At 73.4% G+C, this 50,234-nt stretch carries 46 protein-coding genes and 3 pseudogenes (1 of these 49 cut by a window edge); 25 read left to right on the top strand and 24 right to left on the bottom strand.

Features of this window, described 5'->3' with window-relative positions:
* Window positions 1-288: transposase (locus tag B124_RS10475; protein WP_496502451.1), on the top strand; the 288-nt coding region annotated here is incomplete at its 5' end.
* Window positions 289-354: 66 nt separating this feature from the next.
* Here B124_RS10475 and B124_RS10470 read toward each other — a convergent pair.
* Window positions 355-675 carry an AzlD domain-containing protein gene (locus tag B124_RS10470; protein ID WP_496502450.1) on the bottom strand — a complete coding sequence of 107 codons (321 nt, stop codon included), beginning with the start codon at window positions 673-675 and terminating at the stop codon, window positions 355-357.
* On the bottom strand, window positions 672-1,511 hold the full coding sequence (locus B124_RS10465) for an AzlC family ABC transporter permease (RefSeq protein WP_496502449.1): 840 nt from the start codon (window positions 1,509-1,511) through the stop codon (window positions 672-674). The genes B124_RS10470 and B124_RS10465 overlap by 4 nt, the downstream gene beginning before the upstream one ends.
* 75 nt (window positions 1,512-1,586) lie before the next feature.
* On the opposite strand from B124_RS10465, the gene B124_RS10460 reads away from it, so the two are divergent.
* Complete coding sequence (locus tag B124_RS10460; protein ID WP_496502448.1) at window positions 1,587-2,147, top strand: helix-turn-helix domain-containing protein; 561 nt, start codon at window positions 1,587-1,589, stop codon at window positions 2,145-2,147.
* A 46-nt stretch (window positions 2,148-2,193) separates the two neighbouring features.
* Here the strand turns inward: B124_RS10460 and B124_RS10455 are convergent, their stop codons facing one another.
* Together B124_RS10455 and B124_RS10450 are read right to left on the bottom strand one after the other, a co-directional pair.
* Complete coding sequence (locus tag B124_RS10455) at window positions 2,194-2,937, bottom strand: TNT domain-containing protein (RefSeq protein ID WP_496502447.1); 744 nt, start codon at window positions 2,935-2,937, stop codon at window positions 2,194-2,196.
* Window positions 2,938-3,150: 213 nt separating this feature from the next.
* Window positions 3,151-3,813 (bottom strand): arsenate reductase/protein-tyrosine-phosphatase family protein, encoded by a 663-nt coding sequence (locus tag B124_RS10450; protein ID WP_496502446.1) that lies wholly within the window; start codon window positions 3,811-3,813, stop codon window positions 3,151-3,153.
* A 166-nt stretch (window positions 3,814-3,979) separates the two neighbouring features.
* Here B124_RS10450 and B124_RS10445 point away from each other — a divergent pair, with 166 nt between their 5' ends.
* Entirely contained in the window at window positions 3,980-4,411 is a 432-nt protein-coding gene (locus B124_RS10445) for an SseB family protein (protein WP_496502445.1), read from the top strand.
* 60 nt (window positions 4,412-4,471) lie between these two features.
* Here B124_RS10445 and B124_RS10440 read toward each other — a convergent pair whose 3' ends face one another.
* The 5 genes and pseudogenes from B124_RS10440 to B124_RS10420 form a co-directional block, all read right to left on the bottom strand.
* Window positions 4,472-4,921 carry a DUF7144 family membrane protein gene (locus B124_RS10440; protein WP_496502444.1) on the bottom strand — a complete coding sequence of 150 codons (450 nt, stop codon included), beginning with the start codon at window positions 4,919-4,921 and terminating at the stop codon, window positions 4,472-4,474.
* A gap of 111 nt (window positions 4,922-5,032) precedes the next feature.
* A complete protein-coding gene (locus B124_RS10435; protein ID WP_496502443.1) occupies window positions 5,033-5,653 on the bottom strand; it encodes a potassium channel family protein in 621 nt (206 codons plus the stop codon).
* Window positions 5,650-6,447 (bottom strand): family 1 encapsulin nanocompartment shell protein, encoded by a 798-nt coding sequence (locus B124_RS10430; RefSeq protein WP_496502442.1) that lies wholly within the window; start codon window positions 6,445-6,447, stop codon window positions 5,650-5,652. The genes B124_RS10435 and B124_RS10430 overlap by 4 nt, the downstream gene beginning before the upstream one ends.
* Window positions 6,444-7,506: pseudogene (locus B124_RS10425) on the bottom strand (Dyp-type peroxidase). Before B124_RS10425 ends, B124_RS10430 begins: the two are co-directional and overlap by 4 nt.
* 280 nt (window positions 7,507-7,786) lie before the next feature.
* On the bottom strand, window positions 7,787-8,161 hold the full coding sequence (locus B124_RS10420; protein WP_496502441.1) for a DUF6401 family natural product biosynthesis protein: 375 nt from the start codon (window positions 8,159-8,161) through the stop codon (window positions 7,787-7,789).
* Window positions 8,162-8,358: 197 nt separating this feature from the next.
* Between B124_RS10420 and B124_RS10415 the strand changes: the two genes are divergently transcribed.
* The gene (locus B124_RS10415; RefSeq protein ID WP_496502440.1) at window positions 8,359-9,342 is read left to right on the top strand and encodes a glycoside hydrolase family 6 protein; all 984 of its coding nucleotides are present in this window, start codon (window positions 8,359-8,361) and stop codon (window positions 9,340-9,342) included.
* 102 nt (window positions 9,343-9,444) lie between these two features.
* Here B124_RS10415 and B124_RS10410 read toward each other — a convergent pair whose 3' ends face one another.
* Window positions 9,445-11,295 (bottom strand): hypothetical protein, encoded by a 1,851-nt coding sequence (locus B124_RS10410; protein WP_496502439.1) that lies wholly within the window; start codon window positions 11,293-11,295, stop codon window positions 9,445-9,447.
* Between the two features lie 436 nt (window positions 11,296-11,731).
* Window positions 11,732-12,463: a haloacid dehalogenase type II gene (locus B124_RS10405; RefSeq protein WP_496502438.1), complete on the bottom strand. Its 732-nt coding sequence runs from the start codon at window positions 12,461-12,463 to the stop codon at window positions 11,732-11,734.
* A 293-nt stretch (window positions 12,464-12,756) separates the two neighbouring features.
* Here B124_RS10405 and B124_RS10400 point away from each other — a divergent pair, with 293 nt between their 5' ends.
* Window positions 12,757-13,764 carry a lytic polysaccharide monooxygenase auxiliary activity family 9 protein gene (locus B124_RS10400; RefSeq protein ID WP_496502437.1) on the top strand — a complete coding sequence of 336 codons (1,008 nt, stop codon included), beginning with the start codon at window positions 12,757-12,759 and terminating at the stop codon, window positions 13,762-13,764.
* A 247-nt stretch (window positions 13,765-14,011) separates the two neighbouring features.
* Here the strand turns inward: B124_RS10400 and B124_RS10395 are convergent, their stop codons facing one another.
* Entirely contained in the window at window positions 14,012-14,734 is a 723-nt protein-coding gene (locus B124_RS10395; RefSeq protein ID WP_496502436.1) for a TetR/AcrR family transcriptional regulator, read from the bottom strand.
* A gap of 114 nt (window positions 14,735-14,848) precedes the next feature.
* Between B124_RS10395 and B124_RS10390 the strand changes: the two genes are divergently transcribed.
* Both B124_RS10390 and B124_RS10385 read left to right on the top strand, forming a co-directional pair.
* Window positions 14,849-15,319 carry a nuclear transport factor 2 family protein gene (locus B124_RS10390; protein WP_496502435.1) on the top strand — a complete coding sequence of 157 codons (471 nt, stop codon included), beginning with the start codon at window positions 14,849-14,851 and terminating at the stop codon, window positions 15,317-15,319.
* Entirely contained in the window at window positions 15,316-15,555 is a 240-nt protein-coding gene (locus B124_RS10385) for a heavy-metal-associated domain-containing protein (protein ID WP_496502434.1), read from the top strand. The genes B124_RS10390 and B124_RS10385 overlap by 4 nt, the downstream gene beginning before the upstream one ends.
* A gap of 306 nt (window positions 15,556-15,861) precedes the next feature.
* On the opposite strand, the gene B124_RS10380 is transcribed toward B124_RS10385, so the two are convergent.
* Entirely contained in the window at window positions 15,862-16,476 is a 615-nt protein-coding gene (locus B124_RS10380; RefSeq protein ID WP_496502433.1) for a MarR family winged helix-turn-helix transcriptional regulator, read from the bottom strand.
* A 96-nt stretch (window positions 16,477-16,572) separates the two neighbouring features.
* Here B124_RS10380 and B124_RS10375 point away from each other — a divergent pair, with 96 nt between their 5' ends.
* From B124_RS10375 to B124_RS10365, 3 genes are all read left to right on the top strand, one after another.
* A complete protein-coding gene (locus tag B124_RS10375; RefSeq protein ID WP_496502432.1) occupies window positions 16,573-18,009 on the top strand; it encodes an MFS transporter in 1,437 nt (478 codons plus the stop codon).
* Between the two features lie 121 nt (window positions 18,010-18,130).
* Window positions 18,131-18,928: a thymidylate synthase gene (locus B124_RS10370; RefSeq protein ID WP_496502431.1), complete on the top strand. Its 798-nt coding sequence runs from the start codon at window positions 18,131-18,133 to the stop codon at window positions 18,926-18,928.
* Complete coding sequence (locus B124_RS10365; protein WP_496502430.1) at window positions 18,925-19,440, top strand: dihydrofolate reductase; 516 nt, start codon at window positions 18,925-18,927, stop codon at window positions 19,438-19,440. The genes B124_RS10370 and B124_RS10365 overlap by 4 nt, the downstream gene beginning before the upstream one ends.
* A gap of 254 nt (window positions 19,441-19,694) precedes the next feature.
* On the opposite strand, the gene B124_RS10360 is transcribed toward B124_RS10365, so the two are convergent.
* The 3 genes from B124_RS10360 to B124_RS10350 form a co-directional block, all read right to left on the bottom strand.
* The gene (locus tag B124_RS10360) at window positions 19,695-20,471 is read right to left on the bottom strand and encodes a DUF4232 domain-containing protein (protein WP_496502464.1); all 777 of its coding nucleotides are present in this window, start codon (window positions 20,469-20,471) and stop codon (window positions 19,695-19,697) included.
* Between the two features lie 281 nt (window positions 20,472-20,752).
* Window positions 20,753-21,736: a glycoside hydrolase family protein gene (locus tag B124_RS10355; protein ID WP_496502429.1), complete on the bottom strand. Its 984-nt coding sequence runs from the start codon at window positions 21,734-21,736 to the stop codon at window positions 20,753-20,755.
* Window positions 21,737-21,820: 84 nt separating this feature from the next.
* Entirely contained in the window at window positions 21,821-22,429 is a 609-nt protein-coding gene (locus B124_RS10350; RefSeq protein ID WP_496502428.1) for a class I SAM-dependent methyltransferase, read from the bottom strand.
* A gap of 241 nt (window positions 22,430-22,670) precedes the next feature.
* Here B124_RS10350 and B124_RS10345 point away from each other — a divergent pair, with 241 nt between their 5' ends.
* From B124_RS10345 to B124_RS10325, 5 genes are all read left to right on the top strand, one after another.
* Window positions 22,671-23,762, top strand: coding sequence for a DUF1996 domain-containing protein (locus tag B124_RS10345; RefSeq protein ID WP_496502427.1), 1,092 nt, complete (start codon window positions 22,671-22,673; stop codon window positions 23,760-23,762).
* Window positions 23,763-23,788: 26 nt separating this feature from the next.
* Window positions 23,789-25,567 (top strand): discoidin domain-containing protein, encoded by a 1,779-nt coding sequence (locus B124_RS10340; protein WP_496502426.1) that lies wholly within the window; start codon window positions 23,789-23,791, stop codon window positions 25,565-25,567.
* 59 nt (window positions 25,568-25,626) lie between these two features.
* Window positions 25,627-26,658 carry a LacI family DNA-binding transcriptional regulator gene (locus B124_RS10335; RefSeq protein WP_496502425.1) on the top strand — a complete coding sequence of 344 codons (1,032 nt, stop codon included), beginning with the start codon at window positions 25,627-25,629 and terminating at the stop codon, window positions 26,656-26,658.
* 477 nt (window positions 26,659-27,135) lie between these two features.
* Window positions 27,136-27,480, top strand: a complete 345-nt coding sequence (locus B124_RS10330) for an ArsR/SmtB family transcription factor (protein ID WP_496502463.1) — start codon at window positions 27,136-27,138, stop codon at window positions 27,478-27,480.
* Entirely contained in the window at window positions 27,477-29,219 is a 1,743-nt protein-coding gene (locus B124_RS10325) for a SulP family inorganic anion transporter (RefSeq protein WP_496502424.1), read from the top strand. Before B124_RS10330 ends, B124_RS10325 begins: the two co-directional genes overlap by 4 nt.
* 116 nt (window positions 29,220-29,335) lie before the next feature.
* On the opposite strand, the gene B124_RS10320 is transcribed toward B124_RS10325, so the two are convergent.
* Window positions 29,336-30,124 (bottom strand): PadR family transcriptional regulator, encoded by a 789-nt coding sequence (locus B124_RS10320; protein ID WP_496502423.1) that lies wholly within the window; start codon window positions 30,122-30,124, stop codon window positions 29,336-29,338.
* Window positions 30,125-30,235: 111 nt separating this feature from the next.
* Here B124_RS10320 and B124_RS10315 point away from each other — a divergent pair, with 111 nt between their 5' ends.
* Entirely contained in the window at window positions 30,236-31,621 is a 1,386-nt protein-coding gene (locus B124_RS10315; protein WP_496502422.1) for a carotenoid oxygenase family protein, read from the top strand.
* 83 nt (window positions 31,622-31,704) lie between these two features.
* Here the strand turns inward: B124_RS10315 and B124_RS10310 are convergent, their stop codons facing one another.
* Window positions 31,705-32,160, bottom strand: a complete 456-nt coding sequence (locus B124_RS10310; RefSeq protein ID WP_496502421.1) for a carboxymuconolactone decarboxylase family protein — start codon at window positions 32,158-32,160, stop codon at window positions 31,705-31,707.
* Window positions 32,161-32,289: 129 nt separating this feature from the next.
* Here B124_RS10310 and B124_RS10305 point away from each other — a divergent pair, with 129 nt between their 5' ends.
* Both B124_RS10305 and B124_RS10300 read left to right on the top strand, forming a co-directional pair.
* Window positions 32,290-33,195: a sigma-70 family RNA polymerase sigma factor gene (locus tag B124_RS10305; RefSeq protein WP_496502420.1), complete on the top strand. Its 906-nt coding sequence runs from the start codon at window positions 32,290-32,292 to the stop codon at window positions 33,193-33,195.
* A gap of 395 nt (window positions 33,196-33,590) precedes the next feature.
* Window positions 33,591-33,830, top strand: a complete 240-nt coding sequence (locus B124_RS10300; RefSeq protein ID WP_496502419.1) for a DUF6059 family protein — start codon at window positions 33,591-33,593, stop codon at window positions 33,828-33,830.
* A 144-nt stretch (window positions 33,831-33,974) separates the two neighbouring features.
* Here the strand turns inward: B124_RS10300 and B124_RS10295 are convergent.
* From B124_RS10295 to B124_RS10285, 3 genes and pseudogenes are all read right to left on the bottom strand, one after another.
* Window positions 33,975-35,312 (bottom strand): annotated as a pseudogene (locus tag B124_RS10295) (PQQ-dependent sugar dehydrogenase); the annotation flags it as partial.
* Between the two features lie 164 nt (window positions 35,313-35,476).
* Window positions 35,477-36,010: pseudogene (locus B124_RS10290) on the bottom strand (3-keto-disaccharide hydrolase); the annotation flags it as partial.
* 279 nt (window positions 36,011-36,289) lie between these two features.
* Window positions 36,290-36,940 carry an HAD family hydrolase gene (locus B124_RS10285; RefSeq protein ID WP_496502418.1) on the bottom strand — a complete coding sequence of 217 codons (651 nt, stop codon included), beginning with the start codon at window positions 36,938-36,940 and terminating at the stop codon, window positions 36,290-36,292.
* Between B124_RS10285 and B124_RS10280 the strand changes: the two genes are divergently transcribed.
* The 7 genes from B124_RS10280 to B124_RS10250 all read left to right on the top strand — a co-directional run bounded on the left by B124_RS10280 (window position 36,939) and on the right by B124_RS10250 (window position 43,737).
* Window positions 36,939-37,214, top strand: coding sequence for a hypothetical protein (locus tag B124_RS10280; RefSeq protein WP_496502417.1), 276 nt, complete (start codon window positions 36,939-36,941; stop codon window positions 37,212-37,214). The two genes, B124_RS10285 and B124_RS10280, sit on opposite strands and share 2 nt — an antisense overlap.
* A 335-nt stretch (window positions 37,215-37,549) precedes the next feature.
* Entirely contained in the window at window positions 37,550-37,690 is a 141-nt protein-coding gene (locus B124_RS10275; RefSeq protein WP_496502416.1) for an ATP-binding protein, read from the top strand.
* Between the two features lie 142 nt (window positions 37,691-37,832).
* A complete protein-coding gene (locus B124_RS10270; protein ID WP_496502415.1) occupies window positions 37,833-38,660 on the top strand; it encodes a glycoside hydrolase in 828 nt (275 codons plus the stop codon).
* Window positions 38,661-38,754: 94 nt separating this feature from the next.
* Entirely contained in the window at window positions 38,755-39,840 is a 1,086-nt protein-coding gene (locus B124_RS10265) for an S-(hydroxymethyl)mycothiol dehydrogenase (RefSeq protein ID WP_496502414.1), read from the top strand.
* Window positions 39,837-40,454: an MBL fold metallo-hydrolase gene (locus tag B124_RS10260; RefSeq protein ID WP_496502413.1), complete on the top strand. Its 618-nt coding sequence runs from the start codon at window positions 39,837-39,839 to the stop codon at window positions 40,452-40,454. Before B124_RS10265 ends, B124_RS10260 begins: the two co-directional genes overlap by 4 nt.
* A 215-nt stretch (window positions 40,455-40,669) precedes the next feature.
* Window positions 40,670-41,854, top strand: coding sequence for a lactonase family protein (locus B124_RS10255; protein WP_496502412.1), 1,185 nt, complete (start codon window positions 40,670-40,672; stop codon window positions 41,852-41,854).
* 314 nt (window positions 41,855-42,168) lie between these two features.
* Complete coding sequence (locus B124_RS10250; protein ID WP_496502411.1) at window positions 42,169-43,737, top strand: class I adenylate-forming enzyme family protein; 1,569 nt, start codon at window positions 42,169-42,171, stop codon at window positions 43,735-43,737.
* Between the two features lie 96 nt (window positions 43,738-43,833).
* Here B124_RS10250 and B124_RS10245 read toward each other — a convergent pair whose 3' ends face one another.
* The 3 genes from B124_RS10245 to B124_RS10235 form a co-directional block, all read right to left on the bottom strand.
* On the bottom strand, window positions 43,834-44,316 hold the full coding sequence (locus B124_RS10245; RefSeq protein ID WP_496502410.1) for a hypothetical protein: 483 nt from the start codon (window positions 44,314-44,316) through the stop codon (window positions 43,834-43,836).
* A 24-nt stretch (window positions 44,317-44,340) separates the two neighbouring features.
* Entirely contained in the window at window positions 44,341-48,798 is a 4,458-nt protein-coding gene (locus B124_RS10240; RefSeq protein ID WP_496502409.1) for a DUF6531 domain-containing protein, read from the bottom strand.
* Window positions 48,799-48,960: 162 nt separating this feature from the next.
* On the bottom strand, window positions 48,961-50,234 hold the final stretch of the coding sequence (locus tag B124_RS10235) for a protein kinase domain-containing protein (protein WP_496502408.1). 1,495 nt of this gene lie beyond the right edge of the window; the window shows 1,274 of its 2,769 coding nt (coding positions 1,496-2,769); the start codon falls outside the window, past its right edge; it ends in the stop codon at window positions 48,961-48,963.

The raw sequence follows: 50,234 nt of genomic DNA, 5'->3' as shown, positions 1-50,234 counted from the left end.
CTCTGCGGCGCGGCCCCGCTGCCGGCCTCCTCAGGCCGCACCCACCGCCACCGCCTCAACCGCGGCGGCGACCGGCAGGCCAACTCCGCGCTCTACCGCATCGTGCTCTGCCGCCTGCGCTGGGACCAGCGAACCAAGGAGTACACGCAGCGGCGCACCAAGGACGGCCTGTCCAAGAAGGAGATCATCCGCTGCCTCAAGCGGTACATCGCCCGCGAGATCTACCAAGTCCTGACCACCCCGGCCAACACCACCACCACTGCCGAACAGCTCACCACCGCCGCTTGACATCCATAAGAGCATCGCCCCGGCGGCCGGACACCCCGACCGGACCTGCGCCCGCCCCGGCAGGCTTCAGTCCACGCCGCACAGCCGCAGCAGCGCCGCCGTGGCCGCCGCGGCGACCACCACGACCACGAACGGCGCCCGGCGCCACGCCAGCACCCCGCCGACCCCGACGCCCGCCGGCCGCGCGACCCCCGCGAAGCCTCCGTCGTCCAGCAGCGCCTGCGTGCCGACCAGGGCGGTGAGCAGCACGATGGCCGCGACCGTCATCAGCCGCTCCACGCGCGGCTCCAGCCGGACGCGGGAGCGCAGCGCGGGACCCGCGAAGCGAAAGGCGAACGTGCCGGCGCCCAGTACGAAGACGGCGAGCACCAGGGTCGTCGTGGTCATCGCACCCGCTCCTCGTCGTACGCACCGGCCCCGGGCTCGTCATCACCGCAACCGGACTCGCCGCCTCCGGCCGCACCGCCAGCCGCCGCACCGCCAGCCGCCGCACCGCCGGCCGCCGGACCGCCCTCCGCCACCGGCGCTCCGCCCCCGGGCTCCAGCGCCCCCTCGCCCCCGCCGGTGCCCGCCACCGCCAGCCCCGCCAGCGCCAGCAGCACCGGCACCCCCGCCGGCAGGAACGGCGCCGCCGCCAGCGCGACGCCCACCCCCGCCAGCGCCGCCCGCCGCGTCCCCGCCTCCCGCAGCGACGGCAGCACCAGCGCCAGCAGCACCGCGGGGAACGCCGCGTCCAGCCCGAAGGCGTCCGTGTCGCTCACCGCCGTACCGCCCAGGGCGCCCAGCACGACCCCCGCGTTCCAGCAGACGAACAGCCCGATGCCGCACGCCCAGTACGCCGCCCGCCGCCGCACCGGGTCGCGCTGGGCCAGCGCGAACGCCACGGTCTCGTCGATCATCAGGTGGCTGCCGGCGAACCGCCGCAGCCGCCCGCCGCCCAGCGCGTCGCCGACCGTGAAGCCGAACGGCACATGCCGCGCGTTCACCAGCAGCCCCGCCGCCACGGCCGCCAGCGCGGTGCCGCCGGAGGCGACGATGCCGACGAACATGAACTGCGCCGCCCCCGCGAAGACCACCACAGACAGCAGCACCGGCAGCCACAGCGGCAGCCCCTCGCCGACCGCGATGGCCCCGAACGAGACGCCGACCAGGGTGTCGGCGGCACAGACGAGCGCGATATCGCGGGCGAGGTCGCCGCGCAGGGTTCGCCATATCGAACGCATGGCTGCCATGGTGAACATCCGGTACTCTGTTCGTCAAGTCGAATAAGAGACCGACAGAACGAACGGAGCGCGCCCATGGCCCCGAGCGGCGGAGCCCCCCTCGACGCCATCGCCGCGTCGCTCCAGCGCGAGCGCCGCCGTACGGGGCTGACGCTGACGGAGCTGGCCCGCCGCGCGGGCATCGCCAAGTCGACGCTGTCCCAACTGGAGTCCGGCACCGGCAACCCCAGCGTGGAGACGCTGTGGGCGCTCAGCGTCGCGCTCGACGTGCCCTTCGCCCGGCTCGTCGAGCCGCCCCGCCCCCGCATGCAGGTCATCCGCCGCGGCGAGGGCCCGTCCGTGCCCTCCGAGCACGCCGACTACGCCGCGACGCTGCTCGCCTCCTCCCCCGCCCACGCGCGCCGTGACATCTACCTCATCACCGTCCAGCCCGGCACCCCCCGCCGCTCCGACCCGCACTCCCCGGGCGTCGTCGAGCACGTCATCCTCAGCAGCGGACGCGCCCGCGTGGGCGTGGCGGAGGAGCCGGCCGACCTCGAACCGGGCGACTACGCCTCCTACCCCGCCGACGTTCCGCACGTCTTCGAGGCCCTCGCGCCGGACACGGTCGCCGTCCTCGTCTCCGAGCACGACTGACGGCGCCCGAAGCCCGCACCGGTCGGGCATAGGCAGGGGGCAGGCGTTACGCGGCAGCCAGGTAGCCGTGCTCCAGCAGCCAGTTGACGTTCAGCCGCTGCCCCTCGCCCGGGTCGAGGAACACCGGGTCCAGCTTGATCTGCTCGCCCCCGCCGGGCTGCTCGAACCACGGCGCGACCGCCCCCTGCCAGACCCAGAACGGCTTGGTCACCTGGTAGACGCGGTAGTCGCACGGAGCGTCGGGGTCGCGGGTGTTGAGGTTCTGCGGGGGCAGCGCGCGCTCGGCGTAGCGGTCGCCGGCGGGGGCGAGGTAGCCGCCGTACTCCGAGCCGAAGCGGTCGAGCAACTGCCCGGCCTCCAGCCGGGTCGCCTCCCGGTCGACGGCGCCGTTGACCTCGGCGAAGCCGTCGTTCGGCGGGTACTTCCAGGTTCCACCTTCGGCCGGGCCCGTCCAGTACTTCTCCAGGAACGCGGCGGGCGTGAGCGAACCGGTGGGCCGCCAGCCCTGCAGCAGCGGGCCGACCCGCGGCTCCCACCGCCCCGGCAGGTGCTCGGGCCCCAGCCGCGCGTCACCGTAGCGCTCGCCGGTGCAGACCGGCTCGGCCCGCAGAGCGGCGCCCGTGGCAGCGGTGCCGGCCGGGGGCGCCGCGGGGGCGCCGCGGACGGCCGCGGGGTGGGCCACGGAGTCGGGGTGTGCGGCGGAGACCGCCGCGGCGGGGACGCCACCGGCGAGGCCGGCGGCGGCGACGAGGACGGCAAGTGCCGTGCGTACAGTGCGGGTTCGCGTCACGGTGGGGGTCCTTCACGCTCGGCGGACGGCGGCCCCACCATGATCCGCAGGGCGGGCAGCGGCCCCGCAGACCAACACGCCCGCCACCGGCCCTCCATCGGGTGAAGCGGAGTGCGCCGCGGGCGTACGGGCCCGGCGCCACCCCCGCCGCCGTCAGCCGCCCCCCGCCACCGTCAGCCGTCGTCAGCCGCCCCCCGCCACCGTCAGCCGTCGTCAGCCGCGGGGCGGGATTCCCAGCTCCGCGAGGAGTGTGCGTACCCGCTTCTCGATCTCGTCCCGTAACGGCCGCACCTCCGCCGTCGCCCACCCGTGGGGGTCGGCCAGCGGCCAGTCCACGTAGCGCTTCCCGGCCAGCACCGGGCAGGCGTCCCCGCAGCCCATCGTGACGATCACGTCGGCCGCCCGGACCACCTCGTCGGTCCACGCCGTGGGGTACTCGCCGGACGCGTCGATCCCCCGCTCCCCCAGCGCGGCCACCGCCGCAGCGTTGGCCTCCGCGCCCGGCGCGGAGCCCGCCGACCAGGCCACCGCGCGGTTCCCCGCCAGCCGCGCCATGAGGCCCATCGCCATCAGGCTGCGCCCGGCGTTGTGCCCGCACAGGAAGAGCACGACCGGCCGCCCGTCGCCGCTCACCCCCTCCGACCGGGCCAGCGCGTGCAGCCGGCGGCGCGCGTAAGCCTCGGTCAGCCTCGGTAGGTCCCGCGGTACGGCGCCGCGTACCGCCATGTCCTCGTACGCGCCGCACAGAAACCGCTCGATGGTCTCCTCGCCGAACACCTCACGGAACTCCGCCCGTAACCTCTTGGCGGCGGTGTGCAGCGCAAGCCGGTGCCCGGCTCTGGGATCGATAGGTGCAAAGCCCCCGGGGTCGCTCATCGCGGAATTATGGGCCTTCCCGGCCGCGCGCACACCCGGAACGGCTCCGTCACCCGTCCCCGGAAGTGACAGAGGGGGCACGTTCGACGCTGTACGGGGTAGGCAATGCCGCGGGCGGGCCGGAAAGGATCCGCGCGCCGCGGCACACCGGAGGAAGCGAAGGACCATGACCGAGGCACCGCAGGGGAACGACCCCTTGACCACTCAGCGGGCGCTGGAGGCACTGGCGACCGACGCCAAGGACCCGGCGGCGCTGCACGCGCTGGCCCACAGCGAGGTGCTCGTACCCGTGCCGGACGAGAGACCGGACGCGCCGGAGGAGAGCGCGGAGCCGGAGCAGGCCGGTGCCGAGGAGAGCATGATGCTGCCGGTGATGGAGCAGCCGAACGGCGACCTGCTAGTGCCCGTCTTCACCTCCGAGTCGCGGATGGGGCACGCGCTGCCCTCCGTCGACAAGTACCGCAAGCTGCCGCTGGTTCTGCTGGCCAACGCCTGGCCGTCGGACGAGGTGTCCCTGACCATCGACACCGGCAGCCCGGGCGCGCTGACGCTGAGTGCCGCGGGGGTACGCACCCTCCTCGGCCGCCCCGGCGGCTGAGGCGGGACCCGCGCCCCGCCGCGCCTGGCGGGGCGGGGCGGGACGACGGGGCCCGGCGGTTCAGGCGAGCGACCGGGACCGGTCCGTGCACAGCGACCAGATGACGAAGACGCCGATGGCGATGTTCACGATCGCCCACACCGGCTGGAACGGCAGCCACACGAAGTTGGCGATCACCGCCAGGCCGGCCAGCGCGACGCCCACGATCCGGGCCCATTGGTTGCCCCGGAGGATGCCCAGGCCCGCCAGGGCGACGACGACACCGAGGATCAGGTGGATCCAGCCCCAGCCTGTCAGGTTGAACTCGTAGACGTAGCCGCCCTGCCGGGCGTACACGTCGTCGTGGGTGATGCCCGCGACGCCCTGCAGCACGGCGAGGACGCCGTACACGAGCATCAGCACCCCGGCGAACACCGCGCCCCCCGTCGCCCACGGGCTGCCGCCGCTGCTGGAGGGGCGGTGGGGGGTTGTCGGCGCGGTGCCACGCGAAGAGGCGGTGGGGGTGGTCATGGGAACACTCCTTACCGAGGGCCACCGTGGGGGTGGCCGGTACTTTCAGCATCGCGCCGGGGTGCCGGGCGGACGATCCCGTGTAGGCCGTACGGGTGAAGCCCCGGGGGCTCAGCCCCGCCGCCTGCCCTCATCCCGGGTACCGCCGCGCCCCTCGCCGAGCGCCCGGCGCACCCGGCGGCTCAGCGCCGTCGCCGCGGCGGTGAGGAAGACGAAGCTGTACGTGATCTGCCCCATCACCAGGATCCGGGCCGTCTGCCCGCGCGCGGTGATGTCGCCGTAACCGACGGTCGCCACGGTGGCGACCGTGAAGTAGAGGGCGTCGACCCGGGTCCGCAGCCCGTGGAACTCCGACGACTGCCGGGCGATCCCGTTGTACGCGGCGGCGAAGACGAGGATCGAGGCGATCATCAGCAGCGGGATGGTGAACCCGGGACGGGCGTGCGGCACCTCTCTGAGCACCGCCCGGATCTCGCGGACCAGCAGCACGGTGACCGCCCCGAGCGCCAGCACGAAGAGCGTCCAGCCCAGCTCGGGTCGCTGCGTGCCCACCAGGTGCAGGGGCAGCAGGAAGTACGCGGCGAGCATGAGCGCCACCGGTGCGGCGTCGCGCAGCCAGGCCAGCAGCGGATCCCGGTGGGCGCCCCCGTCTGTGCCACCGCCCCGGTCACCGTCCGGGTCGCCATCCCGGACGATGTCGTCGTCCTCGTCTTCGTCGCGTGGGACTTTCATGCCCGCAGGACGACGATCGCCTCGTCGGTGTACGTCAGGAAGGTCAGCGTCTCGTGCAGGTAGAGCTGCACGGTCTTCGCGTCGTGCGCCGTGTACCCGATGGCCAGGTCCTCGCCGAGGCGCAGTTCGAAGTCGCCGCCGCGGGTGGACAGCGCGAGGCCGCCGCTCACCGCCGGCGCCCAGATCAGCTCGCCGTCCAGCAGCCGGGAGATGTGCTGGGCGACCGGGTAGCCGTGGTCGGCGGTCTCGCTCACCGCCGTGTACGCGTCCGCCCCCAGGAGCAGCGAGTACGGGCCGTCCACGCCGGCCAGCCGCAGCGCGGACAGCGCCTGGCTGACGGTGTCGGGGTAGTCGCGGACCTCCGCCGGCAGGCTCAGCTCGGGCAGCGAGGTCCGCGTCCGCAGGCCCTGGACACCGGCGGCGGCGTACCCGTCGGCGATCATCCGGTCCTCGGCGAACGCGGCGGTGCGGGCGGCTTCCTTGACCGGCTGCCAGTCGGAGTCCCGGGAGCCGCGCTCCACGTCGTCCACGTCTTCGCGGCTGACGGTGAACGGCACCCGCAGCTCGATCAGCCGCTGTGCCGCGCGCAGCCGCGCGGTCGCGCCGGGCGCGGGCGGGGCGATCTCCTCCAGGTGCCCGGTGCCCACGGCCGCCAGCTCGGGCCCCTCGGGTCCCGTGACGTCGACGACGCGGCGGCCGGCGACGTGGCGGCGGAAGGTGCGGCGGGCCTCTTCCTCGATCTCCGCCCAGGCCGCCTGGCTGACCGGAGCGAGTTCACGGTGCAGGTTGTTCATCGTGCGGGTGCTCCTTTGAGACCGCCGATCCCCAGCGAGCCGTCGCCGGCGGCCGGAAGGTCGGGTACGGGGTCCGGCGCGCCGGTGGCCGCCGCGCCGAGGGCGGCGGGCCGGTCGGGGAGGTCGTCGAGGAAGCCGGCCGCGGGGGCGAAGAACAGGCAGCCGGTCACGGCCGTGGAGAAGTCCAGGATCCGGTCGTACGTCCCGGGCGGGCGGCCGAGGAACATGTTCTCCAGCATCTCCTCCAGCACCGCGGGCGCGCGCGCGTAGCCGATGAAGTACGTGCCGAACTCGCCGTCGCCGACGGAGCCGAACGGCATGTTGTCCCGTACGACCTCGCGCTCCTCGCCGTCCGGTCCCGTGACGGTGTTGAGGGCGACGTGCGAGTCCTCGGGCTGCTCCCCCTCCGGCAGCTCGGTGTTGCCCAGCTTGGTGCGCCCGATGACCCGCTCCTGCTCCTCGGTGCTCAGCGCCTCCCAGGCGTCGAGGTCGTGCACGTACTTCTGCACCATCACGTAGCTGCCGCCGGCGAACCGCGGATCCTCCGCGCCTGTGAACACCGCGGCGCCCGCGGGCCTGTCCGACCGGGTTCTCGGTGCCGTCCACGAAGCCGAGCAGGTCGCGCATGTCGTAGTACTTGAAGCCGTGCACCTCGTCGGCGACCGCGACGGCCGGGCCGAGCCGCGCACGCAGCCTCCTGGCCAGCTCGAAGCAGAGGTCCATGCGCCGGGAGCGGATGTGGAAGAGCACGTCGCCGGGGGTGGCGACGGCGCGGTGGCGCGGGCCGGCCAGCTCGCGGAACGGGTGCAGCCCGGCCGGGCGCGGCCCCTGGAAGAGCCGGCCCCAGGCGGCGGAGCCGATGCCGGCGACGCACGTCAGCAGGTCGTCGGGGGCGCCGAAGCCCACGGCGCGCTGGCGGGCGGGGAGGTCTTCGAGCACGTCGCGGACCGTCTCCTCGCCGCCGGGCGCGACGGTGACGACGAGGAACACGGCCGCGGTCGCGGGCGGGGCCAGCACGGGCTGGGGTTCTGGCACGGTCCCTCCTGGTCGCGGGGGCATTCGTGACGATACGGGACGCAACCGACGGCGCAATCCGGCGGCGGCCCGCGTTCACCCGCCCGTGCCGCGAGGGAATTTCCGCACGTCACACGAGATGTCACCCGACCGGCGGCGGGCTGTTGCATGGGGGTTCGCGTACGGCGGCGGACGGGGGGGCAGCGCGTACGGCGGCGGACGGGGGGGGCAGCGCGTACGGCGGGGGCGTGGTCCGTAGCGTACGGAACCGGGGCCGGGGCGCCGCGCGTACGGGACCGGCCGGCGGCGGCCCGCCGCGCCCGGCTCAGCCGGACAGCAGGTCGTGCTCGCGGATCAGCCAGCAGACCGCCGTCAGCCGCAGCACCGCGAAGTCGTACCCGACCGGCTCGCGCCAGTCGCTCTCGGCCAGCACGTCGGTGAAGCCGACCACGTAGTCCGTCAGGTCCTCGCGCCGCATCCGCTGCGGGGCGCAGACGCGCTCGATCCGCTGCGGCAGCAGCTCGTGCCAGGGGCGGCGCTGCCGGGGCACCAACGCGTCGCGCACGGCAGCCGCGTGCTGGTCGACGGCCGCGACGAGCCCCGGCTCGAAAGCGAACTCCGACAGCCGGGGCAGGTACCTGGCGGCGACGGCGGTCAGCGGGCAGCCGACGGCCTCCTCCTCGGGTCCTCCCACGTTCACCGCACGACTCTAACCCGGATCCGGCGGACCTCCGTCCGTGAGGTACGTCCCACGCGTACCGGCCCGGTACGCGGACGGTGTTTCCAACCCGGCGGTCCGCCACTATGCTCCCGCAGCGCATGGGAGCGCTCCCATAGCGCACACCTCCCACCCGGAGACCCACCCGTCTCCGGCAGACACGACAAGGACGGACCACCATGCGCGCACGCATCCTGCGCCGATTGCACCGCACGACCCTGGCCGGCGTCCTCGGCGCCGGCCTCGCCCTCGCGGGGCTGGCCACCGCCGCCCCGGCGGCCGTGCCCGACGCCGCCGGGCACGAGTCCGCCGCGGACCTCCAGGGCCCGCTGTTCCTCGACCCCGACTCCCAGGTCCAGCGGTGGACCGCGGCCAACCCCGGCGACTCGCGGCAGCCGGTCATCGCCGACCGGATAGCCTCCCAGCCGCAGGCCCGCTGGCTCTCCCAGTACAACCCCGGCACCGTGCAGCAGGAGGTCGCCGACTACATGTCCGCGGCCGGCGACGCACTGCCCGTGCTCTCGGTCTACGGCATCCCCGACCGCGACTGCGGCGGCGCCAGTTCCGGCGGCGCCCCCGACCTGCCCTCGTACCAGAACTGGATCGAGCTCATCGCCGCCGGCCTCGGCGACCACCCGGTCGTGATCATCCTGGAGACCGACGCGCTCGCCCTGGAGGACTGCCTCGACCAGACCGGCCGCGACGACCGGCACGCGGCCCTGCGGCAGGCCGTCACCACCCTGAAGTCCGCCGACCCGCAGGCCCACGTCTACCTCGACGGCGGCCACTCCGGCTGGCACTCCCCCGCCGACCAGGCCGCCCGGCTGTCGGCCTCCGGGGTCGCGGAGGCCGACGGCGTGTTCACCAACGTCTCCAACTTCAACACCACGGCCGACGAACTCGCCTACGGCAAGCAGATCCTGTCCGCCGTCGGCGACCCCGAGCTGAAGCTGGTCGTGGACACCAGCCGCAACGGCAACGGCTCCAACGGCGAGTGGTGCGACCCCTCCGGCCGCGCGCTGGGCGAGAACCCGACGGTGACGTCAGGGGACGACGCCGTGGACGCCTTCCTGTGGGTCAAGCCCCCGGGTGAGGCGGACGGGTGCGCGGCGGCGGCGGGGCAGTTCGTCCCGGACCTGGCGTACGCGCTGGCGACCAACTGAGTTCTTCCCCGGCCACACCCTGCGCGCCGCCGGCGCGTTCAGCGGGGCCGGTCCTGGCCGGCCGCCACCGGTCCGGACCGGCCCCGCTCTCAGGGGTGGCCGTCAGGGGTATATCAGCGGCTCGTAGCCCGCGCGCACGTCGGACTCCGAGGACTTGACGTAGACCTCGGACGGCGGGCCGGGATCGACGCCGTAGTACGTGTACTCCAGGGTGGCCGGGCAACTGGAGCCGCCGATCTCGACGGTGGTCTTCTTCACCAGCTTGCCGGTGCGCAGCTCGTAGACCCGGACCGGGACCTCCCGGTTCTTGAACGCCACGTTCTGGACCCCGCCGATGGCCAGCTCGGACTCGTACGGGCAGTTCGCGACCGTGGCGCCGTGCTTCGACTTGCCCGCGCAGATGATCGCCACCGCGTCCTTCACGTCCTTCGCCTTCCAGGAGGACGGGAGCTTGCCGCGGTGTGCGCTCTGCCCGTAGAGCAGCGCGCGGCGCGGGCCGTCGCCGCGGTAGGGCTTGGCGCCGCGGTACGGGGCGGGGTTGTCGCAGTACTCGGGCTTGCCGCCGTACGGCGTCTTCAGCAGCCCGCGTACGTTGTCGAGCTGGATGGCCAGCTCCGCGCGCTCGACGCCGTCCTCGGCGGTGCCGGCCAGCTCGTGGTCGGGGTACTCGTCGAGGAGTTGCTCGTACTGGGTGCGGGCCTCCTTCCAGGTGTCGTCGGCCATCAGCTCGTCGCCGCAGCCGACGATCGCGCCGGGCTCGACCTCGGGGACGACGTCGGCGGCGCGCGCCAGCGCCTCGTCCCCCGGCTCGAACCTGCCGAGCCAGTCGGTGACCTCCGTGGTCGCGCAGGCGTCGTCGGTGGGCAGCGCGCCGAGGAACCCGTCGAGCGCGTCGTTCACGTCTCCGCTGCGGTCCTCGCTGCCGTCGCCGCCCCGGTACTCGCCGAGGACGGTGGCGAGGTGGCCGAAACCCGCTCTCAGGGCGACGGGGTTGCCGGTCAGTCCGTTGTCCAGCTCCTCCTCGGCCTGGGCGAGGAGCAGGTCGGCCCGGCGGCTGCCGGCGCCCTCCCAGAGCGCGGCGTCGTGTTCGGCGTACGCCTTGAGCGTGCGGGCGCCGCGTTCGCGGTCGTCGCGCGCCTGGCGCTCGGCCTTCAGCAGCAGCTCGCACGCCTCGGTGCTGTCCTCGGCGCGGGCCGTCAGCGGGGCGTCGGCGAGGCGGTGGCCGAACCAGAGGCCGTCGAGGTCGGAGACGGCCTGCTCGCACTCGCCGGCGCGGTGGGCGTCGGCGGCGTTGCTCTCGATCCGGGAGGCGTCGAGGCGCAGGGCGGTGCAGGCCAGGATGACGGGGGCGGCGACGAGGAGGGCGACGAGGCGGTCGCGGCGCGCGTTCGCGGGGAGGGCGGGGGGCGTGGGGGGTGGCGGTGGCGGTGGCGGCGCGGGGTCCGCGTCGGGCTCCGTGGCGTGCGCCGCGACGGCCTGCGCGGGGGCGGCGGCCTGAGACGGGTCTGCGGCCTGCTCCTGCCCCGCGGCCTGCGATGCCTCCGTGGCCTGCGAGGATTCCTCCGCCGCGGCGGCTCCGCGGCGGGGCAGCCGGCCTCCGGCGAGATACCAGCCGTGCACCGTCACGCCGATCCACCACGCCAGCACAACGGCCTGGAACCACACGTTCCGTCCGACCGTCGCCAGCAGGATGACGAGCAGGACCGACACGCCCGCGGCGCCGAAGGCGATCCGGGGCCGGCGGAGCATCGCATAACCGATGCCCAGCAGCGAGGCGTTGGCCAGCCCGACGGCGTACGGGTCCCGGGGCCGTACGGGCACGGGCGCCGGCTCGTACGCCGGCCAGTCGGGCTCGTTCGACAGCAGGTCGGGCTCGGTGGGCTGCTCGGCGGAACCGGCGGGCCTCCCGGGCTCGTAGGGCGGCTCGCTGGGCATCGGCGGAAACGCTTCCATGGTGATCCCTTTCTCGGGCGAGCCACCGGCGGCTGTCCCCCATCTTTCGGCACCGGAGCCGGGAGGGGTCCCGGAGAACGCCCGCCCCCCGGCGGGCACTTGGGCCGCCAGGAAGATCGTGGCCCATCGCCGCCCCGCCGAACAGGCGGATGCCGGCCTAGACGCAGGGGACGGGAGCGCAACCGGCGCCGCGCGCCCCCCGGCGGGCGGAGTGCGCCGGGCGGGGCGGATGGGACGGATGGGGCGGGCGGGGCTGGCGGGGCTGGCGGACGGCAGCGTCAGTGCGCGCACGCGCGCGTGGACGCCGGCGGCGCAGGGGCCGGAGGCGGGGCCGGCTGCACCTGCGGATGTTCCCTCGTGACGGCGCGCCGTGCCCCGTACTCCTTGCTCAGCCTTCTCCGCTACCCCTGGCTCAGCCCTCTTCCGCTTGCTCCGCTTATTCCGCCGTCAGCGCCGCCACCAGAGAGTCCAGCCCGTCGAAGTGCCAGTCGAACTCGTCCGTCGCCGCCGGCGGATCGCCGACCGGCCGCGGGACGTACGCCGTCCGCAGGCCGTTCTCCTGTGCCGCCCGCAGGTCCCAGGCGTGGGCGGCGACCATCAGCACCCGGCCGGGCGGGCAGCCGGCGGCTTCTGCGGCGAGCCGGTAGACCTCCGGCGCCGGCTTGTAGGCCCGTACCGCCGCGCCCGACAGGGCCTGGTGCCAGCGCAGTCCGCCGTGCGCGGCGAGCCGCAGCAGCGCGGGGGCGGAGGCGTTGGAGAGCCCCATCACGGGGAAGTGGCGCGCGATGCGGTCGAGTCCGGCGGCGGAGTCGGGCCACGGGGGCAGCCGCCGGGTGGCGGTGGCCAGCCGGGCGACGGCCGCCGGGTCGGTGACGCCCGCGCGTTCGGCCACGAGCCCGGCGGCTTCGCGGTCGACGGTCTCGCTGTCGGCGTACGGGCGCTCCCCCCGGGCCATCCGCGCCTGCTCGGCCTCGACGTGGCCCTGCCACAGGGCGAGCAGATCGCCGGCCGCCGCGTCGTCGGCCGCGGGGGCCCCCACGACGCGCTGCGCGCGTGTGGGCGGCACCCCCAGGCAGGCGCGGATCTCCGCGCGCAGGCCGCCGGGTTCGTCGACGAGCGTGCCGAGGACGTCGAAGACGACGACGTCGGCGTCGCGGATCTCGGGCATGTCTGTCCTCCTGGTTCGCGGCGGAGCCGTCGAGATCGACAACAACGGCGCCGCCCGGCCCATGCCCGTAGCGCAGGAAGAGAACCCGTCGGACAGGCGCGCGCTCCGTTTACAGCAGTGACATCCCGCGCTACCTTCGATGGGAGCGCTCCCATTGACCTGTTCACGACTAGCGTGAGACCCCCTGCCAGGTCGGTCGCCGGCCCTGGGCCCTGGGACGGCTCAGGCGGCCCGCCAAGCGCACCGAGGTCGCGGGCTCTCGCGTCAGCGCTCAGGAGAACCCGAAGGAGACCATGACCATGGCTGTCCAACGACTCGTCCGCGCCGGAGGATCGCTCCGCCTCCGGCGCACGCTCGCTCTCGCCGGGGTCGCGGGCATCGCGACCGCCGCGCTGGCGGTGCCGACGCCCGCGTCGGCCCACGGCGTCGCGATGGTGCCCGGCTCGCGTACGTTCCTGTGCTACAAGGACCTGATCGCGAACGGCTCCACGCAGATGCCGCAGAACCCCGCGTGCGCGGCGGCGGTGCAGTCCGCCGGCACGACGCCGCTCTACAACTGGTTCGCCGTGCTGGACTCCAACGCCGGCGGGCGCGCCGAGGGCTACGTGCCGGACGGCAAGCTCTGCAGCGCCGGCGACCGCAGCCCGTACAACTTCTCGCCGTACAACGCGGCCCGCACCGACTGGCCGGTCACACACCTCACCTCCGGCTCGAACATCAAGCTGGAGTACAGCAACTGGGCGCACCACCCGGGCAAGTTCGAGGTCTACATGACCAACAGCGGCTGGAGCCCGTCCAAGACGCTGGCCTGGGGTGACCTCGAGCACCTGACGACGGTCACCGACCCGCCGCAGGAAGGCGGCGCCGGCTCGGACGGCGGGCACTACTACTGGAACCTGCAACTGCCGCAGCGCAGCGGGCAGCACATGCTGTTCATCCAGTGGATCCGCTCGGACAGCCAGGAGAACTTCTTCTCCTGCTCGGACGTCGTCTTCGACGGCGGCAACGGCGAGGTCACCGGCCTGACGCCGGGCGCGATGTCGGCGGACGAGGTCAAGTCGCTGGGCGCGGGCCAGGAGAACACCAAGGCCGACCCGGTCAAGCACGACCACGGCACGCCCGCCGGGCAGACGCAGGCCGTGGAGACGCTGAACGCGGACGAGTCGAACCTGGCCGCCGTACAGGACGACTCCTCGACCGTGCTGCCGGCGGCGCTGGCCGGTGTGGGCGCGGTGATCTTCGCGGGCGGCGCGCTGGTGTACAACCAGCGGCGCAACGGGCCGGGGAGGCAGCAGAGCTGACCGAAGCACAGAGGGCGGAGCCCGGCGCCGGGTTCTGCGGTGCGGCGGCAGGACGCCGCTGACGGGCGCCGCGCGGGGCCGGATGGAACGGGGGCACCCGGCCCCTCGACCGGGCCCGGCCGGCGTGGGGTTCGGCCGGGCCCGGGCTCGCGCCTGCGTTCCCGGGGGAGGGCGTACGGCGTACGAACCGGGCGCGGCCCCCGGCCCGTCGGCGGCGGGCGGGCCGTACCGTACGCGCGTCGGGGGGCTAGCCTTCCACTTCTGCCTGCGCTTCTCCCTCTGCCTCTGCCTTTGCCTGCGCCTCTGCCTGCGCCTTTGCCCGGGCAGCCGCCCTGGCCGGCGCTTTCGCCCCGTACAGGCGCAGCACCCCCGTACGCAGCGCTTCCGCCGCCGCGGCCGGGGTCATCCGGCCGGCGGCGACCTCCGCCCCCGCCGCGTGGCCGAGGGCGACGGTGGCGGCGGCCAGCCAGCGGGGCTCGGCGGTGCGGTCGAACTCCCCCGACTGCTGGCCGCGGCGGGCGATCCGCTCCAGCCGGTCGGTGATCGGCCGGTGCTGCTCGTCCGCCTCCCGGCGGTCCGCGGCGGGCGGCTCGGTGTGCCGGAGGGCGGGGTAGCGGTCGGCGATCTCCCAGCTCACGTCGAGCAGCCGCAGCAGGCCGGTGGCGGCGGGGAGTTCGTCGAGGCGGGCGGAGTCGAGCGCGGCGTCGGTCTCCGCCGTGACGCGGTCGAAGACGGCGGTGAGGACCTCGTTGCGCGAGGGGTAGTGGGCGTAGACGGTCTGGCGGGTGACGCCCGCGGCGGCGGCGATGGCCTCGACGCTGGCCTCCGGCCGCTCGCCGAGCAGCCGGACGGCGGCGTCGACGATGGCGGACCGGCTGCGCTCGGCGTCGGCGCGGCGGCGGCGCCGCGGGGCGGGGCGGTCTCCCGCGGACTCGGCGGGCTCCCTGGATCCCTTGGACGGCAAACTCATACACCTTGTCAAAATTAGCTCGGGCGTTATATTTTACGGAGTGTAAGAGATGGCGCCAGCGGGTGCCACTTCGTACTGCGTGCGGGCTCGCCCCGCCACGGGGAGGGGGCCGACATGCCAGGTCACAAGGTGATCGACGAGGAGACCGGCAGCCGGACAGCCCGGCAGTTCGTCACCGACTTCTTCACCTCCTTCACGCGGGAGGTCACGGCGGACGACGGCGATCCGGGCCCGGTCATCGACCGGTACTACACCCCTGACGCCGTGCAGACGGCGGACGGGATCCGGATCGACCGGCAGCGGCTGGCGGCCCACATCCGCCCGGTCCGCAAGAACGTGACGGACTTCGACTTCGAGGTACACGAGGCGCTGCGGGACGGGGAGCGGATAGCGGCCCGCTTCACCGTCCGCGCCACCGACCGCAGGGGGCGGCGCACCGCCACGGAGGTCCATCTTTTCGGCGAGCTGGCCCCGGACGGCCGGATGCGCCGGACCCACCAGCTCACCCGGCCCCTCAAGGACCCGGGGACGGGCGGGAACAGGACGGACGGGAACGGGACGGGCGGGGAGGGGGAGGGCTCGTGATCGAGTCGCGTCACACCGTGCTGGGGATGGTCTGCGGTCACTGCGCGGAGACGGTGGGCGAGGAGATACGGCGGCTCCCCGGCGTCACGGACGTATCCGTGGACGTCGAGGGTGAGACCCTCGTCGTACGGGCCGACCGCCCGGTGCCGGAGGCGCACGTCCACGCCGCGGTGGAGGAAGCCGGCTACGAGTTGGGCCCGCCTCCCGCCGGACCACCCGCGGCACCACGGAGCTAGCGCGCCCGTCCGCACCCGCACGCCGTCGTCGCCTTCGCCCCGCCGATCCCCGTCGGCCCGCGCCACCGCGCCGCACACCCCGCACACCCCGCACACCCCGCACACCCCGCGGACGCCGCGGACGCCGCGGACGCGCGGCACCCCCGGAGCGCGGGGTCCGGAGGTGCCGGCATGCTCAAATGCGGCGTGCGGGTGGTCAGCCGGTGAAGCCGGCGGTGATGCGGGTGAACTCCCAGTCCGGACGGTCGCGGTTGACCGCCCAGAAGGCCATCCGGCCGATGTGGTGGTCGTTGGCCCAGGACTCCGTCAAGCCCCCGACCCCGACCGGTCGCCGCCGCCGGACCGGCCCGGCACACCGGCCCCACCCGGCCCGCCGGACCAGCCGGCCCCGCCGTCCCCGGCCGGCCCGCCGCCGCCCGCGCCCCGCTCCGCCCCCGCCGACCACTCGTCGAAGTGCACGATGAAGTCGTCGACCATCCGGTGGAACAACCCCGCGAGCCGCCGCAGATCCTCCGGCGACCACTCCGCCAGCGCCTCCTGCATCCCCACGCACGCCACCTCGCGGATCCGGCCGATCGCCTCGCGCCCCGCCTCGGTGAGCTGGATGCGCTGCGCCCGGCGGTCGTCCGGATCCGGGACGCGGGACACGTAGCCCGCCTTCTGCAACTGCTGCACCTGTCGCGTCACGTGCGACGCCTCCACCCCCAGCCGGTCCGCCAGTTCGCCGAGGCGCAGCGGCTCGGAGTCCTCGATCTGCCGCAGCAGCGCCACCGCCGCCCGGTCCAGCGGCACTCCGGCGAGCGCCATCAGCCGCTCGTGCTGCCGCGCCCGCCCGCTCAGATAGGCAATGCGGCTGAGGGCGCGCTCGATCTCGGCCACGTCCGGTGAAACGTGGGTGGCTGCTGGAGGCCGGGTAGACATAGGCATCACTTTAACAATCGTTTGCTTGACTCAACTAAGCGTTACATGCTTGCGTAAATCAAGTAATCTCACTTCCCGCCGCAGGAGTCCACTCCGATGACAGACACCACCGCCACGGTGGCCAAGGACGGCCTCGCCGACCGGCCCGGCCAGTCCTCCGGACCCGGCCTGACGCTGCTCGCGCTGGCCACCGCCGGGCTCGTCGTATCGCTGCAGCAGACGCTGGTGCTGCCTCTGCTCCCCCAGCTCATGCAGACCTTCGACATCTCCGTCACCGCTGTCTCGTGGGTCTTCACCGCGACGCTGCTCGCCGGAGCGGTCGCCACGCCGCTGCTGTCCCGCTTCGGCGACATGTACGGAAAGAAGAAGATGATCTCGGTGACGATGGCGCTGCTCGTCATCGGCACCGTGATCTGCGCGATATCCGACTCGCTCCCCGTCTTCATCGTCGGCCGCGCGCTCCAGGGCACCTCCTCCGCCGTCATCCCGCTGGCCATCGGGATGATCCGCGACTCCTACCCGCGCGAACGCGTCACCACCGCCATCGGCGTCGTCAGCGCCACCCTCGGGGTCGGCGGCGCCGTGGGCATGCTCGTCGCCGGCCTCATCGCCGACAACGCCGACTCCCACCACCCGGTCTTCTGGTTCGCCGCCGCCATGGGCGCTGTCGGCCTGCTGCTCGTCGTGTTCTGGACCCGCGACTCCGGCCGCCGCGCCGGCGGCCGGCCCGACCTGATCGGGGCCGTCCTGCTCGGCGGCTGGCTGGTCAGCCTGCTGATCGGCATCAGCCAAGGCAACGCGTGGGGCTGGACCGACACCCGCATCATCGGCCTGTTCGCCGCCTCCGTCGTGCTGTGCGCGGTGTGGGTGGCCGTCGAGCTGAAGACGCGCGACCCGCTGGTGCAACTGCACATCCTGGTCGGCCCCAGGTCGCTCTCGGCCAACCTCGCCTCGCTGCTCCTCGGCTTCTCGATGTTCGCGGCCTTCACGCTGATCTCGAACTTCATCCAGACCCCCGACGACAAGGTCGGCTACGGACTCAGCGGCTCGGTGCTGGACGTCGGCCTGTACATGCTGCCCAGCACCTTCACCATGCTCATCTTCTCCGCGCTCTCCGGCCGGATCGAGGCCCGGGTCGGCGCCGCCTGGACCCTGGCCACCGGCTCGCTCATCGCGGGCGTGGCCTATGTCTGGCTGGCCCTCATGCACGACTCCGCGCTGGACGTCATGATCTTCAGCGGCATCCAGGGCCTCGGCATCGGCATCGCCTACGCGGCCCTCGGCACGCTCGCCGTCCAGCACGTGCCGATGGACCAGAGCGGCATCGCCAGCGGCATCAACTCCCTGGTGCGTACCGCCGGCGGCAGCATCGCCAGCGCCGCGACCGCGGCGGTGCTGGCGGCGCAGGTCATCGACGGCACCGAGGTACCGACCGTGGACGCGTACGTCCTGTGCTTCGTCATCGCCGGCATCGCGGCGGGCGCGGCGGCGGCCATCGCCGCGGTGAACGGACTGCGCCACCCCCGCACGTAGGCGCGTACGGCCCCGGGCGCCCGCTCTTCGTACGGCACCCGGGGCCGGACCGGCCGTCGGCGCTGGTGGCGGCGGTTCCACTGCGCGGCCTGCCTGACGGGCGGCAGTACACTCGGGCGCTGTGGCGGACACCCAGTACGAAGACCTGTTGCGCACGGTGCTCACCTCCGGGACGGCCAAGGCCGACCGGACGGGCACCGGCACCCGGAGTGTCTTCGGACACCAACTGCGCTACGACCTCGCGCGGGGCTTCCCGCTGATCACCACGAAGAAGGTGCATCTGAAGTCCATCGTGTACGAGCTCCTGTGGTTCCTGCGCGGCGACTCCAACGTCGGCTGGCTCCAGGAGCACGGCGTCACCATCTGGGACGAATGGGCCGGACCGGACGGCGAGCTGGGCCCCGTCTACGGCGTGCAGTGGCGCTCCTGGCCCACCCCGGACGGCAGGCACGTCGACCAGATCAGCGACGTGCTCGACACCCTCCGCCGCAACCCCGACTCCCGCCGGATGATCGTCTCCGCCTGGAACGTCGCCGAGCTGGCCGACATGGCGCTGCCGCCGTGCCACGCCTTCTTCCAGTTCTACGTCGCCGAGGGCAGGCTCTCCTGCCAGCTCTACCAGCGCAGCGCGGACCTCTTCCTCGGCGTCCCGTTCAACATCGCCAGCTACGCCCTGCTCACGCACATGGTGGCGCAGCAGACGGGCCTCGAACCCGGCGACTTCATCTGGACCGGCGGCGACTGCCACATCTACGACAACCACGTCGACCAGGTGACGCAGCAGCTCGGCCGCACCCCGTACGAGTTCCCGAAGCTGCGGCTGCGCCAGGCCGACTCGCTCTTCGACTACGCCTACGCCGACGTGGAACTGCTCGACTACCGGCACCACCCGGCCATCAAAGCCCCGGTCGCGGTGTGAACGTCGGGCTGATCTGGGCGCAGGCGTGTGACGGCGTGATCGGCGCGGACAACACCGTTCCGTGGCATCTGCCCGAGGACATGGCGCACTTCAAGGCGACCACCCTCGGCCACCCGGTGGTGATGGGGCGCAGGACGTGGGAGTCGCTGCCCGCACGGTTCCGGCCGCTGCCCGGCCGGCGCAACGTCGTGGTGACGCGCGACCCGCGGTGGACGGCGGACGGCGCCGTACGCGCCGGGTCGGTGGCCGAGGCCCTGCAACTCGCCGCCGCCGAGCCGGCGAAGCCGGCCGGCCCGCCCGCTGCCGGCACGGTGTGGGTGATCGGCGGCGGGGAGGTCTACCGGGCCGCGCTGGAGCACGCCACGACGCTGTCGGTGACGGAGATCGACACGGCGGTTTCCGGCGACACGTACGCGCCGGCGCCGGGACCGGAGTGGCGGGTCGCCGAGGACGGCGGCTGGCAGGTCAGCCGGACCGGCCTGCGCTACCGGATCCGCAGCTTCACCAGATGACCCACCGGGCGCGTACAGCCGGGCGCGTACAGCCGGGCGCGTCCAGCCAGCCCCGCACCAGCCCGCACACCCGCCCAAGGGTAGGCGCCTCCTCTGACATCGAGCTGCCGCCCGCGGCCCTTGACGGACTGGGTGGCAGGCGGGCGGCGGTTCTCGAGGGGGCACCGCTGGCGCCCTCAGGTCGATGTCACAGGGCGCGGCTACCCTTGGGTGGGAGTGCGGGGCTGGTCTGGGGTGAGCTCCGCTGAGCCGGGTTATTCGGGCTTCTGCCAGGCGCCTACGCCGAGTTCGCCCGTCGTGCCGAGGTCGAGTTCCGGGGTCACCGTCACCGGTGCCGCACCCGGCTGCGCCCACACCCGTACGTACGGGGCGTTGACCGCTTCGCCCGCCCCGGTGGTGTTGCGCCACACCAGTTGGGTCGACGCCCGCTCCCCCGGCCGCAGGGCCAGCGGGCGCGGCGGGGCGTCCGCGCCGGTGCCGGCGGCGATGGCGGAGCCGCCGCGGCGGATGCGTACGCCGTCGATCTCCCCGTGGTCCTCGTCGCGGAGTTGCAGACGCGGGTAGCCCTCCAGCCGGTAGACCCCGGTGCCGCAGTTCTCCAGGTGCAGCCCGACGACCCGCAGGCCCATCGCCGCGTCGCCCTCGTCCGCGTACAGCCGCACCCCTGCCGCCGGGCACGGCCCGCCCATCGACGGCGCCTCGTCCGCCGGGACGCTGCGCACCTCGCTGATCTGCACCTGAGCCTGCCGTCCTGCCGCCATCGGGTCGGAGACGTCGGCCTGGTCCGCCACCGTACGGCCCGCCGGCACCGACTCCACGATCTTCTCCGGGTGCGCCAGCACCTCGCCGGAGGCGGCCCGGACCTGGAAGGTGACGGTGTACGTCATCGCCTCCCGCCCGCGGTTGGCGATCTCGAACTCCACCCGCACCGGATCCGCGGTGCCCTCCGCCGTCTGGACCCCGGTGACGGTCACGCCGTCGACCTCGACCGGGCTCGGGTTGCCGGGCGCGGTCGGGGCCCCGGCGTCCAGGGTCGCGTCGGCCGGCTCGGTGCCGCAGGCGGCGAGCAGCAGCACGGCGGCGAGGGCCGGGGGGCCGGCGTGAAGGACGCGGGACAAGCGGGTGGTTGTGCGCATGCACCCAGTCGACCAGGGCCGATGTGCCACGGCTGTGACGGGGGTCACTCCGCTGGCCACAGCACGGTCACAGTTGAGCCACGCAGGCCCACGGGCGCGGGCCGCAGACGCAGCCCGCAGACGCAGCCCGCAGAGGCAGCCCGCAGGCGCGGGTCACCAGCGCGGCCCACCGGCGCTCAGCCCACGGGCACGCGCGCGAGACGCAGTTCGTGCGCGCCGTCGGGGCGGGCGGCCTCGAAGTAGATGTGCCACGTGTCCTCGGCGACGACCGCGTCGACGTAGCGCAGCGAGCCCGTGCCGTACGGAACCGTCGCCCACGGCCCCTCGGTGCTGAGCCGGTGCCAGGTGCGCAGGTCGTACGAGAGCGCGAGGCCGCAGCGCCCCTCGTAGTTCTGCTCGTGGGAGGCGATCCCGTCGTAGAAGCCGAGCCAGCCGGCGCCCGGGCCGAGCGGGACGGCGCAGTTGAGCCGGGTCTGGTAGGCGTCCCAGCCGCTGCCGGTGGGCATGACCTCGCCCTGCCAGGTGAACGTCGCGCCGCCGTCGAGGGAGACGGCGAGGCCCGCGGGGCGGGTGGTGAGGCCGGTGTTGTAGATGTCGGCGGTTTCGTGCGCGCGGGCGGCGTCGGCGGGCGAGAGCCCGGCGCGCGCGTAGCTCGCGAAGAGGTAGGTGACCGGGCCGTGCCGGAGGGTGTACGGGTCCTTGACCCCTTCGGTGCCGGTGCCTGCGGCGGTCAGCGCGGGGCGGGCGTCGGCGAGGTCGAAGGCGTCGGGGGCGGCGGCGTCGACGACGTCGATGCGCCAGCGGGAGTCGGCGGGGTCGACATAGCTGAGGTAGAGCTGGTAGCCGCCGGGGGTGGGCAGCAGGCTGAAGCGCTCCATCGAGTCGGTCCCCAACTGCCCCTTCTCCACCGCCCACACGTCGGTGAAGTCCGTCCCGTCGTCGCTCACGGCGACCGCGCAGCGCCAGCCGCGTTCGCCCCCGGGGTGGCCGCGGGGCCGCCGGCGGCGGTACGTCATCAGCCACCGGCCCCGCTCGGGCTCGTACAGCACCCCGGGGCTGCCGGCCCAGTACCCGGGCTCGGGTTCCTCGGGGAGCATCACGACCTCCGCCTGCGCGGGGTCGAAGGCGGGCAGGGGAGTGCTGATGCGGTGGGTCGGCATGCCGGTCAGCCTAGGAGCCCGGCGGCCCTGGCCGTAGCCCGCGCAACATGACGAGCAGGTGAACTCACACGGGGCCGGGGTGAGTCAGGGGGCACGCCAGGTGAGGCCGTAGCGGCGCAGGACGTGGCGGCGGTAGCGCACGCCGGGGAGCACGCGGCGGGCCTCGGCGCGGACCTCGCCGTAGCTCATGTGCGGCCTGACGAAGGGCATGCCGGTCGGGAAGGACGCGCGGCGCAGCACCTTGGCGGCCCGTACGAGGGGCGCGGCGGCGACCATGACGGCCCAGTCGCCGACGGTCACCTCGCGGGCGAGGCCGACGACCACGAGGACGCCGCCGGGGCGCAGCAGTTCGCGCATGCGGGCGAGGGCGGCGGTGAAGTCCATGTGGTGCACGGCGGAGACCGAGCAGATGAAGTCGTAGCCGGCGGCGGGCAGGCCGGCGGTGAGGAAGTCGCCCGTGACGAAGCTGATCCCCGGCCGGCCGGCGGTCCGCTCGCGGGCGCTGGCGATCATCTCCGGGGAGCGGTCGACACCGGTGACGCGCTGCGCCCGCGCGGCGAGTCTGCCCGCGAGGAGGCCGTCGCCGCAGCCGACGTCGAGCGCGTCGCGGCACCCCTCGGGAACGGCGCGCAGGATGCCCGGGTGGTGGGCGACGTTGATGTTCCAGTAGCGGTCGGGGGCGGAGTCCGGCATCGGCTCATGGTACGGAAGGGGTGGCTGGGGGCGTACGGGCGCGGGGGAACGCGGCGTACCGCCACCGGGACCGCGTACCCCCGCAACTCCTGTACGGGCACGGACATATGGCGCGTTCGCACGTATCGGACCACGCGTCCGTGCGCGCTCTCTTGACGGGCCGTTCCCCGGAGCGTAACCATCCACCGCAACGGGAGAGCGCTCTCCCACTCTCCCTCCCCCCACCCCCAGGAGGCCCCCGATGAGGAGATCGCGCCTCTACGCCGTGCTCCTGCCGGCCCTGGCACTGGCCCTGTGCATCACCGCACTCGGTGCCATCGCCGTCACCGGCGAGTCGGCCAGCGCGCGCACCGCCCCGGCCGACGGCATGGACCACTCCGCCCATGCCGCCCACGCCCAGCCCCGCCCCGCCGCCTCCGGCGACGACCCCGACGGCGACGGATACATCCCCGCCGACCCGCCCGTCACCGGCGTCCAGCCGTCCGACAAGGAGCCGCCCCACCGCTACTTCCACGAGTTCCAGGCCAACTGCTCCGTCACCCACACCGAGCCCGACGACCCCATCGTCTACCCCGGCCAGCCCGGCAGGTCCCACGACCATACCTTCATGGGCAACGACACCACCGACGCCTACAGCACCACCGCCTCGCTCGACGCCGGCGGCACCGCGTGCAAGGCGCCCGGCGACAAGTCCGGCTACTGGATGCCCACGCTCTCCAACGCCGGCGAGCCCGTGCTGCCCGTCGGCGAGCAGGTCATCTACTACAAGGCCGGCGTCACCGACTACACCAGCGTGCGCCCGTTCCCCAAGGGCCTGCGCTTCGTCGTCGGCAACCCGCTGCAGAGCGCCGAGGAGTTCCGCAGCCACCCGGGCTTCGTGGAGGGCTGGGAGTGCGGCGAGAGCTACTTCAACACCGACTTCCCCACCGCCTGCCCGGACAGCCGGGACACCCAGCTCAACATCCGGATGCAGGCGCCCAGTTGCTGGGACGGCCAGTACCTGGACACCCCGGACCACCAGAGCCACATGGCGTACCCCGTGGTCAGGGCAGGCACCAACAACAACGTCTGCCCGCAGACGCACCCGGTCGCGCTGCCGATGATCGAGTTCAAGATGGCGTTCCCCGTGAACGGCGACATGTCGCAGGTCACGCTCGCCAGCGGACGCGGCTACTCCTTCCACTACGACTTCATCAACGTCTGGGACGACGCGACCCTCAAGGCCCTGGTCGACCACTGCGTCGTCGGCGCGCTCCAGTGCAACGCGCGCGGCTACGACGAGACCCACCCGGAAGCCGGCGCGGCCCTCAACAAGGACTACGAACTTCCCTGACCCCCACCGCTGGAGGACCCCTTCCCATGCACCCTCAACCCCCCGCACCCCCTGGCGCGGCAAGACGCCTGCCCGCCGCCCTCGCCGCCGCTGCCCTGCTGGCCGGCCTGACGGTCGCGGTCCCGGCCGCCGCCGAGACCGCCCCGGAGCCCGCCGCCGCCGCGAGCGTCGTCGAGGTCACCGGCTCGCAGGGCGACTGGCAGCTCACCGTCGACGGCCAGCCGTACACCGTCAAGGGCCTGACCTGGGGCCCGCCCGTCGCCGAGGCCGCCAGCTACATGCCCGACGTCGCTTCCCTGGGCGCCAACACCGTACGCACCTGGGGCACCGACGCCACCACCCTTCCGCTGCTCGACGCCGCCGCGGCCGACGGCGTCAAGGTCATCGCCGGCTTCTGGCTCCAGCCCGGCGGCGGGCCGGGCAGCGGCGGCTGCGTCGACTACGTCACGGATGACGCGTACAAGAACGACATGCTCGCCGAGTTCCCCAGGTGGGTCCAGGAGTACAAGGACCACTCCGGCGTGCTGATGTGGAACGTCGGCAACGAGTCGGTCCTCGGCCTGCAGAACTGCTACCAGGGCGACGAGCTGGAGCGCCAGCGCGACGCGTACACGACCTTCGTCAACGACATCGCGAAGCGCATCCACGAGGTGGACCCGAACCACCCCGTGACCTCCACCGACGCCTGGGTCGGCGCCTGGCCGTACTACCAGAAGAACGCCCCCGGCCTCGACCTGTACGCCGTCAACTCGTACGCCGCCGTCTGCGACGTGCGCGCCGCCTGGGAGGCCGGCGGCTACGACAAGCCGTACATCGTCACCGAGGGCGGCCCGCCCGGCGAGTGGGAGGTCGAGGACGACGCCAACGGCGTGCCCGAGGAGCCGTCCGACGTCGCCAAGGCCGAGGGCTACGGCCGCGCGTGGGACTGCATCACCGGCCACCAGGGCGTCGCACTCGGCGCCACCCTCTTCCACTACGGCGTCGAGAACGACTTCGGCGGCGTGTGGTTCAACCTCACTCCGGACAAGAAGCGGCGGCTGTCGTACTACGCGGTCAAGGAGGCGTACGGCGGGGACACCGGCGGCGACAACACCCCGCCGGTGATCTCCGGCCTGACCGCGGAGAACCCGGGCGCCGTGCCCGCGGGCCGGGAGTTCACGCTCTCCGCGGACGTCGCAGAACCGGACGGGGACGCGGTGTCGTACGAGGTGCTCGTCAACAGCAACTACATAGACGATGACAAGGCGTTGCGGCCGGCGGAGTTCCGGGAGACGGGCGACGGGACGTTCGCGGTGACGGCGCCGGACCGGCTCGGCGTGTGGAAGGTGTACCTGCGGGCCGAGGACGGCCAGGGCAACGCGGGCGTCGAGACGCTGTCGGTGAAGGTCGTCCCGCCGCCGGTCGACGGCACCAACGTCGCCGAGGGCAAACCGTCCACCGCCTCCACCGAGCAGACCGACGCCTACGGCGACTGCCCCTGCCTGGCCGGCGGCGCCACCGACGGGGACGTCTCCACCCGCTGGGCCAGCTCGTGGTCCGACCCGCAGTGGCTGAGCGTCGACCTCGGCGAGCGGACGGCGTTCACGCACGTCCAGCTCGCCTGGGAGGGCGCCTTCGCCAGGTCGTACGCGATCCAGGTCTCCGACGACGGCCAGAGCTGGCAGACGGTGTACGAGACCAGCGACGGCAACGGCGGGATCGACGACCTGGAGGTCTCCGGAACCGGCCGCTACGTGCGGATGAACGGCACCGCGCGGGGCACCGGATACGGGTACTCGCTCTACGAGTTCGGCGTGTACCGCTGATCGATCAACTCTTGGAGAGCGGTTTCCGGCGCGTCCTGCCGCTGCTATAAAGTGCGCGTATGAGCCGACCGCCGACGCTGGAGGACGTGGCCCGGGTCGCCGGAGTGTCCCGGGCCACGGTCTCGCGCGTGATCAACGGCACCCGGAACGTCGACCCCGAACTCCAGGAGACCGTCCGCGCGGCCGTCCGCACCACCGGCTACGCGCCCAACAGCGCGGCCCGCTCCCTCGTCACCCGGCGCACCGGCGCGGTCGGCCTGGTGATCTCCGGCGCCGGCGAGGGCGGCGACGAGGCCGCGTACCGGCGCCATGTCTTCTCCGACCCCTTCTTCGGCCGCGTCGTCGACGGCGTGATGGGCGCGCTGCGCCCGCGCGGCATGCACCCGATGCTGATGCTCGCCGAGACCGCGGACGCCCGCGAGCAGGTCGTCGCCCATCTGCGCCAGGGCATCGCGGACGGCGCGCTGCTGGTCTCCACCCACGGCGAGGACCCGCTGCCGGGGATGCTCACCGGAGCGGGCGTGCCCACGGTGCTGTTCGCGCGCCCCGCCCGCCCCGTCCCCGCCGGCTACGTCGACCTCGCCCACCGCGACGGCGCCCGGCTGGCCGCCGAGCACCTCCTGGCCCGCGGCTGCCGCCGGCCGGTGACGATATGCGGCCCCCTGGACGTACTGGCGGGACAGGAGCGGCTCGACGGCTTCAACCAGGCGATGGCCCGCCACGGCCACGCGTACGTCCCCTGCGCGGAGGGCAACTTCACGGCGGCCGGCGGCGAGCAGTCCATGGCCCGGCTGCTGCGCGAGCACCCCGGCCTTGACGGGGTCTTCGCGGCGAACGACCTGATGGCGCGGGCCGCGGTGCAGGTGCTGCGGGACCAGGGCAGACGGGTGCCGCAGGACGTGGCGGTGATCGGCTTCGACGACAGCAGCGCGGCGACGGCGGTGCGCCCGGGGCTGACGACGGTGCGGCAGCCGGTGGAGGAGATGGCGGGCGAGATGGTCCGGCTGCTGCTCGCGGCCCTGGAGTCGCCGGGGGCGCCGCCGGCGTCGGTGATCTTCGAACCGGAGCTGGTGGTACGGGAGTCGGCGTAACGGGGCGGGCGCCCGTCCGCGTACGCCTCGACAGCCCGCCGCGTACGCCACGGTGCCCCGCCAGAGCACCACCCCCGCACACCCGCCCAAGGGTATGCAGCCCCACCGACAGCAACGGCCACCGCGCCACCGGGATGTCAGAGCGAGCGGACTCCTGCGGTCTCCCTCGACTCGGACGCGCGCAGCCGGCACAAACTCGCGGTAACCCCCGTAATAAATCGCCATAAAACGCCCACGCAACCGGACTTTTGCCCATCGACGCGCATCAGGCGCGTCGGCTGCCGCCCGAGTCGCCGGCGACCCCTCGATGTCAGAGCGGGCGCATACCCTTGGGCGGGTGTGCGGGGAGATGGGGGGCAAAGAGCGGCGCCCCGCCATCTCCGCCATCCCCGCCGGGCTCAGGGGTTCGCAAATTGCATTACTCTGCAATTTGCTACATCATGGGGTGATCACCGCGATCACTTGGAGTCAGCGCACGTGCAGGTCCCGCTCTACCACGCCAAGGCGGACCTGTTCCGCATGCTCGGCCACCCCGTCCGTATCCGCGTTCTCGAACTCCTCCAGGACGGCCCCATGGCCGTCCGCGACCTCCTCGTCGAAATCGGCGGCATAGAGGCCCCCGCCCTCTCCCAGCAGCTCGCCGTGCTCCGCCGTTCCGGCATCGTCACCTCCACCCGCGAAGGCTCCACCGTCGTGTACGCCCTCGCCGGCGGCGACGTCGCCGAGCTGATGCGCGCCGCGCGGCGGATCCTCACCGAGATGCTCGCCGGGCAGAACCAACTCCTCGCCGAACTGCGGGAAGCCGAGGCCGGGGCGCGGTGAACACACTTCTGTCCCGGGCCTGGAGCCCGGTTCGCACACTGCTGCCTGCCCGCTCCGAACTCGCCGGGATGCGCCGCGATCCGCGGCGGGATCTGCTCGCCGGGCTGACCGTGGCGATCGTGGCGCTGCCGCTGGCGCTCGGGTTCGGGGTCTCCTCCGGGCTCGGGGCGGAGGCCGGGCTGGCCACCGCCGTCGTCGCCGGGGCCGTGGCGGCGTTCTTCGGCGGGTCCAACCTCCAGGTCTCCGGGCCGACCGGGGCCATGACCGTCGTGCTCGTGCCCATCGTCGCGCAGCACGGAGCCGGCGGGGTGCTGGCCGTCGGGCTGCTCGCCGGGATCATGCTGGTCGGGCTGGCGGTGCTGCGCGCGGGGCGGTACATGCGCTACGTGCCGGCCCCCGTCGTCGAGGGGTTCACCCTCGGCATCGCGTGCGTGATCGCACTGCAGCAGATGCCCAACGCCCTCGGCGTGGAGAAGCCCGAGGGCGAGCGGGTCCTCGTCGTGACCTGGCGGGCGCTGGAGGAGTTCGCCGCCGCCCCCAACTGGACCGCCGTCGGCCTCGCCGCCGGCGTCGTCGCGGTGATGCTCGCCGGGGCCCGCTGGCGGCCGGCCGTGCCGTTCTCCATCGTCGCCGTCGTCGCGGCCACCCTCGCGGCGCAGGCGTTCGGCCTGGAAGCGGCGCAGCCGATCGGCGAGTTGCCCGCGGGTCTGCCGGCCCCCTCCCTCGGCTTCCTCGACGTGGGCGACCTCGGTTCGCTGCTCGCCCCCGCCGTCGCCGTCGCCGCGCTCGCCGCGCTGGAGTCGCTGCTGTCGGCGCAGGTCGCGGACGGCATGACCGTAGGGCAGCAGCACGACCCGGACAAGGAGCTGTTCGGGCAGGGGCTGGCGAACATCGCCGCGCCGCTCTTCGGCGGCGTACCGGCGACCGGCGCGATCGCCCGTACCGCCGTCAACGTCCGCAGCGGCGCCCGCTCGCGGCTCGCGTCCCTGGTCCACGCCGCGGTCCTCGCCGCGATCGTGTTCGCCGCCGCGCCGCTGGTGTCGAAGATCCCGCTCGCCGCCCTCGCCGGGGTGCTGCTCGCCACCGCCGTGCGCATGGTCGAGGTCGCCTCGCTGCGGGCGATGGCCCGGGCGACCCGCTCCGACGCCGCCGTGCTGGTGCTGACCGCCGGCGCCACCCTCGCCCTCGACCTCGTGTACGCGGTGATCATCGGCCTGCTCGTCGCCGGTGCCCTCGCGCTGCGCGCGGTGGCGCAGCAGGCGCGGCTCGACGAGGTCTCCTTCCGGGACCACCTGCCCGGCGACCACACCGACGAGGAGCACTCCCTGCTTGCCGAGCACATCGTCAAGTACCGCCTCGACGGGCCGCTGTTCTTCGCCGGCGCACACCGGTTCCTGCTGGAGCTGACCGAGGTCGCGGACGTACGGGTCGTGATCCTTCGGATGTCCCGGGTCTCGACGATCGACGCCACCGGCGCGCTGGTCCTCAAGGACGCGGTAGAGCAGCTCAACCGCCGCGGCATCGTGGTCATGGCCTCCGGTATCCGGCCGGAGCACCGCCGGGCCCTGGACTCCGTCGGCACGCTGGACCTGCTGCGGGCAGAGGGCCGGGATCACGCCACGACCCCCGACGCCGTCGCCGCCGCCCGCCGCTGCCTGCACGGCGCCGGCATCCTGCCGCTCCCCGGCCCCCGCCACACGCCCCACGCCGCCGCGCTCGTCGAGGAGCCGAACCACTAGCGCGGCACCGCCCCGGCGCCGGAACGCCTCCCGGGTGTTCCGGCGCCCAGCGGCCTGCTGGCCGGCCCTCCGCCGCCCGAGCGCCACCCGGCCCCCCGCCGACCGGCGCCGCCCCCTCACCTCTCCCGCAGCCGCGGATCCACCGCCCCGACCCCCCGCTCGGCGATCTCCGCCCAGAACGCCACCGCCAGCTCCTCGAACCGCAGCCCGAACGCCAGCGCCGCGGCCTGCGGGGCGTCGAACCGCGGGCCGTCGGGCCGCGGTTCACCGGCCCCCGGGTCACCGGCCCCCGGGTCACCAGCACCCGGGTCACCAGCACCCGAGTCACCGGCCCCCGAGTCACCAGCACCCGAGTCACCGGCCCCCGGGTCACCGGCCCCCGAGTCACCGGCCCCCGAGTCACCGGCCCCCGGGTCACCGGCCCCCGGGTCACCGGCACCCGGATCCGGCCCGGCCGCGTCCCGCGCGGACGGCGCCGGAACCCCCGCGAGAATCGCCTCGTACTCGGCCAGCTTGCGCCGGTGCGCCTCCAGTTGCGCCTGGGCGAGCCGCTGCACCCGGTCCGCGTCGGACTCCCCGTCCTGCTGGAAGTAGAGCCGCAGCAGGCCCTCGTCACGGACGTCCGTGGGGTGGTCCGCCGGGCCGGTGAGCCACGCGGCGAGCGTGTCCCGCCCGGCCGGGGTCAGCGACAGCGTCCGCCGCCGGCGGCCGGCCCGCTCCCGCTCCTCGGTGACGAGCCCGCGGCGGACGAGCCGGGCGGCCTCCGCGTAGATCTGGGACCGCGGGAAGTCCCAGAAGTACCCGACGCTGAGCTGGATCTCGCGATCGAGCGCGTACGGAGTGGAGGGGCCCATCTGGTCGAGGAGGCCGAGCACGACGTACGCGCTGGCGGAGAGCGATGGCATGGCATCTCCCGGTCTGGACGGTCTCAACCCCGGCGTTGCACACCCGGCTCCGGCGCCGGAGCATCGAAACAGTACAGCCTGCACGTTCTCATGTGACGATCGGAGTCAGCGATGGCGACGGCGACCCGCCACGACAACCCGTACCTGACGGGCAACTTCGCTCCCGTCCCCGACGAACTGAGCGTCTCCGGCCTCCCCGTCACCGGGACCCTGCCGCCCGAGCTGAACGGCCGCTTCCTGCGGATCGGCCCCAACCCCGCCGCGTACCAGATGGGCGTGGGCCACCACTGGTTCACCGGCCGGGGCATGGTGCACGGCGTCCGGCTGCGCGACGGCCGCGCCGACTGGTACCGCAACCGGTTCGTCCAGGGCGACACCCCCGAGGACTCGCCCAACACCAACGTCCTCGCCCACGGCGGCCGGCTCCTCGCCCTCGTCGAAGGCGGCGGCGCGCCGGTGTCGATCGCCCCGGACCTCAACCGGATGCACACCTGGGACTCCGACGGCGCGCTGCGCACCGGTTTCACCGCACACCCGAAGACCGACCCGGCCACCGGCGAGCTGCACGCCGTCACCTACCTGATCGACCCGGAGGCGGAACACCTGCGCTACGTCGTCGTCGACGCCACCGGCACCACGACACACACCGCCGACCTGCCCGTCACCGGCGTGCCGATGGTCCACGACATGGCGCTGACCGCCACCCGCGTCGTCGTGCTCGACCTCCCGGTGACCCTCTCGGCGACGGCCGCGGGCCGCCTGGCCGCGGGCACGCCGCAGAGCGGCGACGCGCTGCCGATGCGCTGGAACGACGAGCACCCCGCGCGGGTGGGGGTGCTGTCGCGCGGCGGCACGGCGGAGCAGCTCAGGTGGTTCGACGCGCCGCGCTGCTACGTCTTCCACGTCCTCAACGCGTTCGACACCGCGGACGGTTCGATCGTCATGGACGTCGTCCGCTACGACACCGTGTTCCGCGACACCTTCCGCGGCCCCGCCGACGCGCTGCCCGCCCTGGCCCGGTGGACCATCGCGCCGCACCGGGGCACCGTGTCCGAGCAGATCATGTCCGACCACAGCATCGAATGGCCCCGGATCAACCAGGAACGGACCGGCCGCGCCCACCGCTACGGCTGGTTCGGCGGCGTCGGCCCCGAGAGCCTGCGCCTGTCCGACGACGTCGCCCGCGACCGCGGCGGCGTCCTCGAACCCGGGCCGCTGGTCAAGTTCGACACCGCCACCGGCGAGGCCGCGGCCCACCACTTCGGCCCCGGCCGGGTGACGCAGGAGCCGGTGTTCACGGCCCGGCCGAACGCCGTGGCGGAGGACGACGGGTGGATCCTCTCGGTCGTCTACGACGGCAACACCGACCGGAGCGAACTGGCCGTACTCGACGCCGCCGACATCGCCGCCGCCCCGCTCGCCCGCGTACACCTGCCGCGGCGCGTCCCCTTCGGCTTCCACGGCAACTGGATCCCCGACGCCGAGATCGGCGCATAGCGAACAGCCCCGGCCAGCGGCGGGCCTGCGGGGCGGTGGCCCCGCCCGGGGCGCCGGGCGCCTGCCCCGGGGGCAGCACCCCGTCAGGCGCCCCAGTCCTGCGGCACCTGCCTGGTGGTCGCGTTGAGCCGGTTGAACATGTTGGTCGCCGCGATCGTGAGCACGATCGCCGCGAGCCCCTTCTCGTCGTAATGCTCCGCGGCCTCGTTCCACACGCCATCGGGCACCGGGTCGCTGCGGTCGGCCATCCGCGTCGCGGCCTCCGCCAGCGCCAGCGCCGCCCGCTCTTCGTCAGAGAAATACGGCGTGTCCCGCCAGGCGGCGACCGCGGAAAGCCGCTCTTCGCTCTCGCCGTTCCCGCGGACATTGCGGGAGCCGGAGTCGACGCACGCACTGCACCCGTTGATCTGGCTCGTGCGCAGGTGCACGAGGTCGAGCGTGGTTTTCGGCACCCCGCCGGAATAGGCGGCCCTGAAAACCTCCCCGACGGGTCGCATGGCGTCGAGAATCGCGGCCGGGTTCTGCATTCGCGGTTGCATGAGAATGTCACTCCTTGGGAAATTGCGTGGCGCCGGATTCCGACGTGCACACTGCTACGACGTCCGGCGGTGGGCGGGTGTGACAGCCGCCGCCCGCGCGGCGGCAACGGCGGCAACCGGCGAGGAGTGATGAGGGTGGTCATGTACGAGAGCGAGCTGCTGGCCCGCAGTTTCGAGGAGAAGCGGCCGTGGCTGGAGGCCGTGGCCCGCCGCATGCTCGGCTCCGCCGAGGAGGCCGAGGACGCCGTGCAGGAGACGTGGATCAGGCTCCAGCGCGCCGACGCGGAGTCCGTCGAGAACCTCGACGCCTGGCTCACCACCGTCGTCGGCCGCGTCTGCCTGGACGTCCTGCGGGCCCGTACCCGCCGCGAAGGGCTCTTCGAGTACCTGCTCGACGAGCCCGCCGAGCCCCCGCCCACCGACCCGGCGGACGAGGCCGCCGACCCGGAGCAGGCGGCGCTGCTGGCCGACTCGGTGGGCAGGGCGCTGCTTGTCGTCCTGGACACGCTGGAGCCGGACGAACGGCTGGCCTTCGTCCTGCACGACATGTTCGCCGTGCCGTTCCCCGACATCGCCGCGGTCATCGAGCGCAGCCCGGCGGCCACACGGCAGCTCGCGAGCCGCGCCCGCCGCCGCGTCCAGGGCGTGTCGCCGCTGCCCGACCTGCGGCGTCAGCACAAGGTCGTGAGCGCGTTCCTCACCGCCGCCCGCAACGGGGAGTTCGACCGGCTGCTGGCGCTGCTGGCGCCGGACGTCGCGATGCGCGCCGACGCCACGGCGGTGCGCTTCGGCGCGGCGCCGGCCGTGCACGGGGCGCAGGCGGTGGCGAGGAGGTTCTCCGGCGGTGCGCGGGACGCGCGGATCGCGCTGGTCGACGGCGCCGTGAGCATCGTGTGGCAGGGGAGGTCGCGTACGAAGGTGGCGTTCGGCTTCACCATCGCAGAAGGCAGGATCACGGCGATCGGCCTGGTCGGCGACCCCGAGCGGCTGAGCGAGCTGGACATCGCGCTGCTGGACCGGACCCCGGTTCCCTGAGGTGCGGCGGACCGCCGTCGCCGCCGGCGCCCGTGCCGGCGCGGCGGCGCGGCGGCGGGGTCAGTCGATCCCGCGCACCACGTTCGGCTCCGAGAGCTCCTCCTCGTCCACCCCGGCCAGCAGGAGCACCGGCGCCTCGGTGGCCGTCTCCTGCTCACCCTCGGCCTCGTCCATGAGGCTCACCTCCTGTGACGGCCCGCCACCGCCCCGCGACACTGCGGGGTTTGGGCAGTCCACCCTTCAAAGGTGCCCAGCGGCCCTTGAGAATGACCTGAGTCACAGTTGCGGCCGACTTGGCGAACCGCCGCTCCAGTCAGCTTCCAACCGCTCTCGACCCGCTTTTCCGACTGTGACCCGAGCATGGTGGATCGGAGGGTACGGCGGAACGGAGGGACATGGCCGGCTTCTTCAAGCGAGTCGTGCACGAGTTGTACGTGGCCTTGCAGGGCGGCGGCGCGGTGCCCGTCGCCGGGCCGTGGATCCCCCCGTACCCGAAGGCCGACGCGCCGCCGCACGCCGGCCGGCCGCCGCGTCTCGACGCGCCGCCCGCGGGCCACCCGGAGCGGCTCTGCCCCGACGTGGTGCTCACCCCGGTGGAGCGCGCGCTGGAGCACGAGCTGACCGGCGGCACCTGACCCCTCCCCCGCGCACCCCGGGCGCCACCGCCGGTGTGGGTGGCCGCGTGGCGGCTGCCCCGCCGCAAGTCCGCGCGCCGCCGGGCGGAAGAACCGCCCGACGGCGCCGATTGCCGCGGTTTCCGGCTGCGCCTACCCGGCCGCGCCGTCCGCGACGTAGTCGATGCGGAAGATCCCCGCGTCGGTGTTGGTGCTGCCGCGGCCGATGCCGCTGCCCGCGCCGAAGTCGATGACGTAGAGCGAGCCGTCGGGGCCGAAGGCGGCGTCGAAGATCTGGATCCAGCTCATGCCCTCGAAGACCGGGTCGATCGACTGCAGTTCACCGTTCTCGTACGAGAACGTCTTGAACCACTTGCGCGTCAGCTCGTAGTTGAACCACTTGCCGTCGTACGACTCGGGGAACTTCGTCGCGCTGTCGAGGTCCGGGTCGAAGTTGTACGCCGGGCCGCCCATCGGGCCGCCGCCGCCGGAGCCGAGCTCCGGGAACTCGGCGGAGGCGGCGTAGGAGTACCAGACCTGCGCGGGTGTGGCCGGGGGCAGCTGGGTCTTGCCCGTGTTGTTCGGCGAGTTGTTCACGGGCGCGGCGCAGTCGAACTTCCCGCCGGAGGTGCCGGCGGCGAAGTCGTAGTCGTTGAACGGGATGTTGTTGCCGACGCAGTACGGCCACCCCATGTTGCCGGCCTTCGAGATCAGGTTGTACTCGACGATGCCCGCCGGGCCGCGGTCCGGGTCCGCCTCGCGGGAGTCGGGGCCGTAGTCGCCGACCATCAGCGCGTCGGTCTCGGGGTCGACGGAGATACGGAACGGGTTGCGGAAGCCCATCGCGTAGATCTCCGGCCGGGTCTTCTCCTCACCCTTCTCGAAGAGGTTGCCGTCGGGGACCGTGTAGGAGCCGCCCTTGGTGGGCTTGATGCGCAGCACCTTGCCGCGCAGGTCGTTGGTGTTGGCGGCGGTGGCCTGCGCGTCCCAGGCGTGCCGGCCGTCGCGCTCGTCGATCGGCGAGAAGCCGTCGGACTCGAAGGGGTCGGTGTTGTCGCCGGTGGCGGCGTACAGGTTGCCCTTGCTGTCGAAGGCCAGCGAGCCGCCCATGTGCACGTTGGCGCGGCCTTCGTCGCGCCAGGTGGGGAAGGACAGCAGCGTCTTCCGGGAGGCGGGGTCGAGCTTGTCGCCCTTGAGGGTGAACCGGGAGACGCTGACCTTCTTCTCGGCCTTCTCGGAGTGCATCACGTACAGCCGGTGGTTCTTCGCGAACGCGGGGTCGAGCGCGAGCCCGAGCAGTCCGTCGGACTGGGTGGTGAACTCCAGCGGATAGTCGAAGTCGTACGCGGTGGTGACCTCCCGCGTCTCCTGGTCGACGATCTTCAGCTCACCGGTGCGCTGCGCCCAGAGCACCCGCCCGTCCGGCGTGACGGCCAGCTCGAACGGGTCGGCGAGGTCGGTGTCGACCAGCGTGGTGCGGGTGAACCCGGCCGCGTTCGCGGCGCCCGCGCCGGTGGGCTCGGGTGCGGCCACGGCGGAGGGCGTCGCCGCCAGTAAGGCGGGCAGGACGGTGAGCGCGGCGACGAAAGCCAGGGGTTTGATCGGACGGCTCATGGGACTCCCAACGGTGGAGGCGGTGCGGGGGGATGACGTACCCCGCCTGCTCGTCACTTGCCATAGACCTCGATCACGATGTTCCGGAACGAGACCTCGTCGCCGTCGCCGTGGTTCTGCAGCCCGATGTGGCCGGGGGCGAGGCGGCGCTCGGGGACGGTGTCGGTGAAGTCGTTGATCTGCACGCCGTTCAGCTCCACGGTGAGGCGCTTCCCGGTGACGCGGAGGTCGTAGGTGTTCCACTCACCCGGAGGATTCAGAGCGGCGTCGCGGGCGGCGATGTCGGGCGACTGGAACCCGTACACCGCGCCGGTGGTCTTGTCGGGGGAGTCGGTGGCGTCGATCTGGACCTCGAAGCCCTCGTTGCGGATGGCGGGGTCGTCGCCGGCGGGAAAGCCGAGGTGCACGCCGGAGTTGTCGTCGCCGGCCATGCGCCAGTCGAGGGTGAGGTGGTAGTTGGTGCCGAACTCCCGGCCGGAGTACCAGATGAGCCCGAGCCCGCCGTACGAGGTGATCGCGCCGTCGGCGAGGGTGAACCCGCCGGGCCCGGCCTGGCTCCAGCCTTCGGTGGAGCTGCCGTCGAAGAGGACGAGGCGCTCGTACGCGGACGGGGACGCGGACGCGGGTGCGGGCGCCGGGGTGGCGGCCAGCAGGCAGCCGGCGGCGGCTGCGACGAGCACGGCTCGCAGGGGGGTGCGGGTGCGGGAGGTGGGCATGGTGGTCTCCCAAGCGTGAAGTAAGCGCTTACTGAATGACCACTGTCAACGTATGCCTCTTGCGCGCCGGGGTCAACGCCCCGGCACTCCCGGGAAGTCGAGACCGCCCTGCCCCTGCCGGCACCCGTGTTCCCTGACGCGCTCCCGGCGTCAGTTCGCCAGCAGGCCGGGCAGGTCGCGCATGTCGTCGAACACGACCGTGCCCGGCCCCTCCAGCCGCGCGGCCGGGGTGAGCCCGCCGCAGTAGCCGAAGGCCCGCATGCCCGCGGCCCGCGCCGCCTGCACCCCGTACGCGCTGTCCTCGATCACCGCGCACCGCTCGGGCCGTACCCCCAGGGAACGGGCAGCGTGCTGGAAGAGGTCGGGTGCGGGCTTGCCCAGCGGGACGTCGGCCGCGCTGAAGATGCGGTCCTCGAAGTGGGCCAGCAGATCCGTCATCGCCAGGTTCCGCCGGATGGTGGCGTGGTTGCCGTTCGACGCGACGCAGATGCCGATGGTCAGCCGGCCCAGCACTTCCGGGATGCCGTCGACCGCGGTGAGTTCGGCCTCCATGGCTTCGCGGTAGAGATGGTCGTACTGCCGCTCCCAGCCCTTCTCCAGGCGCCGTCCGAGCCGTTCCTCGATGACCGCGGTGTAGACCTCGAAGGACGAGCCCACGAACAGGTCGACGATCTCGGCTTCGGTGAACGTGCACCCCAGGTCGGCCATGATCGCCGCTTCGACTTTCACGCATATCCGCTCGCTGTCCACGAGCACGCCGTCGCAGTCGAAGATGACCAGTTCAACCGGGCTTTGTGTCATGGCTCCACGGTCGCGCACCACGGGCCCGGCTGTCACCAAGGAGTCCGGCCTCGCCGACCGCGGCGGCTGCGAGGAGCCGCTCCGCCGGGCGCGGCACCTGCTGGCGGGCACGCTGGCGGAGGGCGCCGCCGGCCGGCGGCCCAGTGGCGCCGCCACCGCCTCGACCACCCCCACCGGCACCCTCGGCCGCGCGCTGATCTGGGAGCACACCCCGACGACGGCGCGACCGGGTGGTGCGGGCTGCCGGTGCGGGAGGGCGAACGCTGGTCGCTGACCGACGCCGACAGCCGTACCCGGCGACGGGGACGGTTCCACCGCCACGGGGGGATGCGGTGCGGGGCAGTCCGACGGGCCGTGCCAAGACGGTACGGGCGGGGCGCGGTGCGGGGCGGGGCCCGGCGGGACGTGCCGCTGACGGTATGGGCGGTGGGGCCGGTGCGGGGCGGGGCCCGGCAGGGCGGGCTCGGTGAACGCCGCCGTGACAAACTCGCGGCAGCCCACCCGCAAGACCGGGACAAATCGCCCCCGGGGTTCGACTTTTGCCCTCCGGCGCGCACCCCGCCGCGCCGGAGCAGGCGGGGCGTCCACGACGCCTGCGACGAGCCGCCGGTGGCGCGGGTGCCGGACGAGTCCGGCGGCTACGGGCTGACGCTGGTGGCGGAGTTGTCGTCCGGTTGGGGCGTGGAGAAGCGCCGCGGCGTCGGCAAGTACGTGTGGGCGACGGTGACGGCCGGCCGTGGTACCGAGTAGTTCCGGGGCGGGCGTTGGCTGCCGTGGTCTCCCCGGCGGGCGGCGGGTGTGCTTTCGTGGTAGGCGACGGGCGGGTTGCGCCGGGGCCTCGCCACCGCCCGCGAACGGCAGCCGTCCGCCACCCGCGAAGCGAGGTCCCCCCATGCCGCTCGACCGCCGTACGTTCCTGCGCTCCTCCTCCGCCGCCGCGTTCGCCTCCGGGGCCGGGCTCGCCTCCGTCCGGTCCGCCGTGGCGCGACCGTCTGCCGCCCCGCTCGCGTGGGAGACCGTCATCGGCTCCGGGACCTTCGCCGACTACGGCGCCCTGGAGGCCGCCTGGAACTACCGCTACCCGTGGGGCTCCGACCACAACGGCTCCGCGCGCATGTACGCCAGCGCCGACGACCACAACCACGTCTATCTGGAGTCCGGCGGCGTGCTCGTACTCAAGGCGTCGCGCATCACCTGGGACGAGGGCAACAGCAGCTCCGACCCTCACCTGCCCATCCGCTACCACTCCGGCGCCGTCCACGCCAAGGCGCACGTCGTCGTCAACGACCGCTATCCCGAGTGGGAGGTGAAGGGCGAGTTCCAGGCGCCGTCCGCGCGCGGCACCTGGCCCGCGTTCTGGCTGACCGGGGCCGAGGGCTGGCCGCCGGAGAGCGACATCCTGGAGTACAAGGGCGACGCCCGCAACTGGTTCAACACCTACGACGGCGGCTGGGACAGCACCGTCGTCAGCGTCTCCGACCCCGGCGCCTGGCACGGCTACCGCGCCTGGATCGCGAAGGTCAGCGCCACCGACGTCGACATCCACTACTACCTCGACGACACCTGGGTCGGTCAGCACCGCGCCTCGAACTTCGTCGGCGAGCCCATGTGGATCATCATCAATCTGCAGATGGAAGGCTCCTCGGGCTCCCCCGGCCCTTCGGGCGACACCTTCTACCGCGCCCGGAACCTCTACGTCGGCCGGGCGAACAACACCTGACCCGCCGCCGCGGCAGGGCAGGGCGCCCGACCGGTGCGGGGCACGTACTGTATGACCCCGCCAGCGTTGGAAGCACAGGAAACGGAGCGCCCTCATGCCCCAGGACGTACGAGCCGTCGTCGCGCGCGCCAAGAACAAGCCGGTGCGGATCGAGACCGTCGTCGTGCCCGATCCCGGCCCGGGGGAGGCGGTGGTGGCGGTGCAGGCGTGCGGGGTGTGCCATACCGACCTGCACTATCGCGAGGGCGGCATCAACGACGACTTCCCCTTCCTCCTCGGCCACGAGGCCGCCGGCATCGTGGAGTCCGTCGGTGAGGGCGTCACCGACGTGGCGCCCGGGGACTTCGTCGTGCTCAACTGGCGTGCCGTGTGCGGCCGGTGCCGGGCGTGTAAGCGCGGGCGGCCCTGGTACTGCTTCGACACCCACAACGCCGCGCAGAAGATGACGCTCAAGGACGGCACCGAGCTGACGCCCGCGCTGGGCATCGGTGCGTTCGCGGAGAAGACCCTCGTCGCCGCCGGCCAGTGCACGAAGGTCGACCCGGAGGCATCCCCCGCCGCGGCCGGGCTGCTGGGCTGCGGCGTGATGGCTGGCCTCGGTGCCGCGCTCAACACCGGCAACGTCGGCCGCGGCGACTCCGTCGCCGTGATCGGCTGCGGCGGCGTCGGCGGGGCCGCCGTCATGGGGGCGCGGCTGGCGGGTGCGGGGAGGATCATCGCGATCGACGTGGACGAGCGGAAGCTGACGACCGCCAAGGGCCTGGGCGCCACCCATTCCGTCGACGCCCGCGCCACCGACCCCGTCGCGGCGGTGCGGGAGCTGACCGGCGGCAACGGCGCCGACGTCGTCATCGAGGCGGTCGGCCGCCCGGAGACGTACAAGCAGGCGTTCTACGCCCGCGACCTCGCCGGGACCGTCGTCCTCGTCGGCGTGCCCACGCCCGAGATGACGCTGGAGCTGCCGCTGCTCGACGTCTTCGGGCGCGGCGGCGCGCTGAAGTCCTCCTGGTACGGCGACTGCCTGCCGTCCCGCGACTTCCCCATGCTCATCGACCTCTACCGGCAGGGCCGCCTCGACCTCGACGCCTTCGTCTCCGAGACCATCGGGCTCGACGACGTGGAGGCCGCCTTCGACCGGATGCAGACCGGCGAGGTGCTGCGCTCGGTGGTCATCCTGTGAGCCGCGCCCGCATCGACCACCTGGTCACGTCCGGTACGTTCTCACTCGACGGCGGCACCTGGGACGTCGACAACAACGTCTGGATCGTCGGCGACGACACCGAAGCCCTGGTCATCGACGCCGCCCACGACGCCGACGCCATCGCCGCCGCCGTCGGCGACCGGCGGCTGACCGCCATCGTCTGCACCCACGCCCACGACGACCACATCGACGCCGCCCCCGCGCTCGCGGAGAAGACCGGCGCGCCGGTCCTGCTCCACCCCGACGACCGGGTGCTGTGGGACATGACCCACCCCGACCGCGCCCCGGACGCCGATCTCGCCGACGGCCGGACGCTGACGGTCGCGGGCACGGAGCTGACGGTCCTGCACACCCCCGGGCACGCGCCGGGCGCCGTCTGCCTGTACGCCCCGGAGCTGGGCACCGTCTTCACCGGCGACACCCTCTTCCACGGCGGTCCCGGCGCCACCGGCCGCTCGTACTCCGACCGCCCGACGATCGAGGCGTCGATCCGGGCGCGGCTGCTGACGCTGCCGGGGGAGACGGTCGTACGGACCGGGCACGGCGAGTCGACGACGATCGCGGCGGAGGCGGCGGGCGCGGAGGGATGGTGAGGGTGCGGGGGCGGTAGCCGGCGGGGGTACGGAGCAGGCGTATGGAACGGGCGTACGGAACGGGCGTACCCGGGCGCGTCGTCGACCCGGCGGCGGCCCGCCGTCGCCCCCTCGCCGGGGCCCCGGGGCGCCGTTGACCCGTCCCGGGGCTCCCGGCATGCTCATGGCCGGGACATGCCACCCCATGTCACTCCATCCCCCACTGGAGGTCTCCCATGCCGTCCCGTCCCACCCGCCGCACCCTGCTCCTCGGCGCCGCCGGCGTCACCGCCGGCGCCCTCGGCGCCGCGGGTGCCGGCGCCGCCCACGCCGGCCCCGGTCACGCCGGCGCCGCCCACGCCGCCCGCTCCCGCCCCCTCGCCCTGCGCCCGCTCTACCTCGGCACCTACGGCCAGGGCATCCTCGCCTGCACCTACGACACCGCCACCGGCGCCCTCGCCGCCGCCGACGGCGGCTTCGGCGACGTCACCAACCCCGACTTCCTCGCCCTCTCCCCCGCCGGCGACGTCCTCTACTCCACCGTCGGCGGCGGCGCCGAGGGCGGTGTCCGGGCGTACGCCATCGGCGCGGACGGCGCGCTCAGCGCGCTCGGCGGGGTGCAGTCCACCGGCGGCGCCGGCGTCACGCACCTGTCGGTCCACCCCGACGGCGGGCATCTGCTCAGCGCCAACTACAACAGCGGCAGCGTCGCCGTGCACGTCATCGAGGACGACGGCAGCGTCGGCGAGCGCACCGGCTTCGTCCAGCACTCCGGTTCCGGGCCCGACCCGGACCGCCAGGAGGGCCCGCACGCGCACCAGATACTCACCGACCCCGCCGGCGGCTTCGTCTACGCCGTGGACCTGGGCACCGACTCCGTCTACACGTACGCGCTCGACCCCGCCGACGGCACGCTCGCGCCGGTATCCGAGGTGAAGTCCGTGCCCGGCGCCGGGCCGCGGCACCTGGTCTTCCACCCCGAGGGCACGCACGCCTACGTGGCCAACGAGCTGGACAGCACCGTCACCGCGTACGCCCACGAGGCGGCGACCGGCGCGCTGACCCGGCTGGAGAGCCTGCCGGCCCTCCCCGGCGACGTGGACCCGGGCGGCAACTACCCCGCGGAGATCACGATCTCGGCGGACGGCCGGTTCGTCTACCTCTCCAACCGGGGCCACGACAGCGTCGCCCGCCTCGCGGTGGCCGACGGGGGCGCCGCGCTGAGCCTGGTGGACACGGTGCCGTGCGGCGGCAACTGGCCGCGGCACATCACGCTGTCGCCGGACGGTGCGCTGCTCTACTCGGCCAACGAACGGGGCCGCACCATCGGCGTGTTCACCGTGGACGCGGAGAGCGGGGCGCTCACGGCGTCGGGCGAGCCGTTCGCGACGGCGTCCACGGGCTGCGTCCTGCCCACCTGAACGAGGCCGCGGGCCCGTCACGCGGCGTCACCGCGTGCCGGGCCCGCGGGGGCCCGGAAGCCGCCATCCGAGCCGCATGTGCCCGACGCCACAATTCGAACCAAGCATCAAACACAGCCTCACACACACGTCGATGCGCCCGAGAGGTCAGACGTGTCTTGTATGTCGCCCTTCCTCCGACGAATCCTCAACTAGGCGTCAAGTTGCGCTCCATCGGCGCCCCAGTCCGCCGCTCCACACTGTCGGCGCGCCACCGCGGAGGCACCGCCGCCCCTCGGTGACCGAACGTGACGCCGGACTGGGTGGAGGGCACCATGAGCCAGAATCCGAACCACAAGCGCGGCCTTTATCTCGGTACGGTGCCGGAGCGGGCCGCGGTGAAGCACGGCACCACGCTGCTGACGCTCGACCACGACCTCGACGCCCTGCCCGAGGCCGGCCGCCGGCTGACGGTGGCCGAGGTGGCGGCGTTCGCCGCGGACCTGGCGAACCGGCTGGCGGCGGCGGGCGTACGGGCCGGGGAGCACGTCGCCGTCTACAAGCGGGCGAACGCCGACGCCTGGCTGCTCGCCACCGCCGCCGCCCGCCTCGGCGCGATCCCCGTCATGCTCTCCCCCGCGCTGCCCGCGCCCACGGTCGCCGCCCTCCTGACGCGCCTGCACGGACCGAACCGCCCCCACCTGCTCACCGACGGCCCGAAGCTGGCCGAACTGGACGGCCAGCCCCTCGGCGAGCTGACCGCGTCGGTGATCAGCGTGGCCGGCGCCGGCCGCGGCGTGCCGTCGCTGGTCCGGCTCGCCGGCTCCCCGCCCGTACCGCCGGTGTGCCAGGGGCTGGACGAGCCGGCGCTGATCACGCACACCTCCGGCACGACGGGCGTACCGAAGCTGGTCGTCCACACCCCGCGCACCATGCGTACGCGGCTGCGTCCGCAGCTCGCCATGCTCGCGCTGATGCGCCGGCGCGAGACGGTCGCGGTCAGCGTGCCGTTCGTGCACTCGCGGCTCTTCGCCGCGATGAGCCTGGTGCTGCTGAAGGGCATGCCGACGCTGCTGCTCAACAACCACGAGCCGGAGGAGGTCGCCACGTTCTTCCTGCGGAACCGGCCCGGCCTCATCGAGGCCCTGCCCAACTCGTTCCTCGCCTGGGAGGGCCTGGCCAACGACCCGCGCGAGCCCTTCGCGTCCGTGAAGTACTTCTCCTCCACCTTCGACGCCCTCCACCCCCGGACCGTACGCCGCCTCCTGGACGCCTCCCGCCGCCGCACCCCGCAGTTCTTCCAGATATACGGCCAGTCCGAGGTCGGCCCCGCCGTGGGCCGCCCCTACTTCCGCCGCGACACCCGCCGCATGGACGGCCGCTGCGTCGGCTTCCCGCTGCCGGGCAGCGCCCGGGTCCGCGTGGTCTCGCAGAACGGCCAGCGCGTCTCCGCCACGAACCCGGGGGCCATCGAGGTCCGCTGGGACGGCATCGCCAAGACGTACCACGGCGAACAGGACCGCTACGACGAGAACGTCCACGACGGCTGGTGGCGCACCGGCGACGTCGGCTACCGCACCCGCGCCGGCTGCCTCCACATGCTCGACCGCGAGATCGACACCATCCCCGGCGTCGGCTCCAGCCTGGAGATCGAGGACACCGTCCTGGACCGCCTCGACGAACTCGTCGAACTCGTCGTCGTCCAGGGCCCCGACGCCGAACCGGTCCCCGTCCTGTGCACCCGCGACGACAAGCCCCTGGCCCCCGCCCGCTGGCAGGCGGCCACCTCCGACTACCCCCGCCTCGGCGCCCCCGTCCACCTCCCCCTCGCCGAACTCCCGCGCACCGCGACCCTCAAGACCCGCCGCACAGAACTGTCCCGCCTCCTCCACGACCGCCTCTGACCCCCGCGGGGCCCTCGCGCGGGGCGCTGCCGGCGGCGCTCAGCCCGCCGGCAGCGCCTCGCGGGCCTCCCAGCCGGAGGGGTCCGTCCGCGGGAGTTACGCCGCGAAGCTCTCACGCAGGTCGCGGAGAACCGCGCCCGAGAAGGGGTCGGTGGCCGGGTCGTCCGGGGTGAGGAGGCTGACGACGAAGAAGCCGGTGAGCATGAGGCCGACGGACTCGACCGACTCCGCGAGCTCCTCCGGTACGCCGGAGACACCGGTGACCGCGCCGGCCGTCAGCGGGCGGCGGTAGCGTGAGTAGAAGAGGGCGAACGGTCCCTCGCGGGTGCCGTCCAGCGCGTACCCTTCGTCCTCCCAGTGCTGCTCCATCCCGGCGTCGCGGGCGAAGCCGAGGATGTCCGAGTCGGACGAGTCCCCCTCCTCCGGCAGCCGCCAGTCGCGCAGCGCGTCGTCGCCCAGGCGTTCTCCGTTCAGGAAAAGCCGCGGCCAGTGGCGGAGCCGGCGCACGAGGAACCTCCGCGCGGCATCGGGAAATCCGAGGTCCGCGATGAAGTCGGTGGGATATCCGGTCAGTTCCACAGTTGCTCCTGTTGCGGTGGCGTCCTAGGGAGTCCAGCCAGAGGTGGGTCCGTGATAGGAGATCGCGCTCTTGGGGACCTTGAGATCACCCGGGCTGTACCATACGTGCTTGCCCCGGTCCCCCCTGATCGCCTTGAAGAGGGCCTTGTCCATCTCGAACTCGATCATGTATTCCGACTTCTCCTTGGTGACGCCGAGGAACGATTTGAAGCCGCCCGGCTTCTTGAGGATTTCCGCCGGGCTCATCGGGGTCACGTAGACACCGTTCGGGTGCCCCTTCGCGGGGGAACTGGCCTTGAAGAGAATGCCGTCCTTCCCGCCGCCGCTCATGATCCTCTGGTAGCTCTCCTTGTTGGTGAAGTGGCGGACGACCACCTTGCAGGGCGTCAGGCCCAGCGGGTCGATCTCGGTGAGCGGGTTGGCGACGTAGCCGTGGTGGTTCGGGGCGGGGTCGAGACCGAGGGGGTCGGGGCTGAGGTAGCGCGCGGTCTCGGGGTCGTAGTAGCGCTGGTTGTTGTAGTGGAGCCCGGACTCCGTGTCGCGGTACTGCCCGGGGAAGTCGAGCGGGCAGTGCACGGCCGGCGCCGTCGCGCCGGAGGCGGCGGGTTCCGGCAGCGGCCCGCCCCACAGCGTGGCCTTACGTTCCCACGCGACCGTGCCCTGGCGGTCCAGCAGGGAGGTGGGGGTGCCGGCGAGGTCGGTGACGATGGCGTAGAAGCGCCGGTCCACCTCCGCCTGGCCGAGGTCGGCGGGCCCTTCCACCTGTGTCAGCGGCCGGTCGGCTCCGGGTTCCCAGTCCCAGGTCGTGACCCGGCCGCCCGAGGTCTGCTCGGCCAGTCGTGAGCCGTCCCAGGTGAAGAGGGTCTCCCGCGTGGTCGCCGCGTCGTCCCGGCGGCGTTTGCCGATCCGGCGGCCGAGCGGATCGTACGCGTACTCCCACACGGCCCCGTCGGGACAGGCGAGAGCGAGAAGCCGGTCCTCGGCGTCCCACTCGTACGTCCACTCCCTGAGCTTGCCCGACAGCGTGCGCACGCTCTTGCGGACCAGACGGCCCTGGCCGTCGTGCTCGTACCTGCGGCGTCCCGCGGTGCGCAGCAGCGTGCCGGAGTACGTGAGAGAGGCGTCCTCCGCGGACTCGGCGGACCCGGGGGACTCGGGGAGGCGGTCGCCGGCGCGGACCTCGGCCGCGGTGAGGTTGCCCAGCGGGTCGTACGCGTAACGCTCGCTGTGCTCCGCCGAGGTGAGCGCGGTGACCCGCCCGAGGCCGTCCAGCGTCAGCTCGGCCGCGCCGGCACCGGCCATCCGGCCAGCTCCCCGGTAGCGGAAGTCCCGCTGCCGGGCGGCGCCGTCCTGCCCCACCGCCTGCGACACGAGCCGCCTGCCCTGGTCCCAGACCTGCCGCAGCACGGCCTCGGGGCCGACGCGGCGCTCGATCTCGTTGCCGAGGGCGTCGTGGCGGAACGCCACGGTCGTCCCCGCGGTGGTGAGGGAGACGGCCCGGCCCCCGGGCGCCCACGACCAGTCGGAGACGGCACCCGAGGGGGTCACCCGGCGCAGGCGGCGGCCCGCCGCGTCGTAGGTGCTGGTCACCACCCGGCCGTTGCACTCCTCCGCCAGCAGGCGCCCGCACGGGTCGTACCCGAAGCTGATCTCGGCGTGCCGGTTCGACGCGCGGACCAGGCGTCCCGCGGCGTCGTAGCCGAAGCGGCTCACGCCGTCGTGGGCGCGCTTCTCGACGGTGGCGCCGTTGGCGTCCCTGACGAATTCAGTCTGCTGCCCGGCGCCGTTGACGTGGGCGACGACGTCTCCGGCGGCGTTGTAGCGGTAGGTGAGCGAGCGGCCGTTGTAGTCCGTCTCGCCGACCAGCCGGGACGCGTCGTCGTAGCGGTACTCCCACGACTGCCCGAGCGGGTTGACGACCCGCCGCAGCGCGGTCTCCGTGTCGTACTCGATCACGGTCCGCTCGCCGAGGTGGTTGGTCACGGCGGTCGTGACCCCGAACGGTCCGATCTCCGTGCGTGTCCTGGCCCCGTCGGCGTCCACGTGCTCGACCAGGTTTCCCTCGGCGTCGTACGCCCACTCCTCCGTCTCCCCCGTGGCCCACCGCCGCCGGGCGGGCAGGCCCTCCGGGGTCCACGCCATCTCCGTACGGGCGCCGCCCGGTTCGGTGACCGCGCTGATCCGGCCGAAGGGGTCGTACTCGACAGCCGTCACGCTGCCGTCGGGATCCGTGATCCGGACCGGCAGTCCCACGCCGTTCACCTCGACCTGCCGGCGGTGTCCCAGGGCGTCCGTGACCAGGCGCAGGGCACCCGAGGGGTGGTACTCGGAGGTCGAGACCGCATCGAGCGGGTCGGTCTCGGCGACGAGGTTCCCGGCGCCGTCGTACGCGTAACGCCATTCGACGCCGTCGGCCTCGGTGATCCGCTCGGGCAGCCCGGGACCGGCGTACACCGCCCGGGCGACGCTGCCGTCGGGGGTCGTGACCTCGGTGACGTTGCCCTCGTCGTCGTGGGCGTACGACGTGCTGCGGCCGAGCGGGTCCGTCAGCCTGACGAGGCGGTCGAAGCGGTCCCACTCGCGCCGGGTCACGTTCCCCAGCGGGTCGGTCTCGGCGACCAGTTGGTAGGCGTCGTTGAACTGGTAGCGGCTCACCTTGCCGAGCGAGTTCGTCACGGTGGTCAGCCGGGTGTCGTCGTCGTACGCGTACGAGTAGTCGAGGAACCCGTCCGTTCCCTGCGTCGCCGTGCAGCGTCCGCGCTCGTCGTACTCGTACGCGTACCAGTACCCGGTCCGGTCCCGCCAGCCCGTGATCCGGTGGCGGTCGTCGTAGGCGTACGTGAGCGGGTGACCGGAGGAGTTCACGACTTCGGTGAGGTCGCCGTTGCCGTCGTAGCCGAACCGGACGAGTGCGGGAGCGTCCGGGGCGTCGCGCAGGCGCAGGGCCGTGATCCGGCCGCCGGCCGTGGTGACGTCGACCGCGTAGCCGCCCTCGTGCACGACCGCGACGGGCGAGGCCGCGTCGTCGTAGGCGACGGTGATGCGGTTGCCGTTCCGGTCGGTGAGCGCACGAAGCGGCAGGTCACCGGGGTCGCCGCCGGGCAGCGGCTGGAAGTGCGTACTCACCCCCGCCTCCGGGCGGGTCACCGTGATCAGCCCGCCCGGCGAGCTGTCCCAGGTGAGGGGCCAGCGCGGACCCTCCACGGGAAGGACGGCCACGTCCGGCTCGGGCACCGGGTACTGCAGGACCATCCCGTCGTCGGTGACGTACCGCACTCCCGTGTCATCGAGGCGCAGGTGCTGGTCGAGCGTCGAGGCCCAACTGCGCCCGAACCACCGGCCGGTACGCACGCTCGTGCGGTGATGCCGCTCCAGGACCAGCGGGAGAACCCCCGGCAGCGACACGTCGGTGTCGGACATGACCATGTCGCCGGAGGCGATGTCGATCGGATCGCCACAGGTGAACAGCCCTTTGATGCCCCGGGCACCCTTCCGGAGGCCCTGCGCCAGGCCCTTGACGGCCGCGGTCATGCCCTTCAGGCCGGTCTTGGCCGCGGCGAGACCGCCCTTGAGGCCCTTGCCGAGCTTGGCGAGGGAGGTGAGGCCCTTCATGCCGGGGATGCAGTCCAGGGCGGCGAAGGCGACGTCCCACAGGGAGGCTTCGCCGTTCATGTACTTCATCAGTGTGTCGGCAAGGACGACCAGCGCCGCGGCCAGGACCACCCATGCCAGGGGCCCGCCGATGATCAGGACGACGATGCCCAGGACCGCGACGATGACCTTGCAGACGTTGACGATGGTGTCCCAGTTGTCCTTGACCCAGTCGACCGCCTTCTCCCACCACTTACGGTTCTGAATCCCCGCGTCGGACGCATCCTCCAGCTTGTCCTTGGCTTCGTCGGCGGCATCCTCACGCATCTTCTTCGCNTCNGCGGCCATCTTCTTNGCCGCTTCAAGACCCGACTCNGCATTGTCGACGGCCGTCTGGGCAGAGGCCCGCGCAGACTTGGCATCGGCCGCGTTACGGGCCGCGGCCCGCACCTCCGACTCGTCGGGCTTCTCCTTGCCCTCCTTCTCGTCATACTCCTCAGTCTTNGCNGTNGCCCGGTCCACCCAGGAGTCCGCCGANTCCAGNCGNCCGNTNGCGGCGGTCAGATCACTCTGCGCCTCCCGNCCCCTGGCCAGCGCCTTGTCGGCGAGGGACTGCGCCCGCTCCAGCTTCGGCCAGTACGCCGCCAGCGCATCNCCCGCCAGGTCATACGACCGCTGAAGCTTCTTCAGATTCCTGGGAACTTCCTCGAACTCATCCTGGAACGCCTTCGCGGTCTTCCCCGCCCACCGCAGCAGCGCATCCTCACCCGCCATGCCCTTGATCTGCCGCAGCGCATCCGCCACATCATCCGCGAAGTCGTGCAACTCACGCGCCAACTGCTTGACCCGCTCCGGATCCCCCGGCGTCGGATCGTCATCCAGATCCAGCACATGCCAGTCCGTCGGACGGTTCCCCACGGTGCCCCCGTACGTCGATCCCGGTCGTCCCCTGACACGGCACCGACCACACCGTCCGGCGCCGCGCGACCTGCACGGAAGGACGTCAGAAAGGGCCACTGCGGTTCTGCCCCGCCGCAAGAAGCCCCGCGGGCGCTACGCGTTCCCCGGCTGGGTCGGGTCGCGGTCGCGCCGCTCGTCCAGGGCCTCCTGGGTGGCGGCGAGGTCGGCGAGGAAGTCGGCCGGGGTCTGGTAGCGGGTGTCGAGGTCCTTCTCGGTGAGTTTGCGCAGCACCGCCTTGAACGCCTCCGACACCGCCAGCCTGTCCACCGGCACGTCCTCGGTCAGGACGCTGTAGAGCAGGGCGAGCGGCTCGACCGCGTCGAACGGGGACTCGCCGGCGAGGCATCTGTAGAGGATGAGGCCCAGCACGAACAGGTCGGCCCGGATGTCCGAGTGGTGGCCCAGGGCCTGCTCGGGTGAGATGTACCCGGGGGTGCCGATCACCGCGCCGGTCTGGGTGAGGCTGTCCGCGTACCGGCCCTCGTACCGGACGATGCCCAGGTCGATGACGACCGCCCCGCGCTCCGGGTGCAGCAGCACGTTGGACGGCTTGAGGTCGAGCCGGGACACCTCCAGCGCCACCGCCTGTTCGAGCACCCGGCCGATGTCTCTGCCCAGCCGGGTGGTTTCGGGGGCGCTGAGGGAGCCGCGGTCGTCCAGGGCGTCCTCCAGGGAGGGCGCCTCCAGCAGCTCCATGACCAGGGCCGGGTCGGGCCCGTCGAGGAAGTCCAGCACGCGGACGACGTGGGGGCTGCGGAACATCTGCCCGACGCGGGCCTCTCGTTCGAGCCGGGCCCGGACCTCGTCGTGTTCGACGAGGGAGCGGTTGAGGAGTTTGACGGCGACCGGCTGGCCGGTGCGGGTGTCCCGGCCGCGGTATACGGCGCCCATCCCGCCCTGGCCGATGAGTTCGCGTACCTCGTAGCGGTCGGCGAGGACGGTGATCGGCGTGACCGGATCGGGCCGGCGGGCAGCAGAAGTGTCCGGCTCGGGGCGCGGGCCGCCGCTTCCCGGGGGGCCGATCCGGTACGAGCCGGTGGGCTCGCCGTTCGTGCTTGTCCCAGCCGGCGGAAACGGCGCGGCGCCGGGCGGGGGCGGCGCGGACGACGCAGGGGGCGCGGGCGACACGGGCGATACGGGTGGTGCGGGCGAGCCGGCTCCGAGGGGCGGGGCCGGGACCGGCGCGGCGGCGTCCGGGCGGCGGCCGTCGCCGACGGAGGCGTCGTACAGGCCGGGCGACCAGGAGGCGCCCATGCGCAGCTCCGCCCGCTCCGATTCGCTGCGCCGCGCGAAGTCGTCGAGCTGGCGGCGGAGTTGCGTGGTGAGGGTGTAGTAGCTGGGCTGTGCCTCGGCGGGGTTGCCGACGA

The sequence above is a fragment of the Streptomyces sp. CNP082 genome (genome assembly GCF_059570535.1).
Note: the sequence above shows the minus strand (reverse complement) of the source record. Positions and strands in the feature narration are given on the sequence as shown.

Coding starts and splice junctions, on each gene's coding strand:
- B124_RS10470 (WP_496502450.1), bottom strand. CDS start 675: ATGACCACGACGACCCTGGTGCTCGCCGTCTTCGTACTGGGCGCCGGC.
- B124_RS10465 (WP_496502449.1), bottom strand. CDS start 1,511: ATGCGTTCGATATGGCGAACCCTGCGCGGCGACCTCGCCCGCGATATC.
- B124_RS10460 (WP_496502448.1), top strand. CDS start 1,587: ATGGCCCCGAGCGGCGGAGCCCCCCTCGACGCCATCGCCGCGTCGCTC.
- B124_RS10450 (WP_496502446.1), bottom strand. CDS start 3,813: ATGAGCGACCCCGGGGGCTTTGCACCTATCGATCCCAGAGCCGGGCAC.
- B124_RS10445 (WP_496502445.1), top strand. CDS start 3,980: ATGACCGAGGCACCGCAGGGGAACGACCCCTTGACCACTCAGCGGGCG.
- B124_RS10440 (WP_496502444.1), bottom strand. CDS start 4,921: ATGACCACCCCCACCGCCTCTTCGCGTGGCACCGCGCCGACAACCCCC.
- B124_RS10435 (WP_496502443.1), bottom strand. CDS start 5,653: ATGAAAGTCCCACGCGACGAAGACGAGGACGACGACATCGTCCGGGAT.
- B124_RS10430 (WP_496502442.1), bottom strand. CDS start 6,447: ATGAACAACCTGCACCGTGAACTCGCTCCGGTCAGCCAGGCGGCCTGG.
- B124_RS10415 (WP_496502440.1), top strand. CDS start 8,359: ATGCGCGCACGCATCCTGCGCCGATTGCACCGCACGACCCTGGCCGGC.
- B124_RS10410 (WP_496502439.1), bottom strand. CDS start 11,295: ATGGAAGCGTTTCCGCCGATGCCCAGCGAGCCGCCCTACGAGCCCGGG.
- B124_RS10405 (WP_496502438.1), bottom strand. CDS start 12,463: ATGCCCGAGATCCGCGACGCCGACGTCGTCGTCTTCGACGTCCTCGGC.
- B124_RS10400 (WP_496502437.1), top strand. CDS start 12,757: ATGACCATGGCTGTCCAACGACTCGTCCGCGCCGGAGGATCGCTCCGC.
- B124_RS10395 (WP_496502436.1), bottom strand. CDS start 14,734: ATGAGTTTGCCGTCCAAGGGATCCAGGGAGCCCGCCGAGTCCGCGGGA.
- B124_RS10390 (WP_496502435.1), top strand. CDS start 14,849: ATGCCAGGTCACAAGGTGATCGACGAGGAGACCGGCAGCCGGACAGCC.
- B124_RS10380 (WP_496502433.1), bottom strand. CDS start 16,476: ATGTCTACCCGGCCTCCAGCAGCCACCCACGTTTCACCGGACGTGGCC.
- B124_RS10375 (WP_496502432.1), top strand. CDS start 16,573: ATGACAGACACCACCGCCACGGTGGCCAAGGACGGCCTCGCCGACCGG.
- B124_RS10355 (WP_496502429.1), bottom strand. CDS start 21,736: ATGCCGACCCACCGCATCAGCACTCCCCTGCCCGCCTTCGACCCCGCG.
- B124_RS10350 (WP_496502428.1), bottom strand. CDS start 22,429: ATGCCGGACTCCGCCCCCGACCGCTACTGGAACATCAACGTCGCCCAC.
- B124_RS10345 (WP_496502427.1), top strand. CDS start 22,671: ATGAGGAGATCGCGCCTCTACGCCGTGCTCCTGCCGGCCCTGGCACTG.
- B124_RS10340 (WP_496502426.1), top strand. CDS start 23,789: ATGCACCCTCAACCCCCCGCACCCCCTGGCGCGGCAAGACGCCTGCCC.
- B124_RS10335 (WP_496502425.1), top strand. CDS start 25,627: ATGAGCCGACCGCCGACGCTGGAGGACGTGGCCCGGGTCGCCGGAGTG.
- B124_RS10320 (WP_496502423.1), bottom strand. CDS start 30,124: ATGCCATCGCTCTCCGCCAGCGCGTACGTCGTGCTCGGCCTCCTCGAC.
- B124_RS10315 (WP_496502422.1), top strand. CDS start 30,236: ATGGCGACGGCGACCCGCCACGACAACCCGTACCTGACGGGCAACTTC.
- B124_RS10310 (WP_496502421.1), bottom strand. CDS start 32,160: ATGCAACCGCGAATGCAGAACCCGGCCGCGATTCTCGACGCCATGCGA.
- B124_RS10305 (WP_496502420.1), top strand. CDS start 32,290: ATGAGGGTGGTCATGTACGAGAGCGAGCTGCTGGCCCGCAGTTTCGAG.
- B124_RS10300 (WP_496502419.1), top strand. CDS start 33,591: ATGGCCGGCTTCTTCAAGCGAGTCGTGCACGAGTTGTACGTGGCCTTG.
- B124_RS10280 (WP_496502417.1), top strand. CDS start 36,939: ATGGCTCCACGGTCGCGCACCACGGGCCCGGCTGTCACCAAGGAGTCC.
- B124_RS10285 (WP_496502418.1), bottom strand. CDS start 36,940: ATGACACAAAGCCCGGTTGAACTGGTCATCTTCGACTGCGACGGCGTG.
- B124_RS10270 (WP_496502415.1), top strand. CDS start 37,833: ATGCCGCTCGACCGCCGTACGTTCCTGCGCTCCTCCTCCGCCGCCGCG.
- B124_RS10265 (WP_496502414.1), top strand. CDS start 38,755: ATGCCCCAGGACGTACGAGCCGTCGTCGCGCGCGCCAAGAACAAGCCG.
- B124_RS10255 (WP_496502412.1), top strand. CDS start 40,670: ATGCCGTCCCGTCCCACCCGCCGCACCCTGCTCCTCGGCGCCGCCGGC.
- B124_RS10250 (WP_496502411.1), top strand. CDS start 42,169: ATGAGCCAGAATCCGAACCACAAGCGCGGCCTTTATCTCGGTACGGTG.